Here is a 54,018-nt window from a genome sequence, read left to right on the forward strand (position 1 = left end):
GGCCGACCCGCCCCCCCCGCCGCCGGGGGGGGGGGGGGCCCGCCCCGTCCGCCGGGTGGGCACGCGCCGCCGGTCTGGGTCCATGGCGACGTCGCCTCGGGCAATCTGCTCGTCGAAGATGGCAAGCTCTACGCGGTCGTCGATTTCGGTAGTTCGGCTATCGGCGATCCTGCCTGTGATCTGGTGATCGCGTGGACGGAATTTTACGGCGAGAGCCGTCAGGCGTTCCGCGACGCCATTGCCCTTGACGAGCACAGCTGGGCGCGCGCACGGGGCTGGGCGTTGTGGAAGGCGCTGATCGTCGCTTCGGGACATGACGGCAACCAGCGCGAGGCGGAAAAATCGTGGCGGGTCATCAATGAGGTGCTGGCGGATCACACAAACAGTCGGAGCGGGAAGGCTAATTCAGTCTGAACGCGTCCCGCTCTAATAACGAAAGCATTACTGCCCGCCCATCTCCTTCCTGAACGTATCGAAATCGACCTGCATGCCGTTGAAGATGGTGCTCCAATGGCGGGTCAGCGCTGAAACGGCGACCGCCTCCTGGATCTCCTCGTCGGTGGCGCCGGCGCGCTTGGCGTCCTGCGTGTCCGACCAGATACAGTAGTTGCACGGGATTTGCGCCGCCACCGCCAGCGAGATCAGCGACTTGACCTTCGGCGGCAGCGCCGTCTTGTCGCTGAGCTGGATGGCCTTGACCTCGGCCCATGCACCGGGCAGACCGGCTTTCGGGAACTGCTTTACGAAACCGGGCACCCCGCCCATGGTCGACTGGATGTCCTTGACGGTCGCGTCATACTCATCGGCATAAGAAGGAGCTGCAGCCAGGGTCAGCACACAGGTGGCGGCGAGCAGGCAGGCGCGGCGGATGGAAGAATGCGTTGATGAAAGAGTACGATAGGCAGACATGACATTCTCCTCTGGCGTTTGTTTGCCTTACGGTGTAAGGTAATGTCAAAATGAACCTTACAGCGTAAGTTGTCAAGCGGCACCATGGACACATCGATCAAAAAAAAGCGACTGCGCGGCCGGCTGTCTTGCGAGATGATCGAGGATGCGGCTTTGAAGGTTATCGAGAGCGAGGGCCTCGCCGGGTTTTCGATGCGCAAGCTGGCGGCAGAACTCGGCTGCGAGGCGATGAGCATCTATCACCACTTTCCTTCGGTGGCGCATCTCTTCGAAGCCTTGGTGGATCGGCTGATCGGCTCCCTCGAAATGCCCGACGCGGACCTCCCTTGGCGACAAAGGTTACGCATTGCCGTGCAGGATTTCCGCCGCGTCGCGCGTGAGCACCCGGCCTTTGCCACGTTCCTTGTAACCTACCGGATGAATTCGCCGACCTGTCTCACTTGGCTGAACGGCATCCTTGGCGTGTTCGAGGCCGGCGGCTTCGGACCGGAACTGGGCGCGCGGCTGTTCCGCACCACCGGCTATTATCTGATGGGTGCCATCCTCGACGAGACTGCCGGCTATGCAAAGGGGCCTTCGGCCGTGACCATCGTCAGCGACGAGCAACTGGCGCAGGATTTTCCAAAAGTAGCTGCGGCCGGGCGTTATTTCGGCACCGCCGAATTCGACCGGACGTTTGATCTCGGCCTTGACATGCTCCTGGACGAAATGGAGAACGCCCGCGACTGCGCCAGCGCGCCGAACACCGGGTCTTGACCTCATGCGCTCCCTGTTCGCCCTGATACTGCTCATCGGTACCGGCATCTGCGTCGTCTATCCCTGGGCGATGACCAATTTCTCCGGCCGTGAGATCGGCATCTGGCGGGTTTACGACCAGGGCCGGTTCAACCCGGTGACCGTGCCCCTGAGCGCACGCGACGGGCCGCTACGCGTGCTGGTCGACCTTACGGCGAGAGCCGAGCGCATCGTCTCGCAGCAGCGCACTGTGTTGACCCTCACTGCCGCCACCGGCGGCAGGACGGTGCTCGCCTCGACGCTGCAGTTCAATCACTCCGACAATCCGCGCCAGGTCAGCCCGCAACTGCCGGACAGGATCTTTCGCGACGAGGCCGGCCTGATCCCGACCGTTACCCCTGGTTCCTACATCTTCACCGTCGGTCCGGGCGACGCCGAAGGCATTCCGATGCGGGCCGTCGATCTCGTCCTGCGCTCGGGTGCCGGCGAGGTCGACCGCCGGGCGCGCCCGGTCGGTTTTTCCCTGATGGCGGCCGGCCTGGTCGGGCTGGTGCTGGCATTCCGTTTCGGCGGCCGTCGGCCGGAAAATCCAAACTCGCAGCCGCCACCGCCGCGCTGGGGCAGGGGCTCCAATTGAACTATCGTCATGCCTACCATGCCGGGAACTTCGCCGACATCGTCAAGCATGTCGTGCTCAGCCGGCTGATCGAATATCTGAAGCAGAAGGACAAGGCGTTTCGGGTCATCGACACCCATGCCGGCATCGGCCGCTACGATCTGTCCTCGACCGAAGCGCAAAAGACGGGCGAATGGCAAGGCGGCATCGGCCGGCTGGTCGACGCCGCACTCGATGCGCCGGCGGCGGCACTGCTGGCGCCGTATCTTGAAGCCGTCCATTCGCTCAATCCGGACGGCGGCGTGAAAAAATATCCGGGTTCGCCGTTGATCGCCCGGCACCTCATGCGCAAGCAGGACCGGCTGTCGGCGGTCGAACTGCACCCTAAGGATGCCGCCAGGCTGAAGGCGCTGTTCGACGGCGACTTCCAGACCCGGGTGATCGAGCTCGACGGCTGGCTGGCCCTCGGCGCGCATCTGCCGCCAAAGGAAAAGCGCGGCCTCGTGCTCATCGATCCGCCTTTCGAGGAAGAGGGCGAGTTCGGTCGCTTGGTCGACGGGCTGCAAAGAGCCCATCGGCGCTGGCCAGGAGGGATTTACGCGCTGTGGTATCCGCTCAAGGACCGCAGGGCGGTCGCCGCCTTCCGCAAGGCGCTGAAGCAGACGGGCATTTCGAAGCTGCTCGACATCGGTTTTGAGATCAGGCCGGACGCCGTCGAGCCGAGCCTCGACGGCTGCGGCATGGTGGTGGTCAATCCGCCCTTCACGCTGGAAGGCGAGTTACGGACGCTGCTGCCGGCGCTGCACCGGCTGCTTGCACTTGAGCAGCCGTCGCATTGGACGCTGGACTGGCTGGCGGGACAGTAGTTTGAGGGCGCGGCCCTGCCGTTCCGTCAGCGCAACCATCGTCACCACAACCACGGTCGCTACAACCGCTTGACCGCGCGTCAGCGAATCCGCACAGTGCGCGCAGTCGACCTTGAGAGGCTGCCATGACTCGCTTCGCCCAATCCGCCCTTGCCGCACTGCTCGCCTTTTGCACGCCGCTGGCCGCACCTCTTGGCGTCACCCAGGCAGTCCAGGCGGCCGACCTTGCAATCTATACCGACGAGGATAGCGGCGTCTGCGGCGAGGCCTGGGTGCTGAACAAGATCACCGACCGCTTCTCCTATCAGGTGCATCACGTGCCGCATCTGCCGGATGTGCAGATCGTCGACTTCCAGCGCATCCACCAGCATCGCTATCTGCCGGCCGACGACACCTGGCCGATCGGCCGCCGTTATTGCGGCGCCACCGTCAGCCTCTCCGACGGCGGCGCCCGCACCATCTGGTACCTGATCGAGGAAGGCCAGGGTTTTGCCTCGATCGGCGACAATGTCGAATTCTGCGTCTCGGGCTTCGACCGCTGGATGGTCTACAACGGCCGCTGCCGCGTCCTGCGCTGATCGCGCACTCGCTGATTCCGACTTTTTAGCACCGGCCACCTGATCGACCGTCACCGTTTCCATGCGGCGCAGCATTCGCGGGAAGCGCGATCTGCTGTCACGAGTTTGCGGGGAAACAGCACCACATGGATTCGCTTGTTTATACTGTTGCTCTCGGCGCGGTCTTTGCAGGCTTCGTCCAGGGGCTGTCCGGGTTCGCTTTCAGTCTGGTTGCCATGTCGTTTTGGGTTTGGACCGTGGAGCCCCAGCTTGCTGCCGCCATGGCGGTCTTTGGGGCGCTCACCGGCCAGATCATCGCCGCCGTCACCGTCCGCCGGGGCTTCGACCTCAAGCTTCTGCTGCCATTCCTGATCGGGGGGATCATCGGGATTCCGGTCGGTGTCGCCATCCTGCCCTTGCTGGATGTGCAGTTGTTCAAGTTGGTCTTCGGAGCGCTGCTGGTCGTTTGGTGTCCCTTGATGCTCTTTGCGCGTCGCCTCCCTCCCATCACGGTCGGGGGTCCTGTTGCAGACGGTGCAATAGGTCTGGTCGGCGGCGTCATGGGTGGACTTGGCGGCTTCACCGGCCCGGTTCCAACGCTGTGGTGCGTGCTGCGCCAATGGGAAAAGGACAGGCAGCGTATTGTCATCCAGAATTTCAACCTTGTGACCCTCTCCATGACGATGGCTGCCTATCTTGCGGCCGGAAAGATCAAGCTCGAAATGCTGCCGATGTTTGCCGTCGTCGCGCCGGCGATGTTGATACCAACACTCCTTGGCGCGAGACTCTACATCGGCGTTAGCGAGGCGACTTTTCGAAAGATCGTCCTCGCACTCTTGGCCGCATCAGGTGCGGCATTGTTGGCATCGTCCTTGCCGCACCTCATAAGCCGGGTTTGAACGACACACAGAAATCCCGACTTCCGCCGTGCCATGCGCTATCGACCGATGCGGCCTGCTCCCGATAGGTAGGCGCAGACCAGTTCGACGAGTTGCTTTTGCAGCTCCGGCGCGGCGAGCATGTTCCGGCGTGCCGCGTTGTGGATCACACCTTCGATCGCTGACGACAGCACGCGCGCCACGGTCTGCATGTCGGCGCCTTTCCTTGGCTTGCGATAAGTGGCGACAGCAGTCGCATAGTGGTTGAGGTATTGTGCCTGGAACGAAGCATGGGCGGCCCTGGAGCCGCGATCGCCCGGCGCCTCGTCGAGCAGCACCTGATGTAGTGTCGGGTGAATGCTGTGCGCGGCGATCATGCCGCGCACCAGCTCCTGCGCGAATTTCCTGAGCGGCTTTTGGTCTTCCGCCGAATCGCGAATGACCGACAGCACATGATCGAAGTGACGGCGCCGGACGGCAGCGAGCAGGGAAAGCTTGTCGGGAAAATACTGGTAGAGCGTGCCGATGCTTACACCTGCTGTCTCGGCAACCTTGTTGGTGGTGAAGCCGGCCCACCCCAGCCCGCTCAGAACATGAGCCGCCGCCTCGATGATCGCCTCGACGGTTGCTCTGGAACGCGCCTGGCGCGGCTGTTTGCGCATGCGCGGATGCGGTTTTGCAATGCGAGTAGACACGTTCGCCCATTCTCCTGAAAATATAAACAACATACTCGCATTTCCGGAAAAGGACACCGACCATGAATGCGCTCGCTCTGCTTCGCAGCCTGTTTGCCTATCAGGCCTGGGCCAATGACGAACTGCTGGAAAAGCTGGCGAGTCTCGACCCGCATGTTCACGGCAAGGAACGGCAGGCCGTGATACGGCTCGTCGATCACAGCCATGTGGTGTCGCGGATATTCTCGGCGCACCTGGTTGACGCAAGCCATGGCTACTCCGCCGACACCACCGAGGACACGCCGGCGTTCGACGAACTTCGCGCCGCGGTCGCAGCGACCGATCGCTGGTATCTCGATTATCTCGAAACCGTTTCGTCGCGGCAGCTGTCCGAGCCCGTCGCATTCGTGTTCACCGACGGGGATAAGGCATTGATGTCGCGACAGGAAATGCTGACCCACGTCGTACTGCACGGCGGCTATCATCGCGGTGAAGCGGGGCGCATCCTGGCGCAGATTTCGGTCATGCCGCCATGGGATACCTTCGCCGTCCATCTCCACAGGGCCGAGCCTTCGCGCCGGCTGCAGATAAGCCGTGAACCGCTCGGCGCCTGAACGGCCGAGCGCTTTCGATCACGGTCGGCTCGACCGGATCTATCGAACGATATCCTGTCCTTTAGAAATGCGAGCTATCTGCTTACTTTCATCGCGTCGTGCAAGATAGTGCAGCGGCGTGCTCGTCGCGTTGCTTCCTACTTACCTGTAGTTTATCGTTTCGGACAAGACGAGGCGGGCGACCGCCTTCGCTCTTGACAATGTTCGCGCCGAGCGTCGGACGTTGAAGCGCAAAGCAGGTCGAAAAGGTCCTGAGCTTGACGAGAAGACCGGTCGAGATAGAGCGACCAGAATTTCTGTCGCAGAACTTCGCTGCGGGACACAAAGATTCGCAGCCGATTTTTGCGCGGGTAAAATGGTCGCGCGCTCGCCGTAACCAAAACTTAAGCTGCAAAAATCATTCTAATGCTTCGCTGGCTAGCAAGCCGCGAGTCAGATATGCAATGCGCGCCGGGTCAATAACGGCCGTCGGCACAACGGAAGGGGCATGATATGGCTAAGCAGTCATCCAAAGCGCCGGCATCCAAGGCACCGGCAAAGTCACCGGCAAAGAAAGCACCAGCAAAAGCAGCCGCGGCAAAGGCCGCAACTGCTGTGAAGAAAGCAGCACCCGCTGCCAAAGCGAAAGCCGCCGCGCCTAAGGCAAAAGCAGCGCCGGCCAAAAAGCCAGCCGCCAAGGCCGCGGCAAAACCGGCCGTGAAGAAAGCAGCACCTGCCAAGGCAAAAGCAGCACCGGCCAAGGCCAAGGCTGCACCGGCCAAGAAGGCGGCACCGGCCAAGAAGCCGGCTGCAAAGGCCGTGGCGAAGCCCGCTGCGAAGAAGGCAGCACCGGCAAAGGCCGCCGCTGCGAAATCTTCTGCAGCAGTGAAGAAAGCAGCGCCCGCGGCCAAGCCGAAGGCAGCGCCCGCAAAGGCGAAGGCCAAGAAGTAGTCGCGGTCCTGCTGTCGCAGGGGACAGTACTCAAGACAGCCAGGGCGGGATGCCGGACAGGCGCCTCGCTTCTTGGTTGACAGTCGGGCAGGACCAGAAAGAGGCGGGAGGAAGACGTCTTTTCGCAGCTCCCAGGACTTCGCCATGCGGCGAAGTCCGGTGGGATTTTCGTGGCTGCCAAAACCAACCTTCGGTGCAAGGCCGAGTTGGTAGCTAATCGGATTTGGATTGTCCGACCTGCTCGCGTCTGCCGCACTGCGGCTTATCACATCGCGATTGACGTCGAGACAATGGTTATACGCTGGCGGCGCGGTTTTCCGCCTCTGGCCGTTGATGAACCCTGCATGATCGGTCAACAGTGCCCACGCACGAGCTCCCTGTCGGAATCGATTTTCGGTGAGGGTCATGCGCGAAGTCACAATGCTACAGCGTCCTTTTGCGCGTCCAACGGGGCATATGGAGCTGTAGCCGGCAAACAGGAATCGACAATGCCCAGACTGCTCTACGCGTCTACTTCCCCCTACAGTTCCAAGGTGCGCATGGCAGCACTTCATGCCCGCATTGCGGTCGATCTCGTGCCGATAAAGACCGAGGAAAGGCCGGCCGAACTGATCGGCGCCAATCCGCTCGGCAAGATCCCGGTGCTGGTGCTCGATGACGGCCGCTCGGTCCACGACAGCCGCGCCATCACCCAGCATCTCAACCGGATGTCGAAGAACGCATTGTTTCCGCGCAATCCCGACAAGCGCCTTGAGGCGGAGGTGCTGGAGGCATTGGCCGACGGCATCTGCGACTGCGCGCTGTCGATGGTCTATGAGCGGCGCACACGGCCGGAAGAGATGGTCTACCAGCCTTGGCTCGAGCGCCAGTGGACGAAGATTTCGGCCGCGCTCGATCTGCTCAACGCGAACCCGCCGAAGCTGCCGAAGAAAATCACCCTCGGCCAGATCGCACTGCGCGCCTGCCTCGGCTATCTCTCGCTGCGCTTCGCTGGAAAATGGGAAAAGGGCCGCGGCCGGCTGACGCGCTGGGCGGCACGCTTCGACGAGAAATTCCCGGAGCTGAAGCCCGCTATCCCGGCTTGAGGACAAGCGGTCTCAACCGATGCCAACAAAAAAAGCCGGGCGCGAGGCCCGGCTTTTTCGTGTCGTGGCTTGGACGACTTAGAACTTCATACCGACGCCGAAGGTGACGCGATTGTCGGTCGACTTGACCTTGCCGATACCGTCGAAGTCCTTCCTGCCGAAGTCCGTGTAACGATACTCGACACGGCCGAACACATTGTCGGTGATCTTGATGTCGGTACCCACGCCGGCTGTCCAGCCAAACTGCGTGTTGGTGTCGCTTACGCCGGCAGCTTCAATCTTCTGGTTCTTCAGCGCGCCACCGGCGGTGCCGTAGAGCAGGATGTCCGGGGTGACAGCGTAGCCGAGACGGGCACGCAGCGAGCCCTCGAAGCCACCCTTGGCCTCGATGCCGGCATCGTCGCCCTTGACGCCGTTGTAGCCGATATCGGCTTCGGCACCGTAGACGAAGTTCTCCTGCTGCCAGTTATAGCCGCCGAAGACACCGCCGACAAAACCCTTGGTGTCGACGTCGACGCCAATGTCTTTGGCTTTGGCGTGGCCAGCGAAGCCGTAGCCGACGCTCACACCGGCATAGGGACCAGCCCAGGATGCGACCGGAAGTTCTGCGATCGGGGCAGGTGCCGGCGGCTCTTCCTGAACCACGTCCGCGGCATAGGCGGTTCCGCCGAGGGCGAACAGCCCAAACGCCACCGCGAGCGGTCGCGCAAATTTAAGATTGGCTTGCATTGTTCTTTACTCCTTAAGCCACAGGACACAGGCTTGTTTTTTCATGAGCGCCCTCAACCCGTCCGGGGGGTGAAACGGATCCGGCGTTCAACGGTTCCAAATGTCGTGTCGAAATGCGGCTGAAGCGAACCTGAACTTGGGTCATTACCTGGCACGAATGAGGCAGAACCTTGACGTTGCATCTTCGCAACAGCGAATGTCAGCAGGTTCGCCGTGCTGCACTGCACACGGCTTGGTGTAAGGGCTCCAGCGCCCTATATTGCGGGCGGGCTGGCCCGAATTCCGGTCGAGCCAAAACGCCCACCGGCCACTTTGCCACAATCCTGCCCCAGGTGGAAATGGGATTTAACGCTTGGCGGGCCATAATTTGCCGGCGCGATCCCGGCAGGTCGGAATCGGCATCGGATTAAGGATTGACAGATGAGCAAGGTCGCCGCGACGGCACTGGTGACGGGCGGGGCGAAGCGGATCGGCAGGGCGATCGTCGAAGATCTTGCCGCGCATGGTTTTGCCGTCGCCATTCATTGCAATCGCTCGCTGGCCGAGGCGGAGGAACTGGCGGCCCAGATCACCAGTGGTCATTTTGGTCGACATGGCCGGGCCGCAGTGATTGCTGCCGACCTGACCGAGATGGACGCCGTCGGCGACCTGGTCGGTCGCGCGGCGGCGGCGCTCGGGCCGGTGTCGCTGCTGGTCAACAACGCCTCGCTGTTCGAGCACGACAGCGTTGAGGATTTCGACTGGCCGGCCTGGGATCGCCATTTCGCCATGCATGTCAAGGCGCCGGCGCTGTTGGCGCAGACTTTCGCCCGGGCCTTGCCGCAGAACAGTGAGGGGCTGATCGTCAACATGATCGATCAGCGCGTCTGGCGACCGACGCCGCGTTATTTTTCCTATGCGCTGTCGAAGTCGACCTTGTGGGCGGCGACCGAGATGATGGCGCAGGCGCTGGGTCCCCGCATCCGTGTCAACGCCATTGGTCCTGGCCCGACCTTGAAGAACACGCGCCAGCACGACAGCGATTTCGATGCCCAGATTGCCGGGCTGATCCTGAAACGCGGCCCGGAATTGCCGGAATTCGGTGCCACTATCCGTTATCTCTGGGCGGCACGCTCGGTCACCGGCCAGATGATCGCGCTTGACGGCGGCCAGCATCTTGCATGGCAGACGCCCGATGTGACAGGCATGACGGAATGAGCCCCATGGACCAGAAACAAAAAACGCGCGGTGGCGCCGACGACCTGCCGCCCGAAATCGACCTCGAGGACGAGGCGGCCGAGGAAGTCGTCGAGCCTGCAGCCAGCGGTCCGGACGTTACCTTCACCGCCATCGACTGGACCCCGCATGCCGGCGACGCCGACGGCATGGTCGGCGCCGAGGTGATCCAGACGCTGGTAAAGCGGCTGCCCAATGCGCCCGGCGTCTACCGCATGATGAATGCCGCCGGCGACGTGCTCTATGTCGGCAAGGCACGCAGCCTGAAGAAGCGGGTCACCAGCTACGCGCAAGGCCGGTTCCACACCAGCCGCATCGGCCGCATGGTGCGCGAGACGTCGACCATGGAGTTCGTCGTCACCCGTACCGAGATCGAAGCGCTGCTGCTTGAAGCCAACCTCATCAAGCGCTTGCGGCCACGCTTCAACGTGCTGATGCGCGACGACAAGTCGTTCCCCTATATCCTGTTGACCGGCGATCATGTCTCGCCCGGTATTTACAAGCACCGCGGCGCGCGCTCGCGCAAGGGCGATTATTTCGGCCCGTTCGCCTCGGCCGGCGCAGTTGGCCGTACCATCAACTCGCTGCAGCGCGCCTTCCTGCTCAGGAGCTGCACCGACTCCTTCTACGAGAACCGCACCCGGCCTTGCCTTTTGTTCCAGATCAAGCGCTGCGCCGGCCCGTGCACCGGCGAAATCTCGCACGGCGACTATGCAAGGCTTGTCGCCGAGGCGAAGGATTTTCTCTCCGGCCGCAGCCAGAAGGTGAAGACGGAGATCTCCGCCGCCATGCAGCAGGCTTCGGAGAACCTCGATTTCGAACGCGCCGCCATCTATCGCGATCGGCTGGCGGCGCTGTCGCATGTGCAGAGCCATCAAGGCATCAATCCGCAGACCGTCGACGAGGCCGATGTCTTCGCCATCCATCAGGAGGGCGGCCAGGTCTGCATCCAGGTGTTCTTCTTCCGCACCGGCCAGAACTGGGGCAACCGCGCCTATTTTCCCAAGGCCGATCCGGCGCTCGAAGCCGGCGAGGTGCTGGGATCGTTCCTGGCGCAGTTCTACGACGACAAGCCGACGCCGCGCACCATCCTGTTGTCGCATGGCGTCGAGGACCAGGACTTGCTGGCGGAGGCCCTCTCCACCCGCGCCGGCCGCAAGGTGTCGATCTCCGTGCCGCAGCGCGGCGAGAAGAAGGACCTGACCGACAACGCGCTGCAGAACGCGCGCGAGGCGCTCGGCCGGCGGCTCGCCGAAACCTCGACCCAGGCGCGGCTGCTCACTGGCTTTGCCGAGACCTTCGGCGTGGAAAAACCGCCGGTGCGCATCGAGGTCTATGACAACTCGCACATCATGGGCACCAACGCCGTCGGCGCCATGGTCGTCGCCGGGCCGGAAGGTTTTGTGAAGAACCAGTATCGAAAGTTCAACATCCGCTCGACCGAGATCACGCCGGGCGACGATTTCGGCATGATGCGCGAGGTGATGCAGCGGCGCTTCTCGCGGCTGTTGAAGGAACATGGCGATGCCCCGCAAACCGAGGGCGCGGACGAGGCGGGCCCTACCGGACCGGGCGACGATATCGAGGACGCCGGCGGCTTCCCGGCCTGGCCCGACGTCATCCTCATCGACGGCGGCCAAGGGCAGATGACGGCGGTGCGCAAGATCCTCGCCGATCTCGGCATCGAGGACCGCGTCGTGGCCATCGGCATCGCCAAGGGTCAGGACCGTGATGCAGGCCGCGAACGCTTCTTCGTCAAGGGCAAGGCCCCATTCTCGCTGCCCGTACGCGATCCGGTCCTCTATTTCGTCCAGCGGCTGCGCGACGAGGTCCATCGTTTCGCCATCGGTTCGCACCGCGCCCGCCGCAAGAAGGAGATGGTCAAGAGCCCGCTCGACGAGATCAGCGGCATCGGCCCCGGCCGCAAGCGCGCGCTGCTGATGCATTTTGGTACGGCCAAGGCGGTCAGCCGCGCCGCCGTCGAGGACCTGGTCAAGGTCGACGGCATTTCCGAGCAGGTGGCGAAATTGGTCTACAATCATTTTCACGAGAGCTAAGCCCCTATTGCCGATATTTCGGCTGGCTAATCGATTCTGGCCTGTTGACCCCCCACATTCGCTTCTGATTTGACTAAGCAGGCAGAAAGAGTTCCCAAAACATGGCTCAGCGCGCGTTCAACCTGCCCAACATGCTCACTTATGCCCGCATCCTGGCGGTGCCGCTGGTGGTGCTGTGCTTCTTCCTGGAAGGGCATCTGAAATCGAGCGACTTCGCGCGCTGGTCGGCGCTCATCATTTTCCTGCTCGCCTCGATCACCGATTACTTCGACGGCTATCTGGCGCGCGCCTGGCAGCAGACCTCCAACATCGGCAAGATGCTCGACCCGATCGCCGACAAGCTGCTGGTCGCCACTTGCCTGCTGCTGCTTGCCGCCGACACCGACCGCCATGCCGGCATCGCCGGCTGGTCGCTATGGGCGGCGATCATCATCCTGTGCCGCGAGATCCTGGTCTCGGGCCTGCGCGAATATCTGGCGGCCTTGAAGGTTTCGGTGCCGGTGACGCAGCTCGCCAAATGGAAGACCACCATCCAGATGATCGCCATCGCCTTCCTGCTGGCAGGTCCCGCCGGCGACAAGATCTTCCCGCTGACCACCCAGACCGGGCTGGTGCTGCTGTGGATCGCAGCCCTGGTGACGCTCTACACCGGCTACGACTATTTCCGCGCCGGCCTCAAGCACATCATGGATGAATAAAATGTCGACGAAGCTCATCTATTTCGCCTGGGTGCGCGAGCGGATCGGCAGACCGGAGGAAGAGGTCGAACTGCCGGCCGGCATCGAAACGGTCGCCGACCTGTTGCGCTGGCTGAAATCGCGCGGCGAGGAGTACGAGAACGCGCTGCAATATCCTGACGTGATCCGCGTCGCCATCAACCAGGAACATGTCGAGCACCGCGAGAAGATTGCCGGCGCGCGCGAGATCGCGCTGTTCCCGCCGATGACCGGTGGCTGAACCATGTCCGCGGTGGTGCCTGTCGTGCGCATCCAGGCGGAGGATTTCGACGTCGCCGCCGAGATCGCCAGGCTGACCAGGGATCGCAACGACATCGGCGCTGTGGTGACCTTCTCCGGCCTTTGCCGCGACGAGCAAGGCAGGCTCTCCGCGCTCGAGCTCGAACATTATCCCGGCATGGCCGAAGCCGAGATTTCCCGCATTGCCGGCGAGGCAATCGAGCGCTGGCCGCTGCAGGGGCTCACCGTCATCCATCGCCACGGCAAGATCGCGCCCGGCGAAAACATCGTGCTGGTGGTGGCCGCTTCCGCCCACCGGCAGGCGGCGTTCGAGGCCGCGAATTTCCTGATGGACTATTTGAAATCACGGGCGCCGTTCTGGAAAAAGGAACACCATAGCGACGGTTCCGAAGGCGGCTGGGTCGACGCCAAGGAGGCAGACGACAAGGCGGCGAGCCGCTGGAAGCAGCCGCCGTCCAAATAAATCCCTGCGACAGCCATCCCATACCCGGCCAGCCATTCATTGACCGCAATCCTGCGAGACCCTTCGCCGGAAGGGGAGCAGGATCATGCTGGACAGGATTGCCGAGTTCTTCATCTTCGGACTGGTGCCGCTGGCCGTCGGCATCCTGGCCATTCCGGATCATTCCGCGGCTGCCGAAAAGACCCTCAAGGGCGAGGTGATGTATCGCGAGCGCATCGCGCTGCCGCCCAATGCCGTGCTTTCCGTGCAGCTTGCCGACGTGTCGCTGGCCGACGCGCCGGCCGCAATCATCGGTGAGCGCAAGGTGGTGCCGGCCGGCCAGGTGCCGATCAAGTTCGAGATCAGCTTCGATCCGCAGGTGATCCGGCCTGATATGACCTACGCGCTGCAGGCGCGCATCACTGTCGACGACCGGCTGCTGTTCGTCACAGATGCGCGCCACCAGGTCGACCCGCTCAGCGACGCGCCACAGACCATCATGCTGAAAATGGCGGCGCCGAGCGATGCGCCGGCGGCAGCTTCGGTGTTCGGCCAAAGCTGGCTGGTCGAATATATCGACGGTGTCGGCGTGATTGCCGAGCCGCGGGCGACATTCCGGATCAGCGAAGCCGGCAAGGCCGGCGGCAGCGGCCCTTGCAACGTCTATTTCGCCACTGCCAAGGTAGACGGCTCGACGATCGCCATCAGCGACATCGGCTCGACCTTCAAGGCCTGCGCGCCTCAGGTCATGGCCGAGGAAAAGGCGCTGTTCGAGGCGCTGGCCAAGGCGGCATCCTACCACGTCGACGCCGGCAAGCTTGTCATCATTGACAGCGGCGGCCGCGACATTCTGCGCTTCAACGCCGCGAGCTAGCGCATCACCCAAGCCGATTACTCTCTGCGGCAGCTGCATGCCGATCACGTTGTGTTTCAGCGGGAATAGGCCGGGCAGGGGGCGCGTTAGTTCTTCATAAATGGCGGGTAAGGCAAAAGGGACGTTTGTCCCTTCGTTGAAGCCGCCAGAATGGCTGCGGCTCGTTCTGGCCTTAACTCAAAGGAGTCCAGACATGAAAACGCACACGCTTATCCTTGCCGCCACCGGTGCATCGCTCCTTGCCTTTACCGGCCTTGCCAAGGCGGACGACCATCTCGTCAATGCTCTTGACCACGGTCTCAAAGCGGACAGCCAACCGTTCCAGACCAACAAGGCCGGCCATAGCGGCGATCTCGCACCGGGGCAGGGCAGCCCGTTTTCAGGTGAAGAGACCAAGACCCCGTCCACCGACACGGAAGCGGCGAACGAACATGCGAACGTGAAGGAACGCGAGGCGAAATAGACTGGCAGAACCCGCCGCTAGGGGGCGGCGGGCGAGATCTATCGGGCGACGACCGCCTACACCAGGCATTGTCAATTTGTCGCGAGTTTGAATACCGCGCCGTAGTGGTAGGGCGGTATGTCGACCAGCTCGGCGAGCTTGAACCCGCTCGCTTCCACCGACGCGGTGGTCTGTTCGGGTGACAGCCTCAGCTCGGTCTTTGGCCCGCGCGGCTCGCCCAGGACCGTGGTCTGCTCGCGCGGATACTGGTGCCAGTTGACGATGGCAAAACGACCGGCAGGGCCAAGCGTCGCGCGCACGGCGCGGGCAAGCCGCGGCCGATCCGGAACGCCGTGGAAAGCGTTGGCGATAAAGACGAAGTCGACGGTTTGAGGCACCAGCCTGGCAAGGTCATAGGCGTCGCCCGCCAAAAACTCGCAATTGCCAGCGCCTCCTTCGGCCAGCCGCCGCCTGGCGACTTCGAGCAGATCGGCATCGATGTCGATAGCGATCACATGACGGGCGACCCTGGCGATTGGCAGCGTGAACCAGCCGTCGCCGCAGCAGAGATCGACCACGTCCGTGCCGGGCTTCATGCCGACTGCCGCCAGGACGCTGGCGGGCTCGGGCCACAGCGCTTCCCACCAGCCGCCGGTTGGCATTTCGGTGCCTTGGAAGAAACCGGGAATGGTGCTGGTCATGGCCTGGTCGGCTCCATTGTCGGGACCGCGTTTGATCCGCCCCTCCGAGCTTAACGCACCCGTGACCCGTCGAGGAGCCTGAAGCTGAAAATGTCCGCCACTGCATGTCGCGCAAAAGTGTGCAGCGGTTTTGCGATAACGACATGCATCAAGACAAGAAACCTAAAGCGCGTCGCAGGAGGCCGGTCGAACGCGACGCGCTTTAGCAAAAAAGGCCGGCGTTGCGCCGGCCTCTTTTATGGGGTTCGGGATGCCGGCTCAGCCGACGATCTCGGTGTCCGAGAACCAGTATTTGATCTCCTGCGCGGCGGTTTCCGGCGCATCGGAACCATGCACGGAATTCTCGCCGATCGACAGCGCGTGCAGCTTGCGGATGGTGCCTTCGGCTGCGCTTGCCGGATTGGTGGCGCCCATCACTTCGCGGTTCTTGGCAATGGCGTTCTCGCCTTCCAGCACCTGCACGACTGTCGGGCCCGACGACATGGACTCGACCAGCTCGCCGAAGAACGGACGCTCCTTGTGGACGGCATAGAAACCTTCCGCCTCGCGGCGGCTCATCCACACCCGGCGCGAAGCGACGACGCGCAGGCCGGCATCTTCCAGTATCTTGGTGATAGCGCCGGTGAGATTGCGACGGGTCGCGTCCGGCTTGATCATGGAAAAGGTGCGTTCGAGCGCCATGAGATCGTCCTTGTGATGGAGAGTGGAAATGAGGGTGGCGGGCTCTATACAAGCCGCCCGCCGCCTTGCCAAGGGGAGGCCGGCGCGATGGTTCCTCCTCCCCCGATAGCCCCGAACACGTTCGTGCACGCTGGTGGCGCGAGAACGTGGCGCATATGGGCCGGTCGGGGGTACCCGAGCTGACCGGCGTGTCAGTTCCCCGCATTGCCGATTTCGAAACCGGCGAGAATCGGACGACGAAGACGCCGATCGCCGAGGCGACCATGCGGCGCTACCGTATGGCCTGTGCGGCAGTCACGCTCAGGCCGGCTTATGTTAGCCAGAGCGAACAGAACGTGATTCCGCAGGGATGGAAAACGCGTACAAGGCAGCGAAGGTGACTGTCATTATAGCCACCACAACGAAGACCCAGCCGCAAAGGTCCCACATTGAGGTAATCATGCTCTGAACGACCCTGCTGCGCGGCCAGGAAAGGAACAAGCGCGATCCGTAGCAAACGAGGGCGAGCACGAGTGTCATCACCAGCAGGTTTTTAGTTGTCCGCAGCTTGTAGGAGCCATCCCACGATTTTCCGATAAGAACGACCACAATCGAAAGGAACACGGAGAGAGCGAGTGCCGTATTGACGAGCGCGTGCGGTACGTCCGGGCGCAGGATAGCGGTGCCTTTGAATAGGTTAACCCATGGTTCTGCAAACGTCAGCGCGATGCTGGGCGTTATACTGAATATGAATTCAAAAGCCTTTTTCACTGCTCAGGCCCGAAGATCGGCATAGGAATGGAACCAACAACGCGGTTATCAGAGGAGATAAACTCATAGAAAGCTGTAGCAGGAACCAAATTCGTATTAGAATGGAAAACCGTAAATACAATATTGCCTTTAGATCCGAGCGGTGTAATTTCCTTATTATAGTCGAAAAAAGCTTTATAATACGATTCTGGTGCTGTCACAAATATTGGCCGCACTCGGATAGCGTCGGGGTTTCCGTCGGGTCTGTCTTTGTATTTTTGCGCGCTGTACGTGAAGAAACTTTCGAACGCACCATCGATCGGGGAGATTCCGATCACCCCATTGATTTCAAGCATAGTCTCGCGGGGCTTGTCCGGATTGCTTGGAAAAAACACCCGCACCTGGTCACTGTAGCCGTCCTCCGGTATGCCGGGCTTGGCCAACTCAGGACCGCCCAAGGTGTTTGCTACAGTACACGGGTTGTCTTTGGCGTTTTCGTCTTCGTCAGCGGCCGAGCCTATGAACTGGGCCCCCGCGTAGTCACCGAGATTGCCATATTTGATGCAGCCGTTGACCGGCCTAGGATTGAGATCGTTGCTCATCCGCCGTTCGGTTGCCACATCATCTGAGGGTACATATGTGCCCGTTGGGCCGGCGACATGCCAAGTGACAAGTAGGTCGGAATCGCGATCAAAATTCCCAACACAGGACACGTATCGGCGCAGCTTGCCGCTTTCCTCGACCCACGAGTTGGTGACAAAATTGAAGTTGCCGACATGGTGCTCTTGTCGGGTTTCGCCTGTAGGGCAGTCTGCTGCATTAGACGGCGACGCAAATAAGACAAGCGACCCCAGTAGTAGAGCTAAGGTTGTATGTTGGATGATTTGCATTAATCCCCCCAAAATACTGAGTTCGCCAGCGAACTCCATCAGTCAACTCGAAGTGCGGAAGATATTCAAGGGATCGTTGTGACGTCGCCCGTGTCTGGCATAGAACGACGGCATGACGAGCATTCTTGACCGATTCAGAAAACCAAATGTCCGACTATTCACCTCTCTCACATTCGCTCATAATGAAGTCGAGCGAATGTACCAAAACGTCAAATGCTGCAAGCCTAAGGATCTCTAGATGCCGCGGGGAAGCTCCCTCTCTAGCCTCACTCATCCGGTCCAACATCTGTTTCAGTACTTTGAAGCCATCCGGTGTCTGACAGTACAGTTTTCGATCAGGGAACTTCTGCTTAGCTGTCCTGTATTCATTCGAGGCCGACCATACCCTCTCACTGATAGCCGGAAAAGTGTATGAATTCGTTGAGAGCTTTATGAACATGCTTGAATCGGCTTCTTTGCCACGAAATATCAGAGCACGCGATCCGACCGCTGGATACATTCGCTCAAAGCCCTCGATCTGAGCGTCAATAAGTTTGTCGTATTCGCCTGTGGCCATGATCTTGGTCTGCTCGCCGATGAACTTGGCCGTTTTCTGCGCCTCCTCAGCCTGGCCCTTAGCGACGTCACGGTTTAGCTCAAACTCCCGCCTCGTTAGCTTCAGTTCCCTTCGCTGAAGGGCCAACTCTTGGGATTGGACCATGGTGGCAATAAATAGCCAAAGGAATGCGAGAGGCGCGAACATCCCGGCCATCGCGTCCGCGAATTCATTCAGCTGCAAGCCGGATTTGATTTGAACGAGGCTTTCTGGACCTGATCTGAGGATCACCCACCCTACAGCCCCGAAATAGATGGCCGTGAAGAAAAACCCGATCCGAACCCAGCTGAAAGCTTTACCCTCATCGCGGTCAACCACTTCCATTTAGCCCCACCACGGTCAGCTCTTTGCTGGCCCTTGCCCCGCCTCCTACTACGTATAGCACCTTGACATCATCGATGTCGAAACTCGTGTTTCGTGTAGTACTCTAGTTGAGAAACGTACAAATCAGGCAACGACATCGGCCAATGAGGGAGAGCGATAGCGCTTGAAGTCCTTGCTGATGAGAACGTTGTTCACTCGACCGCCGACGAGATCCAGCGACAGTTGCCGGTCATCGTGGCCGAGGCTTGCGGCCGTCATCGATGCGCACAACGATAAGTGCCAGGCCGATCGCTTCTAGCCACAGCCGCAGCGTCATCGGGCCATGCCGCCGCTCATCTTTTTGTTGAGCATCGGATTTTCCAAAAACCGGTACTCACTTTGGATCCGACCGACTGGCCGCCCTATAGCGCGTCGTCGTCAGCCTGACCCAACGTCGTCATAACTGCATCTCGATCGTCAGATTGGCCGTGTCGCCAGCGCGGAGGCCTTCGCGGACCCGCACCGCCGTCTTTATCGGCAAGAGCAGGCTGCCGGATTTCTTGTCGGGAAACAGCGATGTCCGCCATCTGGTCTGGCCGATGACGGCTTCCACGCCGAGCGAGCCCCAAGGTCGTGCCATCCCGGTCATCGCCGTCTTGACCCATGCTCCAGGCTCCGGCGGCAGCGTCACGAAATGCCAGCCGCCCTTGCCCGGAAAGACCCAGATCTCGGCCTGCACGTCGCAGCGAAACATTCTATGCCCTTCCTCAGATCAGGGCCGTACGGTGGCCTTGCCATGGTCTCTTGGTGGCGATGCTGACGATCGGCGAAACCATCCGGAATATCCATTCTGCCCCGCAGGGGAGGAGTCATTCTTCCTGCAAAGAGGATGGCAGCGCCGCCGTTGCACTACCGCCTTATCACGATCGAAGCGCGCCGGACCTCCCAGCCTTCCCGTTCCAGTTCCGGCACGCTGTGTTCCTCCGAGGGATAGCCGACGCAGAAATAGCCGATCAGCGTCCACCCCGCCGGCACGTCCATGATCGTCGCCACCTCGGCCGGATCGAGGATCGAGACCCAGCCCATGCCTATTCCTTCGGCGCGCGCCGCCAGCCACATCGTGTGGACCGCCATGACAGCCGAATAGTCTATGGTGGCTGGCATAGTCAGGCGGCCAAGCCCATGCCCTTGCTCGGTTGCGCGGTCGGCGAAAACCGCAAGCTGGCAGGGCGCCTCATTCAGGCCGGCAAGCTTCAGGCGCGAATACAGGGCGGCGCGTTCACCGCAAAAGCTTTGGAGTGCCTCCGCGTTGCAGCGCTCGAAGCAGGCCCTGACGGCGGCGCGGCATGCTTCGCTCTCGGCGACGACGAAGCGCCAGGGCTGGCTCAGCCCGACGGACGGCGCGGCGCTGGCAAGCTCGAGCAGCCGCTCCAGCGCCCCTTCGGGGAGCGGCGTCGGCTTGAATCGCCTGACGTCGCGCCGCCACAGGAACAGGTTGGCGAGCGCAGCGCGAAAATCGGCCGGGAAATCTGGGTTTGCGGTCATGGCGCGCTGCCTTTGTTGTGATTGCCCGGTTCGCCGGATGTTCGTCCTGTTTGCTTCGATCCAGGCGCTGATGAGGCGCTTCGAGCGACACTTCGTCTACCCGCATTGTCGCATTTCGCCGCTGGCAACTTTCAGCTAAGGCCGGACGACATCGCCGCGATCTACGCCGTTGGACCTCGATCGGCAAAACAAAACCCGCCTCGGCAGGCCGGGCGGGCGTCGGTGCGAATCATCACCATATCGAGATTAGTAGCATAGCTGCCGGCACAAAGCAAGAACAAAATGTGCCGCCGCCGATGAAAACTGCCGATTTCAACTCTCAAGGCGGGAGATCGCTGCGGCCGCAACCGTGCGGCCGAGGCCGCCATGCAGATCGAGGCATCGTTCGAACCATTGCGCCACGACATCGGTGTCGTCGAGCAGCCGGTAGGGCGTGGCGATGCGCGCCCATTGCAGCGCGCCGAAAACGATGTAGTCGGCAAATAGCGGCGACCGGCCTCCGATGAAGGGCTGATAGCCAAGCATCGAGCGCAGCGGCTCCAGCGAGGCGCGGAAGCCGGCGAGCCCGCCGTCGCGGGTGGCGTAAACCGCCTCCAGGCGCTTGCCGAAGCGCTGCTCGCGGTTCTGCCGGAAATAGGCGGCGTTCGCCTCGTCCTGCATGGCGTGCAGGTCCAGTATCGCAGCGGTGGTGACGTAGGGATGGATGGTCAGCTGCGACCAGCGTTCGATGAAGCGCGCCGTCGCCTTACCGCCGTCGCCGGAAAACAATGTCGGGCGCTCAGGATAGGCCTCCTCGAGATAGAGCGCGATAGCGAAGGAATCGGCGACCACCGTCTCGCCGTCGCGGATCACCGGAACGAGCTTCGAGACGCCGCCTTCCACCTTCGGCACTTCAAGAAAACGGGTCGGCACGCTGGTGATGTCCAGCCCTTTGTGAGCCAGCGCCATCGCCGCCTTCCAGCAATGTGGGCTGAACGGGCGGGCGGCGTCGCGTCCGACAAGGTCGTAGAGCAGAATGGTCATTGGCGGCAGCGTCCTTGCAGTCTAACTATGGCCGAAACAGACCCGCGCAGGGGGTCTCGCAGGTCGAGAGAAAATGAAACAGCATTTCAGGATGTTTGCGGCCTACAATCAATGGGCCAACGGCCGCATCTACGATGCCGCCGCCGATCTCGACGAGGAAGAGTTCGACCGCAATGTCGGCGTCTTCTTCGGTTCGATGATGGGAACGCTCAACCACCTCCTGGCAGCCGACCGTATCTGGATGAAACGCTTCACCGGCGAGGGCGACGCGCCGGCAAGGCTCGACACGATCCTGCACCGCGCCTTGCCCGGCTTGCGGCTGGCGCGCGAGGCCGAGGACAAACGGATCATCGACTGGGTCGACGGCCTGAGCGACAAGGCGCTGTCGGGCCGCTTCTCCTACATGACCGTCTCGGATATGCGCACCGTCTCGCAGCGGCTGGCGCCGGCGCTCGACCACTTCTTCAACCACCAGACCCACCACCGCGGCCAGGCGCATGCGATCCTGACCATCCTGGGCAAGCCAAGCCTCGGACTGGACCTGACGATGTTCCAGCGCAGCGAGGAGGGCAGGGCTTTCGCCTGAACCTGGGGCGGCTGGTGACGCGGACGGTGGATAGAGGACGATCTGCCGAGATTGCAAAACGCGCCAAAACATTTTATGGAGCGGACGGTCGTGAGGGCGGCCGCTTCAGCAGCATTCAGCAGCAACAGCGAGAATTGGCACGCATGCCCAATGAACCCTTGCGCCTTGTGGCGTTCTTCGCCGTGGTCCTGGCGCTTCTCAACTCCGGTTATTATTTCCACCAGGGCGACATTGTCGCGACCATCTATTTCATGATCGGCGCCATTCTTGTGACCGCGGTCACCCGGATGAGCATCAGAAGGCAGCTGATTTAGGATCCGCCGGGCCAGCACTGATGACCGGAATCCGGCCGGCCATGATGACGAAGAGTCTTGTCAGGCGGCGTAGCCGCCGAGGCCCCGGGCGACCGGCTTGACCGAGACTGCCGGCTGGGCGGCCGGCCAGAGGATGCCTGCCGTCACGGCGAAGGTGATCAGGGCGTCGCGTGCCGCTTCGGCCGAGATATCGCCGGCACGTGCCGCCTCGCAGGCCTTTACCGCGGCGCCATAGCTCAGCCGGCGGCGCGAAGGCGGGAACTCGGTCAGGAATTCGTGCATCTCGGAGAACGAAGCGATCGTACGCTTGTAGCCGGCGCCAACAGTTAGGGCGACCGGGGTGGAAAACGTCCTGTCGTGCATTCTGGCCTCTCGAATGGGCGGAGGTCACGGCGGACGCCGTTCTCCGGTCTGGGGGTCGGGCAGAAACGCGGATCACGGCGCGAGGTTCCATGTTGCCGGGATTGTTTTTTCGCCGGCTCTGGGAGCGGTCGCCGGGCGAGCAGCGCCGACGTCGAGGCGGGTGCCTATTTCCACATGCCGCGCATGCGGGCGCCGAGGTCGACACGCACCTGCGGCTGGCGGCGCGGATCGTCTCTGGCCTGGACGCTGGCCCATGCCACCTGCTCGAAGGCGCCGAGGATAGAGCGCGGGATGAAGCGCGTGCGCGAGGCGTAGACATGGCGGTCGCCGCGCGCCGCCTGGCCGTGGACGAAAAAGCGATGCGGCATGACCAGGTGCAGGCTGTCCTTGGCCCGCGTCATCGCCACGTAGAGCAGCCGCCGCTCCTCGTCGACGTCCTCCTTGCTGCCGACGCCGAGATCGATCGGGATGCAGCCGTCGACGGTGTTGAGCACGAAGACGTTCTTCCACTCCTGCCCCTTGGCCGAATGGATCGTCGACAGGATCAGATAATCCTCGTCGCGGTGCGGCGGGCCGGCCTCGTCGCTGGTCGCGTCCGGCGGATCGAGTGTCAGCTCGGTGAGGAAGCGCTCGCGCGACGCATAGCCGGAAGCGATCTGCTCGAGCTGCAGGAGATCGGCCCGGCGCGTCGTTGCATCCTCGTGGATACGTTCCAGATGCGGCTCGTACCAGAGCCTGACCTGTTCGATGTCGGCCGGCCATTTTTGCGCGCCGGCGCGCAGGCCGCTATAGAGCGCGACAAAGCCCGGCCAGTCGTCGGCGGCACGCTGCGGCGGCCGATAGCGGGCAAGCCCCATCGTCTCGTCAAGCGAATTTGCCATGGTCTCGACGATCGCATTGGCGGCCGAAGGGCCGATGCCCGGCAGAAGTTGCAGCACGCGAAAGCCGGCGACGCGGTCGCGCGGGTTTTCGGCAAAGCGCAGTACGGCCAGCAAGTCCTTGACGTGAGCTGCATCGAGGAATTTCAGCCCGCCGAACTTGACGAAGGGGATGTTGCGGCGCGTCAGCTCGATCTCCAGCGGGCCGCTATGGTGAGAGGCGCGAAACAGCACCGCCTGTGCTTTGAGAACGGTGCCGGCCTCGCGTTCGGTGAGTATCGCTTGGCAGACATAGCTCGCCTGCTCGGTCTCGTCGCGCACGCTCACCAGCTTCGGCTTTTCCGCCGATTTGCGCTCGGTCCAGAGATTTTTGGTGAAACGTTCCGACGCTTCGCCGATCACCGCATTGGCTGCCGCCAGGATGGTCTCGGTCGAGCGGTAGTTGCGCTCCAGCATGACGACCTCGGCCGGCTGCGCGAACTGCTTCGGAAAATCCAGGATATTGCGCACTTCCGCGGCGCGGAACGAATAGATCGACTGCGCGTCGTCGCCGACCACCGTCAGCCCCGATCCGTCGGGCTTGAGGGCCGTCAGGATCGAGGCCTGCAGCCGGTTGGTGTCCTGGTATTCATCGACCAGCACCTGGTCGAAACGTGCACCCAGATGCGCGGCGATTTCCGGCTCGCCGGCCATCTGCGCCCAGTAGAGCAGCAGGTCGTCGTAATCGAGCACGTTCTGCGCCTGCTTGGCCTCGACATATCGGGCGAACAATTGCTTCAGCTGTTCGGCCCAGCCGGCGCACCACGGGAACACCGAACCCAGCACCTCGCCGAGCGGCGCCTGTGCGTTGACGGCGCGCGAATAGATCGCAAGGCAGGTGCCCTTGGTCGGGAAGCGGGCTTCGGTCTTCGAAAACCCAAGCTCGTGGCGGGCGAGGTTCATCAGGTCGGCGGAATCCTCGCGATCGTGGATGGTGAAGGCCGGATCGAGACCGATCTCCAGCGCATAATCGCGCAGCAGCCTGGCGCCGATGCCGTGGAACGTGCCGGCCCAGCTCAGCGCATCGGTAATCACCGAGGCATCGCGCCCCAGCACCTCGCCGGCGATGCGCTCGACCCGCTTGGCCATTTCCGCTGCGGCACGGCGCGAAAATGTCATCAAAAGGATGCGGCGCGGGTCGGCACCCCTGACGATCAGATGCGCGACCCGGTGCGCCAGCGTGTTGGTCTTGCCGGAGCCGGCGCCGGCAATCACCAGCAACGGCCCGGCGATCTTGCCGTCGCCATGTTCGACGGCAAGCCTCTGCTCGGCGTTGAGCTTCGCCAGATAGGCCGGCTGGAAGGACGAATCACGGGCGGCGAGGTTCATCGCCCATCAAGCATCGTTTCTGCTTTGTTCGCAACGGTTTGCGGAGCCGGAATAGGGCCCGTGAGCGAGAAGCCTTGCGGGCAGGCCTGTCGACTAACGCTCGGGCTCGACGCCCATCCTTGCCGATTGCCGCCGCAGCGCCTCGCGATCGTCCTGTGGCGGTGGCAACAGCAGCGGATCAAAATCGTCGGGCACCTCGTCGATCACTTTCTTGGCGACGCGATAGGCAACATAGACGATTGCCCCGGCGATGAGCAGACGGATCATGCCTTCCTCCATTGATTGTGCAGCAACCGGAGACGCGGCATTTTGTTCCCAGGCCCCTTGGCGAATGCGGGAACGACACCGGCCGCGCAACCAAATCGCCGACGCCTCGTTGTCGGGCGAGAGGAGACTGCGATGAAAAAGCGCTCAATCCTGCTGCTTATGGCAGCTCTGACTGTTGCGGGTTGCGACAACAATATCCAGCCGACCAAGGCCCCTGGCGACACGGTCGATCAGAACCCGCAGGTCGACAAGAATCCGGTGCCGAAGTCGACGACCGGCGGCGATCAGCCCGGCACGCCGCCGAAACAATGACCGCCTCAAATGGCGTCGGCGCCGGTCAAGGAAGGTGGCCGGCGCCGCTTGGGAGGAAGCTGATGGCGCCGGCCAGGCGGAGATCAGGCCCGCCGCACATCCAAGGATAGCCGAGTCTTTCCGCAGCGTCATGGTCGATAGCGTACAGACGGCACGCCCCTGTGGACAAACCTGCCGGCCACAGCAGCATTTGTTCATCACATAGTTCGTTCTTCCCAAGGAACAAACCGGGCTCCTGCGTGTTTGGATGTCGATCGGACGCTCCCAAGGCCGCCGTTCACGAAAGAGCCCGCTCTCCTTGTCCCCCCTCAGGATAGCGGGTTCTTTTTGCGTTTTGCGGGAAGTCGCGGCGCGGCGGGCTGACTTGCTTGCCGGTTTTCGCGCCTTATGCGGCGAACCGGGGCTCAAGCCCTTGCGAAGCATGGTTGTCCCGTGCAAAAGCCCGGCCATGCTGATCATCAACGACCTTTCGCTCCGCATGGCCGGACGCCTGCTTCTCGACCATGCCTCACTGACCTTGCCGGCCGGCAGCAAGGCTGGCCTTGTCGGCCGCAACGGCACCGGCAAGACGACCTTGTTCAAGGCGATCACCGGCGATCTCGCCTCCGAAACCGGCTCGATCAGCCTGCCCAAGAACACGCGCATCGGTCAGGTGGCGCAGGAAGCGCCGGGCACCGAGGAGCCGCTGATCGAGATCGTGCTCAAGGCCGATCTTGAACGGAGTGCGCTGCTCGAAGAGGAAAAGACGGCGACCGATCCGCACCGCATCGCCGACATCCACATGCGGCTGGCCGATATCGATGCGCACTCGGCCGAGTCACGCGCGGCCACCATTCTCGCCGGCCTCGGCTTCGACGACGCCGCACAACGGCGCCCGGCCTCGTCCTTCTCCGGCGGCTGGCGCATGCGCGTCGCGCTGGCCGCCGTGTTGTTTGCCGAGCCCGATCTGCTGCTGCTCGACGAGCCGACCAATTATCTCGATCTCGAAGGCACGCTGTGGCTGGAAAACTACGTATCGAAATACCCGCACACCGTGCTGCTGATTTCGCACGATCGCGACCTGCTCAACCGCGCCGTCAACTCGATCGTCCATCTCGACCAGAAGAAGCTGACCTTCTGGCGCGGCGGCTACGACCAGTTCGAGCGTCAATACACCGAGCAGCGCGAATTGCAGGAGAAGGGCCGCGTCAAGCAGGAAGCCGCGCGCAAGCACATGGAATCCTTCGTCGAGCGCTTCCGCGCCAAGGCGTCGAAGGCGAGGCAGGCGCAGTCGCGCATCAAGGCATTGGAGAAGATGAAGCCGATCGCCGCGATCGTGAACGACGCGGTGCGGCCGTTCTCCTTTCCGGAGCCGGTGAAGTCGGTGGCCTCGCCGATCATTGCGCTGAACAACGTCAACGTCGGCTACATCGAGGGCGAGCCGATCCTGAAGAAGATGACGCTGCGCATCGATGCCGACGACCGCATCGCGCTGCTCGGCGCCAACGGCAACGGCAAGTCGACTTTCGCCAAGCTTTTGGCCAGCCGGCTGAAGCCGGAGACCGGCAGCATGACGGTGGCGCCCGGGCTGAAGGTAGCAATCTTCGCCCAGCACCAGCTCGACGACCTCAGGCCCGACGAAAACGCCTATGAGCATGTCCGCCGGCTGATGCCGGAGGCGCCGGAATCCAAGGTGCGCGGCCGCGTCGCCCAGTTCGGCCTGACCACCGAAAAGATGAATACCGCCGCCAAGGATCTGTCTGGCGGCGAAAAGGCGCGGCTGCTGATGGGCCTGTCGGCCTTCGAGGGGCCGAACCTGTTCATCCTCGACGAGCCGACCAACCATCTTGATATCGACAGCCGTGAATCGCTGATCCATGCGCTGAACGATTTTCCCGGCGCGGTCATCCTGATCTCGCACGACCGCCATCTGCTCGAAGCGACCGCCGACCGGCTGTGGCTGGTCAAGGACGGCGCGGTTAATCCGTATGACGGCGATCTCGAGGATTACAAGACGCTGGTCACCGGCGTCTCCGGCGACCGCCGCGGCAAGCGCGAGGCGGACAAAGCCTCGAAGGCCGACCGCCGCCGCGATGCGGCCGCGCGCCGCGCCGCCTTCGAGCCGCTGGCCAAGGAAATCCGCGCCACCGAAGCGCTGATGGACCGCCTCCGCAAGCGCATCGACCTGATCGAGGACGAACTCGCCAACCCGGCCGTCTACGAAAAGGACCCCTCGACCGCGACAAGGCTGGCCAAGGAGCGCTCACAACTTGCGCAACAGCTGGCCGGCCATGAGGAAAAATGGCTGTCGATGTCGGCGGAGTACGAGGAAGGCACGGCGGAGTAGGAAGAGCGCAATCTCCCCCCTCGCGGGGGAGATGCCGCGCCTACGACGCGTTGCTCAAGCCTGTCGCGGTCATGTGGCCGGGTACGTTCCCGGATACCCAAATGGTTCGCGGTAGGAGGTGAATGAGATGCTTGAAGGTCGGGAGTGGCGCAAAAAAGATGGAGCGTCAGACGAAGCGATCGAGAAACTCAGGGACGTGGGGCCTTTGGTCCTGCCTGAAAGCTATGTTGCCCTTCTCTCTTTCAGCAACGGTGGTGAGGGCCCCCTGCCAGTCCAGCCGCTATGGCTTGCCTTGCACGCTGCGGAAGAGGTGATCGAAATAGAGCAACAGGGGACATTCAAGGAGTTCTTTCCGGGTTTTTTCGTTATCGGCAGCAACGGGGGCGGCGAGGCGATTGCGTTCGATCTACGCACAGTGGGGCTTTATCCGCTCGTTGCGTTTGACATGACAAATATCGATCTTGTCGAAAGCGTTTGGCCCATTGCGCCGGACTTTGATGCATTCTTGGACTTGATCGGCCTTTCCGACGAATAGCCCAGAGGGGGATGTAGGCCCGCCCATCTGGCCCTACACGCCGCTATCACAACCGGCTAGTTTGCTCCCATGAATCAGCACGCCAAGCTCAAAATCGGCCATTCGGCCTGTCCGCATGATTGCCCTTCGACCTGCGCGCTCGAGGTCGAACTGCTCGACGAAAAGCGCATCGGCCGTGTCCATGGCGCCAAATCCAACAGCTACACGGCCGGCGTCATCTGCGCCAAGGTCGCCCGCTATGCCGACCGCGTCCATCATCCCGACCGCCTGCTGAAGCCGCGGGTCCGTGCCGGCGCCAAGGGCGACGGCGCCTGGAAGGAATCCAGCTGGGAGGCGGCGCTCGATCTGGTCGCTGAAAAATTCATCGCGGCGGAGGCAAAATACGGCTCGGAGACGGTCTGGCCCTATTACTATGCCGGCACGATGGGGCTGGTGCAGCGCGACGGCATCGAGCGGCTCAGGCACGCCAAAAAATACTCCGGCTTCTTCGGTTCGATCTGCACCAATCTGGCCTGGACCGGCTGGATGATGGGCGCCGGCGCGCTGCGCGGCCCCGACCCGCGCGAAATGGCAAAGTCCGACTGCGTGGTGATCTGGGGCACCAACGCCGTGGTCACGCAGGTCAACGTCATGACTCACGCCATCAAGGCGCGCAAGGAACGCGGCGCCAAGATCGTCGTCATCGACGTCTACGAAAATGCAACGATGAAGCAGGCCGATCTCGGCCTGGTGCTGAAGCCCGGCACCGACGGCGCGCTGGCCTGCGCGGTCATGCATGTGCTGTTCCGTGACGGCATGGCCGACCGCGCCTATCTGGAAAAATACACCGACGATCCGCACGGCCTGGAAGCGCATCTTAAGACGCGGACGCCGCAATGGGCCGCTGACATCACCGGGCTTTCCGTCGACGAAATCGAGGCCTTCGCCCGTCTCGTCGGCACGACGAAGAAGACCTATTTCCGCCTCGGCTACGGTTTTTCGCGGCAGCGCAACGGTTCGGTCAACATGCATGCCGCAGCCTCGATCGCGGCGGTCACCGGCTGCTGGCAGTATGAGGGCGGCGGCGCCTTCCATACCAATTCGGGCATCTTCAAGCTCAACCAGGAACTGCTCGAAGGCACACGGATGCGCGACCCCGCGATCCGTCATCTCGATCATTCGCGCATCGGCCCGGTGCTGACCGGGGCTGAGGATGCGCTCTATGGCGGCCCACCGGTGACGGCGCTACTGATCCAGAACACCAATCCGGTCAATGTCGCGCCGGAGCAGCGGCTGGTGAAGCAAGGTTTTCTGCGCGACGATCTGTTTTCCTGCGTGCATGAGCAGTTCATGACCGACACCGCCAAGCTCGCCGATGTGGTGCTGCCGGCGACGATGTTTCTCGAGCATGACGACGTCTACAAGGGCGGCGGCAACCAGCACATCACACTCGGGCCGAAGCTGATCGACCCGCCGGAAGGCCCGCGCACCAACCATTTCGTCATCGAGGAGCTCGGCAAGAGGCTCGGTGTCGCCGACCGTCCGGGCTTCGGCATGACCGAGCAGCAGCATATCGATATCATCCTGGGCAAGCGCGGGCTGGGCAGCTTTTCGAGCCTGAAAGAGCAGAAATGGGTCGATTTGCAGCCGGATTTCGAGGCGGCGCATTTCCTCGACGGCTTCGGCCATGCCGACAAGAAGTTCCATTTTCGCGCCGACTGGACGGGCCAGGCGTCGCCCAACCGGCCACCGAAAAGCATGGGCCTCTTCGGGCCTGTGCAGCGGCTGCCGGAATTCCCCGACCATGTCGACCTGATCGAGGTGGCGGACGCGGCGCACCCGTTCCGGCTGACCACCTCGCCGGCGCGCAATTTCCTCAATTCGACCTTTGCCGAAACGCCGGTATCGCAGGCAAAAGAGCGCCGGCCGGAGCTGCTCGTGCATCCCGATGATGCGGCGGCACTCGGCGTCGCCGACGGTGGCCGCATCGAGGTCGGCAACCAGCGTGGCGAAGTGGTGCTGCACGCAAAACTGTTCGACGGCATCAAGCGCGGCGTGGTAGTCGCCGAAGGCATCTGGCCCAACAGCGCCCATGAGCGCGGCGAGGGCATCAACGTGCTGACCGGCGCCGATGCGCCGGCGCCCTATGGCGGCGCCGCCTTCCACGACAACAAGGTCTGGCTGCGCCCGGCGGATTGAGCGTCGGAACGATATCTCCATCCGGCCGTTTTCGCGTGGCGGGTGGAGGCATTGTCATGGCAGAAGTGTTGCCGGCGCCGGATCCCATCGGAAGGACACTGTCGTCCGGCGAACTCGTAACCACGATGTCCCACTTTCATCGCGCCGAGATTGCGCGCATGGCTGGGTGGCGTGACCGCCTGGACCGGACGAGCAACTGGGCGATAACCGTTGTCGCAGCCATGCTGTCCGTTTCGCTTTCGACAGCCAGCGCTCACCATGGCGTGCTGCTGTTTGCCATGCTGCTTGTTCTGCTGCTGCTGTGGATAGAGGCCCGCCGATATCGCTTCTTCGACTTCTATCGGGCTCGCGTGCGCCAGTTCGAACGGCACTATTTCGCGCAGATATTCTCGCCGCAGCCGGACTTCGCGTCCGATTGGCTGTTGATCGTCGGCGAGAGCCTGCGCGCGCCGAAATTCCTGATTTCGCAACGCGTGGCTTTGGCGCGCCGCCTGCGTCGCAATTACATCCACATGCTGCTGATTCTGCTGCTGGCCTGGATCCTCAAACTGTCGACCCCCAGTCTTCTGGCCGAAGGCGTCCGCATCGGCTTCGTCGGGTCGATGCGTGAGGCCGTCACCAGTGCTGCCCTGGGTCCCGTTCCTGGTGGCGCCATCGTCGTGCTGGTCGCCGTCCTCTATGCAGGCCTGCTGGTGACAGCCTTTCTGACAGAGAGCGACGACGGCGAACTCTCCTTCGGTGACGTCCACGTCTAGCAACGCAACGCCCTGTCGCGCGTTGTTGGACACGTGCATTGGGCGATGGGGGTTTCATGGCTTGGCAGGCTCCGACACGTTCCAGCCTGACACTGCTGGTTTGCGCTTTCGTCCCCGCGGGCGCGGCCTGGGCAGCGGAGACGCTCGTTGCCGGTACCCGGGCCTCCGGCATGGGTGGTTCGGGCGAAGGCGCTTTCGTCGCCGAGATCGTGCTTCTGCTGCTTGTTGGGCGCGGCCTGGGCGAAGTGCTGCAGCGTTATGGCCAGCCGGCAATCATGGGCCAACTGATCGGCGGCATCCTGCTCGGTCCTTCGCTGTTCGGCTGGCTGTGGCCGTCGGCCCAGCACCTGATCTTTCCCAGCGATCCTGCGCAAAAGGGCATGATCGACGCCGTCTCGCAGCTCGGCATCCTGATGCTGCTTTTGCTGACCGGCATGGAGACGGACCTGCGGCTGGTGCGCCGGGTTGGCGCGGCATGTTTTTCCATTTCGGCAACCGGCATTGTGGTGCCCTTCATCTGCGGTTTCGCGCTTGCGCAATTCCTGCCGGACGCACTGCTGGCCGACGCGACGCAACGCACCGTCGCCGGGCTGTTCCTGGGCACCGCGCTGTCGATCTCGTCGGTCAAGATCGTCGCCATGGTGGTGCGCGAGATGAACTTCATGCGCCGCAACCTCGGACAGGTGATTATTTCCTCGGCGATTATCGAGGACACGATCGGCTGGCTTATCATCGCCGTAACCTTCGGCATCGCCACCAATGGCAGGCTGCAGTTCGCGCCGCTGGTGACCACCATCGCCGCAGTGGCACTGTTCATGGTGTTCTCCTTCACCATCGGCCGCCGTCTTGTCTTCACCTTGATCCGCTGGACCAACGATCAATTCCGCAGCGAGTTTGCGGTGATCACCATGATCCTCATCATTATGGGCGTGATGGCGCTGATCACCAACATGATAGGCGTCCATACCGTGCTGGGGGCGTTCGTCGCCGGTATCCTTGTCGGGGAATCGCCCATCCTCTCCAGCCATATCGAAGGCCAACTTCGCGGCGTCATCACCGCGCTGTTCATGCCGATCTTCTTCGGCATGGCGGGGCTTTCCGCCGATCTCACCGTGCTTGCCGATCCGACGCTTGCCATGCTGACGGGCGCTCTCGTGGTCATCGCCAGCATCGGCAAGTTTGGCGGCGCCTTCATCGGCGCCAAGCTCGCCGGCATGTCGTTCAAGGAAGCAATCGCCGTCGGCAGTGCCATGAACGCGCGCGGCTCGACCGAGGTGATCGTCGCCAGCATCGGCCTGTCGATGAACATCCTGTCGCACAATCTCTTCACCATGATCGTCACCATGGCCGTGATCACCACCTTGGCCATGCCGCCGATGCTGCGCTGGGCGCTCGGCCGGCTGCCGGTTGGGCACGACGAGCAACAGCGTGTCGAGCGCGAGGCGTTGGACGAATACGGCTTCATTTCCAGGCTGGAGCGGCTGCTGGTGCTGGTCGACGACAGCAGGATCGGCAAGTTCACTGCATATCTCGCCGGACTGGTCGGCGGAGGCAGCGGCATGCCCACCACCTTGCTTCAGCCGAAGGACGGCCGAATTGACAGGCCAACCGACAGCAAAGGACAGGAGCGCACCCTGAAGGAAATCAAGAAGGGTGCAAAAAAAAGCGCCCGGGCGGTGAAACGGATTGAAGATACGCTTGTCGGCAAAGTCCACCTGACGGCCCGCACCGAATTGGAAGCCACCGGTGAGACGATCGCCGAAGAGGCCCGCAAGGGATACGGCCTGCTGCTGGTCGGGCTTGACAATGTGCTGACCGCCGATGGCGCCTTCGCGCCGGCCCTCAACGACATTGCCGGAGGATTTGACGGCCCGCTTTGCCTGGTCCTGAACGGCGGCAATGCTGCCGAAAAGATGCCGACGCTGAAGGCCGGCACCAGCATTCTCGTCCCCGTCAACGGTACTCAAGTGGCGCGTCGCGCCGCCGACTTGGCGCTGGCGCTGGCCCGTCCAAACCGGGCGCGGGTCAAGATACTTTACGTCTCGCAAACGGCAGCCAAGGGCCGAAGATTGACATCCGTGTCGCATAGCCGCGAAGAGGCCGTCCTGAAAGACATCGCTGATCTGGCGGGCCGCTACGGCCTGCATATCGACACAGCGTTCCATACCCGCGTCACACCCGACAAGGCGATCACCCGGGAGGCGGCCAAAGGCGCGGCGATCGTCGTGATGGGCGTCACCCAACGTCCGGGTGAGGACCTGTTCTTCGGTGAAACCGCCGGCGCTGTTTTAGCCGCCTGCAACTGCCCCGTCGTGCTTCTGGCCAGCGCGCGGCCCAAGCACGACGCCGCTGGCGCTGAGCTGGCAGCGTGAATTTCACGGCGCATTGATCCGTCGGCAGGAATGTCGATCGAGCTTCTGAAAGCGCTTATCAGCCAAACGTAAAAGAACTCGAACCGAACGGTTCGGTTCTGTTGACAGAGAGTGCAGGAAAGGGTGAACGCCGGCTCAAAGAATGTTCGCGCGGCAAATCACCACTGACCGCATAACTAGTTGAAAAGAAATAAGAACATTGTGGCGCCAGGAGCTGCATGTCGAATTTCAAGCGGCCAATTTGGCGCACCCGTACAAAATTTTCGTGATTGGAAACGACAGACTTGCCGACCCATCTCGGGGTGGTCCGAGCGACGCGAATTCCTCCCGAGGCACGCCACTTGACGGACAGACCAAAGAACTACCGGAGTACCCGAAATGACCAAGCTCGCTCTTACCGCCGCCGCCGCCATCCTCGTTGCCACCGGCACTGCTTTTGCCGGCAGCGACCATTATGGCTCGGACAACGTCAACCAGCCGGCCGCTGCTGCTGCTGCCAACGTCGACAACACCTTCACCGGTTCGATCCGCAAGCCAGTTACTTCCGAGCATACCGGTGCCAAGATAACCTCCGAGTCGGTGGCGCCTGAATCCGGCCAAGGCATCTGGGGCCGCTGATTATCACGGCCCGCACCACAAAGAGCGGCGGGCTTGGCCCGCTACTCTTGCTTTCGCGTATCAACGGGCGTGTGCGCCGAATAGCATCCTGCGCCAATCGAATACTTTGATTTGCAGGTTTCATCTGTAGCCACAATCTCGGTTGCTGAAATCGTCCAGCAACGTGCACATCGGAAAAGCGGCAATTATCGGCTTGACGTACCACGGCTTACTTGATAGGATCGCTTCAATTCAGAGGCACTCCCATGACACCGATCAAATACGCCCAGCTTCATTTCGCAACTGACGCTTTGGTCGAGCGGCTTTCGGGGCCTGACGTGTTCTCTCTGCATTTCCCGACCGAACAGGGCGGCTGCACGGTGACGCTTGATCAGCCCACACTAGAACAACTCAGTCCCGTATTGCCTACGCGCTGAAGCCTCTATCTCCGCCCGAAGGGCAGAAGTGACCTTAATCGCCATGAAACTCACCAATCCCATTTACACTGACGAAAACAAGGCTCGCGAGCACCTTGAAAGCCTGCATTGGCCGCATGGTCCGAACTGCCCTCATTGCGGCAATGCCAATCCCGACCGCATCACCAAGCTTATGGGCAAGTCCACGCGCCCCGGCGTCTACAAGTGCAAGGAATGCCGCAAGCCGTTCTCTGTGACTGTCGGCACCCTCATGGAGCGCAGCCACATCAAAATCAACGTATGGCTTGCCGCGATGCATCTGTTGACCGCATCGAAGAAAGGCATGAGCGCGCACCAAATGCACCGCATGTTGGGTATCACCTACGAAAGCGCTTGGTTCCTTTGCCATCGCCTTCGTGAAGCCATGCGCGACGATCCCAAGTCGTCGGGTCCGCTTGGCGGCAAGAACAAGGTTGTCGAGGCCGACGAAGCCTATGTCGGCGGCAAGGCGAAGAACCGCGCACATCGCGAGCCTGCCCCGAAGAAAGCCGTTCTGTCGCTTGTCGAGCGCGACGGGCGCGTTGCCTCTTTCCATGTCGCCAACGTGACCGCTGCTACCGTGCGCCCGATCATCGTGACGACCGCCGACCGCGCCAGCGCCCTTATGACCGACGAGAGCGGCATCTATCCGCGTCTCGGCAGGGAGTACGCCAGTCACGGCACCGTGAACCATTCGGCCAATGAATACGCCCGCCTCGGCGGCTTCATGCACATCAACACTGCCGAGAATTTCTTTTCGATCCTGAAGCGCGGCATCAATGGCGTTTACCATCAAGTCAGCGAAGCGCATCTGCACCGCTACCTTGCCGAGTTTGATTATCGCTACAACAACCGCATCGGCCTTGGCGTCACTGACACCGAACGCTGCGAACGCGCCATCAATGGCATGGTCGGGAAGCGCCTTACCTATCGGCGGGCTAACGAAGCCGGTCACGCTTAAGCAAAAGGCGCGAAAGCTGTTGATGAAACGAAAGAAGAACAAAAAGCCGTGTGGGTAAAACCCAAACGGGGGACTCTTCGGCTGATTTACCCTTAAAGTTGAAAACGGCGGTGATTCGCAGTCACCGCCGTTAATGCAACCAAGCCACAGGACGGCTAGGCACATGACATTCGCCAAACTAAACCTACGGGTGATTACGTCAAGCCGTCCTGTGGCCGCACACAGGAAAAATACCTATGACCGGCACTTTCCAAGTTACATGCCATAAGCCTGACAACGCCGATGCGGATCGCCGACTTCAAGGAGTTGGCGGGCCGGGCGGCAATGGGTGGTATAGAACCGTAGATCAGATGATCACCCTAATTGGGGGTGGAGACCGCTTCTGGACTGCGGATCGCAATCGCAACACCGTTTGGCTTGTGGTCGCGGTCCGGAACGGACGTAAGTACATCAAGACCGACGCCGACGGCATTGAGCCTAACAATCTCTTGGCGCTCCCTCACTGTCCTTAGAGCCGTCCGGCGCCACAAGCTTCTTCCCCTTCCCGGTCTTATGATCGGGAGGGGTTTTAACCTTGGTCGGCTTGCCGGGCTTCGGTTTTGGCGGCGTGCTCAAAACGCGCTTCGCCAGATCGTCGCGGCGCTGGTCTGCCTTATCCTGGTTCTTGCCTTTGGGGGATTCTGACATGGACGCAACCATCCTAAAAGACGCCCTCTTTCAAGCAGGGTTAAAGGTCCACCGGGCCGACTGCCACCGTCAAGAGGCGGAGACGTGGTTTTCCCAATACCTGCAAAGTGATTTCTGCCGAGTCGTCATCGACAAGGATGCTGAGACCGGACACCAACTTGTCCGTGCCGTGGCTGACAAGCTGCCAACTGACATAGTCCTCGCCATCGGCGACACCTTCCACAATCTTAGCTCCGCGCTCGATTATGTCATGACCGGCATGATGCGCGCGGCAAACGTCTCTACGACGCGCGTAAGTTTCCCGACCGACGAATCTAGGAACGCACTTCGTAAGTCCTTCATGCCCCCCAAACCCGGAAAAGGTGCGCCACCCAATCGTCGAATAGTGGAAAACTTCCCCGCCCTCGTAATGGTCCTTCTCACAAAGATAAAACCTTACCGTGGAGGGAATTTTCGCCTTTGGGAGATTCGGAAGGCCGACAACATCGACAAGCACAACCTTATCATTCCCACCGTCGCCGTCACCCAATTGCATGGCGTCTACTTGGCAGACGAGCATGGGAATGCTTGGCAGGGCTGTTCTTTCAAGCTCGGGCCCGGGGGAACACTCAATGCAATCCAGTATGGGATAACCGGAGATATCGAAATACGCGATAAGGGACAGCCTACCGCCAGCATAACATTTCCCCAAGGCGCGGAAGTCTTTGCCGGTGATCCTGTTTTCCCAACGCTCATGCAGTGCGTTCAGCTCGTCGCTGAAGCCATCGATCTTATCGAAGCGGGGTGCACTAAGCACTTCTCCAAATGATTTATCGGTGCCGGCCTGTCGCGAATCAGTAGACATTGCAAACCTTGGTACGTCAAGCCGATAGTTGCCGGAAAACAAGCCGGGTGCGTATTCGTCGGCGCGGACAGCGCTCTCATCTCGAATGCGTCGAAAGCAACGACAACTCACGAATGACCAGTACACTGGAGTACCTGAAATGACCAAGATTGCTCTTACCGTCGCCACCATCGTCCTCGTCGCCACGGGCAGCGCCTTTGCAGGCAGTGATCACTATGGTTCGGACGGCGTCAACCAGCCGGCCGCGGCTGTTGGCAACGCGCCTGTCGGCACCATCGACAGCGGGTTTACCGGTTCCATCCGCAAGCCGCTGACGACCGAGCACAACGCCGTCGACACCGAGGCGACGACCCGGTTCGGCACGGATCAACCCGTAGTGCCCCAATCTGGCCGGGGCAACTGGGGCCGATAGTTCCTCAAACCCCGGAGCACGAAGAGCGGCGGGCTTGGCCCGCCGTTTTTGTTTGGGCAAAGCCCGGTCGGTCGAAAGGATCGGCGATCCCCGGGCCTGTTGGTAAATCCCTAACGCAGATCCTTCGGCCAAATGCAGTGCGTCAGCCGGGCGCTGCCGAAGGTGAGACCGGCCCAATCGCCATCGACGTCGAACCGAGCCAGGGCCGCGGTGGGGTATTTTTCCGCCAGTTTTTTCAGCGCCGCTTCATCAGATCCAGCCCCGGCAAGACCGCGCGCGAACTCCTCCAACCCGGGATTGTGGCCAAGCACCAGCAGCGTTCCGGTCCCCGCCTTCACTTGCCGCACCTTGGCGAGGATGTCCGCCGCCGCTGCCTCGTAAAGCGCCTGGGCAGATTTGGCCTGCACCTTCGCCGGCAATTCCGCCGAGACCAGCCGCCACGTGTCGCGGGTGCGCAGCGCCGGCGACACCAGCGCCAGCTCCGGCAGCCAGCCGCGCCGGGCCAGTTCGCGCCCGACCAGTGGTGCTGCCTTCAGCCCGCGCGCGGACAGCGGCCGGTCGAAGTCGATGAGGTCGGGATCGTCCCAACTCGACTTGGCGTGACGCAGGAGCAGCAGTTGCTTCATGGATTCAACTCAAGTCCAAGGGATGTCGGGCTGAAAGTCTTTCCCATATCCGCCGCCATGTCTTGCACCTGTGACGGTATCAAAACTCGCCCAAAGTGCACCAAAGATGAACAGGCCTACACGCCGTTCATCTTTATCCCATCTGACCAAAATGTCTGCTTCAGTGATGGCCCAATCGCCCGATCGAACGTGAATTGCACCGACGACGGGACCTACTCGTCCGTCCTCGATCCGACAGAGATAAAAATATGCCGTGGCACTTTTCGGATCGCCCGCCTCGTCGTACTCGAAGACGCCGGCGAGATCACGCTTTGTCCGGATCGCGCTGTCGAAAACGTCCATTGATCTATTCTGTCATTCCCCGGCGATTAATTGGCCGTTTCCGCGGACCCTTACGGCGTGATCCGTGCCAGATGCTCGAGATCGGTCTCTTCGCGCAGCGGGTCGGGCGCGATCACCACTGACGTGGCGTTGTCGGCATCGTCGGCGAAGCGCGAAAACACCGTGCGGCCGCCTTCCATTCGCGCCTTGCCTTCGGCGACAAGGCCCAACGCCAGCGGATAAAGTTGGTGCTCGGCCTTGAGCACGCGCGCGGCCAGCGTATCCTCATTGTCGCCAACCATCACCGGCACGGCGGCCTGGGCGATGATCGGCCCGTCATCCATGTCGAGCGTGACGAAATGCACCGTGCAGCCATGGATGCGCATGCCTGCGCGGAGGGCCCGCGCATGCGTATCCAGCCCCTTGAAGGCAGGCAGCAGGGCAGGGTGGATATTGATCATGCGGCCCTGCCACTTCTCGACGAAGCGCGCGCCGAGGATGCGCATATAGCCGGCCAGCGCGACGATCTGGGCGCCGAACGACAAGAGGGCCGCATCGATCGCCTCGTCATGCGCTTGCTTGCTGGCATAGTCGGAGCGCGAAATCACTCTGGTGGCGATGCCGCGCGCCGCGGCGATGCCAAGGCCGGCGGCATTGGCGCGGTCGGAGATGACGCCGACGATCTCGGCCGGATAGGCCGGGTTGCTCGCCGCCGCAACCAGCGCCGTCATGTTGGAGCCGCGCCCCGAGATCAGTACGACCGTCCGTTTCCTGGTCATAGGCCAATCGAGCCCCGATAGATGACGCCGGCATCGCGGCGCGGCACGATCTGGCCGATCGGCGTCACCGTCTCGCCGGCCTCCTGCAGAACGGCAGCGACCTGCGCCGCCTGGCCGGAGGCGACGACCAGGATCATGCCGATGCCGCAATTGAAGGTGCGCATCATCTCTTCCGGCGCGACGCCGCCGGTCTTGGCCAGCCACGAGAACACCGGCGGCACCTCGATGGCGCCGAGATCGAGCTCGGCCGAAAAATCCTTGGGCAGAACGCGCGGGATATTTTCGGGAAAGCCGCCGCCAGTGATATGGGCCAGCGCCTTGATGCCATGTGTGTTGCGGATCGCCTTGAGGATCGACTTGACGTAGATGCGCGTCGGCTCGAGCAGCGCCTCCGCCAGCGTCGCCTCGTCATTGAACGGCGCCGGATCGCCCCAGCCAAGGCCGCTTACGGCGACGATGCGGCGGACCAGCGAAAAGCCGTTCGAATGCAGGCCCGACGAGGCGAGGCCGAGCAGCACGTCGCCTTCGACGATGTCGTCGGTCGGCAGCAGCTGGCCGCGTTCGGCGGCACCGACGGCAAAGCCGGCAAGGTCATAATCCTTGTCGTGATACATGCCGGGCATTTCCGCCGTCTCGCCGCCGATCAGCGCGCAACCGGCCTGCCGGCAGCCCTCGGCGATGCCGCCGACGATCGAAGCACCCTGGTCGGGATCGAGCTTGCCGGTGGCGAAATAGTCGAGGAAGAACAGCGGCTCGGCGCCCTGCACGACGATGTCGTTGACGCACATGGCGACCAGGTCGATGCCAATCGTGTCATGCTTGCCGGCGTCGATGGCGATCTTCAGCTTGGTGCCGACGCCGTCATTGGCGGCGACCAGCACCGGATCGGTGAAGCCGGCTGCCTTGAGGTCGAACAGGCCGCCGAAGCCGCCGATCTCGCCATCGGCGCCCGGCCGGCGGGTGGCGCGCACCAGCGGCTTGATCTTCTCGACCATGAGGTTGCCGGCATCGATGTCGACGCCCGCTTCGGCATAGGTGAGCCCGTTCTTGCGCTTGCTCATTTCCGGCGCCTGCTCATCTGTTGCGCTTGCCTGTCGCTGTTTTCACTCGCGTGCGGGCTCTTCGCATGAACGGTTTTGCCCCGCAAGGCAAGCGCGCGATTAATGGTGTTTCAGTTGGATGCCGCGGGAACCGGGCGTGATACACTCCAACAGTAAAAAGAAATCCCTGCCAGAATTGCGGCGAGGCCTCCGACGGTGGCAAGAGACCTGATCTCACCGTCGAAGGGCAGGGTCCCATACGAGAAGCCGGCGGCGATCAAAGCCGCCGCGGCAGTCCACAGACCTGGATTTGCAGCGACTGACCTTGAGAAAACGAACGCGACGACAGCGGCGGTCAGCCAGAGGGGCCAAGAGACGACCACGCCTACGGCCAGATAAAGAGCGAAGGTCGAAAGAAGATCCTGCGCTGCCACGTTGCGGTGCGAGGCTCCGAAAAATGCGAAGACCAAAAGACTTTCCGTCAGTCCGGCCAGATAACAAAGCGTTACTCGCCAAGCGATTGTGATTCTCTGCGCCATCGTCATTCAGCAGTGGGGAAATAGGCTGTCGCTTCACGGGCTCTTCGCATGAACGGCCGCACCTCGCAAGGATGACGGCGGGATCAGACGGTCTTGGCTCGACAAAGGAGTGGACAGTCGCCCAAGCTGCCCCCTTATGGACGCCCCTCTCGTTCCGCCAGAACCATGTCGACGCGGTCGAGTTGTGCCTTGGCGTAGCCGCTCAGCGCTATTCCGCCATTGTTCGTTCGAATCCAGTGCACAGCCTGCTTAACCCGCTCGTAGTGCCCAAGTTCGATTTCGCAGGCAATCAGCGCGAGGATTCGAACTGCGAAGGGCTGTGTGAATTCGTAAGGTTTGTCGAGCAACTCGCTATGTCCGGCGACGTAACTGGCGAGGTCCGGGTTCTGAGCCCTGATCCTTCGCGCCAGCTCGACATATTTCCCCAGCAACCTATCTATGCTCGTCTGGTCAAGGTGCTCGAAGTAACGAGCATAAGCTTTCAGCTCATTGTTAAATATCGTTTCAGGATGAAACTGCGACAGTCCGGGCCAGATCCATTTTTTGCCGTACAGCCTTTCAAGCAACGGCCTGACGGTAAGAAAGTCCAGGTAAACGAGCATGTTCAAATGAACATCGCCATGGCTTGCAGTAAAGGCCTCTTCGAGAATCAGGCTGATATCGTCGCTCCGGTCGACTTCGAAGACGCCTTTCCGGATGCGGCGAAAGCCATGTCCCGTCATGAACGTATCGAGATACTTACGCGCTTCGCCAACGGCCAAAGACAAGGTTCCACTCCCTCTCTGTTGCGCATCGTGCCTTGCTAGCGGCCTATTAGTCCATCCACAGCGCGCCTTGTTTCCTAACGGCCAAAGGATAGCGCGCTTCGGGCTCGCTTCCATTTGGTTAGTTCAACGCTGGCTATTCTTCACGCCCCCTCTGCGTTGATTGCAAATTGCGCGGCGAAAGCCCGGATATAAGCCGGCCGAGCTTCCCCGCGCGCTACATAGGCAGCCAAGTTTTGATATTCGTCCAAAATGCCTGACATTCTTAGTCGCAGCAGCACCGATACCATCAATAAATCGCCTGCGCTGAACGTATCATCGAGCCAGTCGGCGACGCCCAAGTGGGCCGAGAGTTTGTCCAGCCGAGCGCGAACACGGTCCTTTACCAACGGCAAGCGCTCCTCGCTCCAAGGCTTGTCACGTTCGAATATTCTTGCCGTCGTTAATTCGAGGATCGGCGGCTCGACGGTGTTAAGTGCGGCAAACATCCACGTGATCGCACGCGCGCGGGCATTGCGATCCTTCGGCAGCAATCCCGCATGCTGCTCAGCAAGATGAAAGACGATCGAGCCGGTCTCGAACAGCGAGAGAGAACCTTCCTCATAGGTGGGGATCTGGCCGAAGGGATGGATGCCCAGATGTTCAGGCGCCTTCATCTCTGCGAAGGAAACAAGACGAACCTCATACGGCTGCCCCACTTCTTCGAGCGCCCAGCGAACGCGCGTATCACGCGCCAGTCCCTTGCCGCCATCGGGCGATCGTTCAAATGCTGTGATAGTGATTGTCATCGCGTCCGTTTCCTTGCCTGGGCGAATTCTTCGGCTTCCTATCGTGAGACGAATGAGTTTCCCCGAAATCGACATTGGTCTTGAACTATTTCATTGCTGGCGCCCTCGTGGGGAGATTGGCAGCTTCGGTGTCGCTTCTCACTTGCCGTAACCCTCCATCTCCATCATGTATCGACAAACAAGAGCGACGGGATATGCGTTTGACCATCCCCAACATGATCACGATCATGCGCTTCGTGCTGGTGCCGGCCGTGGTGCTGGCCATGCTGCAGGAACGCTGGGACTGGGCGTTTGCCGGCTTCCTCATTGCCGGCATTTCCGACGGCGTCGACGGCTTCATCGCCCGCCATTTCAATCAATTTTCCAGGCTCGGCGCCTATCTCGATCCGATGGCCGACAAGCTGCTGCTGGTCTCGGTTTTCGTGGTCCTGGGCTTCAGCGGCGAACTGCCGCTGTGGCTGGTCGTTACCATGGTGTCGCGCGACGCACTGATCGTCTGCGCCGTGCTTTTGTCCACCGTCATGGCGCATCCCGTCGAGATGAAGCCGCTCCTGGTGTCGAAGGCCAACACCGCGATCCAGATCGTGCTGGCGGCAGTGGTGTTGGGCGAACTCGCCTTCGACATCCGTCTCGATCCGCTGAGGCCGGCCCTCATATTGCTGTCCGGGGTCTTGACCGTGGCTTCGGCCGCGGCCTATCTCGTGGCTTGGCTGAGGCATATGAGCGGCTATGGCGAAGGCTCCACACCCGGCACCTGAACGCGGGGCACCTGACCACCGGGCACCTGACGAACGGTCCATCGACGCCGAGGCCGAAGCCGCGGCAGCGGAGGCTGCGGCATCGGCGTCGTTTCGCCGGCAGATCCGCTTCTGGCTGGTCAGCGCCATCATCCTCGCCGTCTTCCTCTATGTCTTCAGCGGCATCCTTCTGCCGTTCGTCGCCGGCATGGTGCTCGCCTATTTCCTCGATCCTGTGGCCGACCGGCTGGAGCGGCTCGGCCTGTCCAGGCTGATGGCAACGGTGGTCATCCTGATCGCCTTCATCGTCGTCCTGGTGCTGGCCGTCGTCATCCTGGTTCCGGTGCTCGCCTCGCAGATGGCTGATTTCGCCAGCAAGCTGCCGGACTATCTGACCCGGCTGCAGGGCCTGATCACCAGCTTCGACCCGAAATGGCTGGAAGAAAAATTCGGCGTCGACGCCAACGGGCTGCGCGAAGGCCTGAACTCGCTGCTGACCTCCGGCTTCGGCCTCCTGACCACCGTCTTCACCTCGATCTGGAGCTCCGGCGTGGCGCTGGTCTCGGTCGTCAGCCTGTTCGTGGTAACGCCGGTCGTCGCCTTCTACATGCTGCTCGACTGGGACCGCATGGTGGCAATCGTCGACAGCTGGGTGCCGCGCGATTACGTCAAGACCGTCAGGACGATCGCCAGGGACATCAACACGGCAACCGCCGGCTTCGTGCGCGGACAGGGCACGCTGTGCCTGGTGCTCGGCGCCATGTACGCCACCGGCCTGACACTGACGGGCCTGAATTTCGGCATCCTCATCGGTCTGTTCGCCGGGCTGATCTCCTTCATCCCCTATGTCGGCTCGCTGACCGGCCTGGTGCTGGCCGTCGGCGTCGCCTTCGTCCAGTTCTGGCCAGACTGGACCATGATCGCGGCGGTGGCCGGTGTGTTCTTCGTCGGCCAGTTCATCGAGGGCAACATCCTGCAGCCCAGGCTGGTCGGCAAAAGCGTTGGCCTGCATCCGGTATGGCTGATGTTTGCGCTGTTTGCCTTCGGCGCGCTGTTCGGCTTCGTCGGCCTGCTGATTGCCGTGCCGGCTTCCGCCGCCGTTGCCGTTCTGGTGCGTTTCGCCATCGCCCGCTATCTGGAATCGCCGCTCTACAAGGGCCATGCCGACGAGCCGGTGCCGCCGCTGCAGGTGCGGCGCCGCGGGGGCGCGCGCGGTTGAGCCAGATGCCGGACAAGATCGATCCGCCGCGTCAATTGCCGCTCGATCTAGGCCACGGCACCGGCTATTCGCGCGACGAGCTCGTCGTCTCCAGCACCAACAGCCAGGCGGCGGCGCTTGTCGACCGCTGGCCGGACTGGCCGTCGCCGGTCGTTGTGCTGGCCGGGCCGGCCGGCTCGGGGAAAACCCATCTGGCCTCGATTTGGCGGATCCGCGCCGACGCCGTGAAAGTGGAGGCCGGCCGCATCGGCGAGTGCATCGAAAACCTCGGCCCGCATCCGGCCCTGATCGACGATATCGATGCGGAACCGATCGATGAGCACGGCCTCTTCCACCTGATCAACGCGGTGCGCGGCGCCGGCTCGACCTTGCTGTTGACGGCGCGGCGCTTCCCGTCCGCCTGGGGCGTCAGGCTGCCCGACCTGGCGTCGCGGCTGAAGGCGGCGGCGACCGTCGAGATCCACGAACCCGACGATCTTCTGCTGGCCGGCGTCATCACAAAGCTGTTCGCCGACCGCCAGGTCGAGGTCGAGCCGCATGTCGTGCAATATCTGGTGCGCCGCATCGAGCGCTCGCTGGCCACTGCCATGCGCGTGGTCGAACGGCTCGACCGCACCGCGCTCGAGCGCAAGACGCCGATCACCCGCGCGCTCGCCGCCGAGACCGTCAGCGCCATGGACGAAGGGCAGGGCGAGTTCGAGATTTAGAGGATACAAAATGACGTCTGAATTCAGTGCATACGACATCATTGATCCGTTTCTGATGTCGTGGGCAAATCGGCACGGAATACGGGTCGCCACTAAATATCGCGACGACGATGTCCGTTCTATCTGGGTTTACGACAAGAATGGCAATCGTCGTGCTCAGTTGTGGCTCAATTTGCCTGACGTCAACGGCAACGTAACCATTGTGGCGTCGGTGCTGGATCCTAAAAGCGCTACACAATGGGGTGCCAGAGAGGAACGCCACGCGTCTCCCGAAATGCTGCAAGCCGCCCTTGAAGAACTACGGCCAATGGTTTTTGGCTGGGCCGGGGAAGGTGCATATACCTAGTTCTTACCTCGGCCGGTGTCTCATTTCGGGAAACAAACCTGGCATCTGTCTTGCACCTGACAGCTTGCCGGCTAATCCCGGTCCTGATTGCGTATCAAATCAGGTAGTAGGCTCGCCGGGAGATGGGGCGGTTGGGGTTCTCTTCCCGGCGAGCTTGCCATATGCGGCGATCCGACCAGTCGCCTTGAAGTGTGATTTTCTCGCCAGCTGATAGCGATATTCTCAACGCTGTCGGTCTTGCCTGGAAATAATATCGGCGACGTATTTTGATCGAGAGCCGTCCCACCCGCAGGCCGTGCATCGGTCGCTTTCGAAATTATGTTCGCAGTTTGGATATCCATAGAGCAGAGATGCGCATTCGGCACATAGATTGGCCATTGCGCTGCTGTCGGAAAAATATGTGCTGCCGCACTCATCGCAGGTCGCGATTGGTCGGTCCGTCATTGCTCTAGCCTCGCTACCGTTTCAGACCGATCGTCTCCCCCAAGCGCCGCTTGTTCCACGCCAAAGCGCCGGCGGTAATCGCCAGGCACGAGGCCGGTTATCCTGGCGAATACCTTGCGGAAGGAGCCGGGATCGTCATAGCCGACCTCCCAGGCGATCTGGTCGATCGATCGCATCGTGGTTTCCAGCATCTCGCGCGCCTTGCCGACGCGCAGGTGCTGACAATATTCGGTCGGCTTGAGGCCGGTGGCGCTGCGGAAGCGCCGCAGAAAAGTCCGCTCCTCCAGCCCGGCATGCTCTGCCATGGCGCCGAGCGTCACGTCGCGCGCGCCGTTCGCCTGCAGCCAATGCTGCACCTTGAGGATCGCTTCGTCGTCATGGGTCAATCGCGGCGCAAACGGGCTGTAAAAACGTTGCTCGCGGCCCGGCGGATCGATCAGCATGAAACGGGCTGTGTCCATCATGACGGTTGACCCGAGCACCCGGTCCACCAGCTTCAGGCCGAGATCGGTCCAGGCCATGTAGCCGCCGGCGGTGATGATATCGCCATCATCGATAACCAGCCTGTCGGCGTCGAGCAGGATGTCTGGAAAGCGTAGCGCCAGCGCGTCGCGATAGGCCCAGTGCGTCGTGGCCGCGCGACCGGACAACAGGCCGGTCTCGGCAAGCACGAAGGCGCCGGCACAGACCGAACCGAGCGTCGCGCCTGCCGTGTGGCGATCCCTGAGCCAGCCGGCATAGGGCGCGGCTGCTCCCCGAGCGATCGGATCTCCCAAGGTCGGCGGGAGGATAACCATGGCTGGTTCATTGTCGGCGCCGGGGTCGCTGTCGAAGGTGCGGACTACGGTGTGGCCCGCGTCCTCCAATTGCCAATGACTGACGCGAAGCCTCGCCGCCTCGGGCGACCGCTCGACAGCCAGCCGGTTTGCCAGCATGAAAAGATCGGTCAGGCCGAGCACGGCTGCTTCCTGCACGCCGGGATACAAGACAAGGCCGATTTCGATCAGATCACGCGCAGCCGTCATTTGTCAGTTTTGCCACGTTGAATGTCCGTTTTGCCAATGCTCACCCTGGCCGCACTGTTATAATTTGTCCAGCTGAAGGGGGCTAAAAGCTTCCCTGTTACCCCCAACTTTTCCATCAAGGAGTAGGACGATGAGCACATTCACCACCCATGACGGCACCGAGATTTTCTACAAGGATTGGGGCAAGGGCCAGCCGATCGTGTTCCATCACGGCTGGCCGCTGAGCTCAGACGACTGGGACAACCAGATGCTGTTCTTCCTCGAAAAGGGCTACCGCGTCATCGCACATGACCGCCGCGGCCACGGCCGCTCGTCGCAGACCGCGACCGGCAATGAGATGGACACCTACGCCGCCGACGTTGCGGCGCTGGCGGCGCATCTCGATCTCAGGGATGCGATCCACATCGGCCATTCGACCGGTGGCGGCGAGGTGGCCCGTTACGTCGCGCTTTATGGCGGTGGCGGCCGCGTTGCCAAGGCGGTACTGATCGGCGCCGTGCCGCCGATCATGGTCAAGACCGACAGCAATCCGGGTGGCCTGCCGATCGAGGTCTTCGACGGCTTTCGCGCCGCTTTGGTCGCCAACCGCGCCCAGTTCTACAGGGATGTGCCGGCCGGCCCGTTTTACGGTTTCAATCGCGAGGGCGCCAAGGTCTCGCCAGGGGCTATCGACAATTGGTGGCGCCAGGGCATGATGGGCGGCGCCAAGGCCCATTACGACTGCATCGAGGCCTTTTCCGAGACCGACTTCACCGACGATCTCAAGAAGATTGACGTGCCCGTCCTGATCATGCATGGCGACGACGACCAGATCGTGCCGATCGCCGATTCTGCGCTGCTTGCGGCCAAGCTGGTGAAGCACGGCACGCTCAAGGTCTACAAGGGCCTGCCGCACGGCATGTGCACCACGCATCCGGAGATCATCAATCCGGATCTGCTGGCCTTCATCCAGGGCTGACGGCTTGCATATCGGACGGGCAGCGCGGGCTCGTGCTGTCCGTCCGTCGCTTAAACATGACCGGCGACGGGAGACACACTCGAGCGTGATCCGCTTGCCCTGCCGACGAGATTTGCTTGATGAATGGTCGGAGTGGAGAGATTCGAACTCCCGACCCTCTGGTCCCAAACCAGATGCGCTACCAGGCTGCGCTACACTCCGAACGGTCTGTTGCCTAGTGATTTCGGCCCGCCAAAGCAAGCGTAAAAAGCCATCGGCCTTGCTGCCGGCGGCATTGCGCAGTAATGACGGGCTAGTGCATGGCCAGAGAACAGTAATGTGGTCTCGGGGTCGTGTGCTTGCAACCAGCAATGAGGTGGTCATGTCAGCCCGCATTTTCAGCCCAGCCAAAACCGCGATGCAGTCCGGCAAGGCCAAGACCGGCTATTGGGTGCTGGAATTCGATCCGGAGCAGCGCAAGAAGATCGATCCGCTTATGGGCTACACCACGTCCGGCGACATGCGAAGCCAGATCAGGTTGACCTTCGACACCAGGGAAGAGGCGGTCGCCTATGCCGAGAAGGAAGGGCTGGCTTTTCGCGTCGAGGAGCCGAAGGAAATCAAGCGCCGCCAGATTTCCTATGCGGAGAATTTCCGCTATGACCGCAGGACGCCCTGGACGCATTGACGGCCATGCCGGCCCGTGCCGGCGCCAAGAACAAATCAGCCGGTCGTGCGGCCGGCCAGCGGTCCCGTAGCTCAGCTGGATAGAGCACCGGCCTTCTAAGCCGATGGTCACAGGTTCGAATCCTGTCGGGATCGCCAATATTTTCAGGGTCCATTCCGGACAGGTTCACTCGCCAGTCGCACAGGATTTTCCAACACATGACAGCGATGGGCGCGGCGGCACTGCTGATCCTTGTCCTGACCTATGCCGGCGTTGCAATCGGCAGGATACCCGGGCTGCGCCTCGACCGGGCAGGGATCGCGCTGCTCGGCGGTGCGGCGATGATCGCCATCGGCGCGCTCGACATGGAGGACGCCTACCGCGCCATCAGCTTCGACACCATCACGCTTCTGCTCGGCATGATGATCGTCGTGGCGCATCTGAAAGTGTCGGGCGCCTTTCGCGCGCTCGGCGGGTTCGCCATCGAGCATGCGCATGCGCCGTTCATGCTGCTGGTGATGGTGACGCTGTTGACCGGCGTTCTGTCGGCGTTCCTGGTCAACGACGCCATCTGCCTGGTGATGGCGCCGATCGTCGTCCATGTCACCCGTGTCATCAACCGCAACCCGGTTCCCTATCTGATCGCCACCGCCACGGCCTCGAATTGCGGCAGCGTCGCCACCATCACCGGCAATCCGCAGAACATGGTCATCGGCGCGCTGTCGGGGATTTCCTATCCGGCCTTCTCGGCGGCGCTGGCGCCGGTCGCGGCGTTCGGCCTCGTCGCCGTCATCGTCATCATCCGCATCGTCTACCGCGCCGAATTTTCGCGCAAGGCCGAGCTCAGCCCCGAAGTCTATCGCGGCCGCATGCTGCCGGGGCAGGTGGTGAAGGCGGTGGTCGTCTGTGTCGGTTTGGCGATCGCCTTCTTCGCCGGCGTTCCAGTCGCCAAGGCAGCGCTGATCGGCGGCGCCATTCTTCTTTTGACCCGCGCCATCAAACCTGAGCGCATCTATCGCGAGATCGATGGGCCGCTGCTGTTCATGTTTGCCGGGCTGTTCATCGTCGTCGCCGGAGCGGAGAAGACGCTGCTGACGCCCGACATCGTCGCTTCGGCAAAGGACCTCGGGCTGAATGATATCTGGCGGCTGTCCGGTTTCACCGCAGTGCTGTCCAACATCATGAGCAATGTCCCGGCCGTGCTGGCGCTGAAGCCGTTCGTGCCCGGACTGGAAAACCCCGAGCGGGCCTGGCTAGTCGTCGCCATGAGCTCGACGCTGGCCGGCAATTTCACGCTGCTCGGCTCGGTCGCCAATCTGATCGTTGCCGAGCACGCGCGGGTCTCCGGCAAACCGCTGGGCTTCATCGCCTTCTTCAAGGTCGGCCTTCCGTTGACGCTGGTCACGCTTCTTGTAGGGACGGCATGGCTGGCGGCCTAAAGCGCGTCGCATTCGACGGCCTCATGCGGCGCGCTTTAGGCTCTTGTTTTATGCATGTCGTTAACGCAAAACCGCTGCACACTTTTGCGCGACATGCATCAGCCAGTCAGGGCGACGTCACCGTGAGATGGCCTTTCATGTTCGGATGGAAGCGGCAGAAATAATCGACCGATTCCGCCTTCTTCACCGTCAGGCTCGCCGCCTTCTTCGGCGGGATCATCAATTCCCAGGCGCCGTTGACGGTTGCCGTGTGGGCGAACACGTCCTTGTTTACCCACCTGATCGTGTCGCCGACCTTCGCCTCGATCTTTGCCGGCGAAAACACAAGCTTGTCGATCGTCACCTCGATGGTTTCGGCCTTGGCCGGCGCGGCACCCAAGGCCAATGCCAGCGCAACCCAAAGATGCCGCCTCGACATCATTGGCCCAATCCTCACTTCAGCATGCCGGCGACGTGTTCGGCGTGCTGTTCGTGACCCTGGAATATTTTCAGGCCGGTTTCCAGCAGGCTCTTCAACTCGGCATTGCTGGCCGACGGAATCAGCAGTGTTTCGAGCGCGCCATTGACCTGCTTGTGGTAGGCCACTTCGCTGGCGACATAGGCCTTGTCGAACGCCGCGCCCTTGAGCTTGGCAAGCTTGGCACGTTCCTCGGCCGCCGCCTTGGTCAGCGCCTTGCTGGTGGGGTTGTCCTCAGGCGTGACCTTGAGCTTCTTGACCAGGTCGAGAGCCTGTTTGTTGACCGCCTCGTGATCTCGCACCATGTCCTTGGCGAAATCCACGACCTCCTTGTTCTTCGATTTCTTCAGCGCCTGCTTGGCCGCCTCGACGTCAAGCACGCCCGCTGTGTAGGCGATATGTGCGATCTGCGGATCGGTCGGTTTGTCGGCAGCTTGCGACAAGGGCGCTGCGCTAAGCAGGAAAACTGCGGCCAGTGCCGTGGTCGATCGAATAAACATGATGCTCTCCTTCGCCCCGACGCGGAACTGCATCGGGCTTCGTTTTCAGTGATGCTCATTGGATGCAGGTCGCCGCCAAACGTTCCCGCGAAAATCGGCGCGGCCTATCCGGAAAGACCAAGCCGCTGCATCACGGCATTGGTCAGCCGTTCGCAGCGCCGGCCCGCGAAGGGAAAGGCGTCGAGCAGCACCGGGCCGATCTGGTCGTCCAGCGCCTTGCGCACCAGCGCGCGGGCGCGGTGCAGCCTGGTCTTGATGGTTTCTGGCCGCACGCCAAGCAGTTCGGCGGTCTCCTCGATGCTCAATCCCTCGATGACGCGCGCCACGAACACCATCCGGTAGACATCGGGAAGACTGTCGGTTGCCCGTTCGACAAGCTCAAGGATCTGCCGTTGCGCCATCGTCCGCTCCGGATCGTCGCTCGGGTTGAGGGGAAACCGGATGATTTCGGCTTGCGGGTTTTCAGGCATCGCTACCATTCGCCGCCTTTTGCGCAAGCGACCGAGCGCTTCGTTGATGACGATACGCGATAGCCACGTCGCGAGCGAGGCATCGCCGCGAAAGGCCTCGAGATGGGCAAAGGCGCTGACATAGGCCTCCTGGACGATGTCCTCGGCCTCGCTGTCGTTACGCACGACGCCTCGGGCGATGCGGTAGAGCCTTTGGTTGTGCGTCTTGATGATGGTGCGGAATGCATCGCCATCACGTGCCAGCGCGCGGCCGACAAGCTGCATATCGCCGGAAGCGGCGGGCGTTGCCGTCAACGCAGCAGGCATGGCCGATCTCCTGATAGGCTTCTCATCGCGACATTGGATGCATCGGCCGACAAAAGGTTCCCGACCGATCCCGCCGGCCAGCCTCAATCCGTGTCAAGGACTGGCAGAGGCTATTCTACCGCCTTCACCACGCCGCCGCCTCTATTTTGTAGAGCCGTATCATCGGTCGATCGGTCGCCATGATATCGCTCAGGATCGCAATTTTTCCAGGCTGTTACGCCGATTTTCTGACTCAGTTTGAAAAGGTGCTGGCTCAGGCCCCAGCGGCCGCCGCCAGCCCGCGCGCCAGGTCGGCCTTCAAATCCCCTACATCCTCGAGCCCGATCTGCAGGCGCACCAGCGGCCCGTCATACGGGCCCTTGGCGATGGTGCGGTCGCCAAGGAATACCGGCACGGCAAGGCTCTCATAGCCGCCCCAGGAATAGCCGAGGCCGAAAAACTTCAACGCGTCGAGGAAGGCGTGCTGCTGCTTCTGTCCGCCGCCCGCGAGAACGATCGAGAAGATGCCGCTCGATCCGCAAAAATCGCGCTTCCATATGGCGTGGTCGGGATGACTGGGCAGCCCCGGATGCAGCACCTGCGCTACGCCCGGCTGACCCTCCAGCCAGCCGGCGAGGGAAAGCGCGCTCTTTTGATGGTGCTCCAGCCGCACGCCCATGGTGCGCAGGCCGCGCAGCACCTGGTAGACGTCGTCCGGCCCGGCGCAGCAGCCCATCGTGTTGAACGTCTCGCAAAGCTGCTTCCAGCAGGCTGCGTTGGCCGACACCGTGCCGAGCAGCACGTCGGAATGGCCGGCCGGGTATTTCGTCGCCGCGTGGATCGAGATGTCGACGCCATGGTCGAGGGGGCGAAAGTAGAGCGGCGTCGCCCAGGTGTTGTCCATCATGACGATGGCGCCGGCGGCATGCGCTGCCTTGGCGATGGCCGGTATGTCCTGCACCTCGAAAGTGTTGGAGGCCGGCGATTCGGTGAACACCACCTTGGTATTGGGCTTGATCAGCGCCGCGATGCCGGCGCCGATGCGCGGTTCGTAATACTCGACCTCGATGCCGAGCCGCTTCAGCATCGTGTCGGCGAAGTTGCGGGTCGGGTGATAGACGGAATCGACGATCAGCAGATGATCGCCGGCCGACAGGAAGGCGAGCAGCGGCAGCGTCACCGCCGCCAGGCCCGACGGCACCGCGACCGTGCCGGCGGAGCCTTCCAGCGCATCGATCGCGCCGTTCAGCGCATCGGTAGTCGGCGTGCCGCGCGTGCCGTAGGTGTATTTCTGGCTGCGTGAAGCCATCGCCGCAGCATTGGGATAAAGCACGGTCGAGGCATGCACCACCGGCGGATTGACGAAGCCGAAATAGTCATGCGGGTTGTTGCCGGAATGGGCGAGCCGCGTGTTGACGCCCATCTCGCTGTCGTCTTTTGCCATTGCTTTTCGTCCCATGGGTTGGTCGTTAGCCATAGTGCGGCGGCATTGGCCGCGCAACCGCACCGCACTCGCCAGGCCAAGGTCTTGAATATGCCAATTCAGCAACGAGCCGTGGATCCGCGGGAAGGCTGCCAAGTGCGCTTGGCAACTCACGGTCGGACTTTGCCGGCTTTATTGGCGCGCTGACCAATTTGCGAGCGCGTTTGTCTGCAATTTCAGGCATTTCAGGCGGTTGGTTTTCAAAGTCTTTCGGATTTGGTCATTTCCCTTGACCTCACAGGAATAATCGCCTTCGATGTTGTTCGTGAATGGGAGGCAGCGCGTCGGTGACGATGCGGGATTCCGGTAACGGGCCGGGATACTTAGCTGCGTTCACACGGGAAAAAGTCAGGTTCGCCTGGAAAAAACAGAAAAGGGTCTGTGGGTCATGAAACACATTGCAATCGGCCTTTTGGGCGCCGCCGCGTTTGGCTTCGCGGCTTCGGCCGCATCGGCGAGCACGCTCGACGATGTCAAGGCGAAAGGCTTCATCCAGTGCGGCACCAATACGGGTCTTGCTGGCTTCGCGGCGCCTGACGACAAGGGTGAATGGAAAGGCATCGATGTGGATTTCTGCCGCGCCGTGGCGGCCGCCGTCTTCGGCGATGGCACCAAAGTCAAGTTCACGCCGCTCAGCGCCAAGGAGCGGTTCACCGCGCTGCAGTCGGGCGAGGTCGACATCCTGTCGCGCAACACCACCTGGACCATCAACCGCGATACGGCGCTTGGCCTGAACTTCGTCGGCGTCACCTATTATGACGGTCAGGGCTTCATGATCAACGCCAAGAAGCTTCCGGGCGTGAATTCGGCACTGCAGCTTTCGGGCGCGGCGGTGTGTGTGCAGAGCGGCACCACGACCGAGCTCAACCTTGCCGACTATTTCAAGTCGAACAAGATGGAGTACAACCCCGTCGTTTTCGAAAAGCTGGATGAGGTCAACGCCGCATATGACGCCGGCCGCTGCGACGTCTACACCACCGACCAGTCGGGTCTCTACGGCATTCGCCTGACGCTCAGCTCGCCGGCCGACCACGTCGTGTTGCCCGAGATCATCTCCAAGGAGCCGCTTGGGCCGGCCGTGCGCCAGGGTGACGACCAGTGGTACCACATCGTCAAGTGGACCTATTTCGCGCTGCTCAACGCCGAGGAACTGGGCATCACCCAGGCC

At 61.9% G+C, this 54,018-nt stretch carries 65 protein-coding genes and 2 tRNA genes (1 of these 67 only partly in view); 38 read left to right on the forward strand and 29 right to left on the reverse strand.

All coding sequences use genetic code 11. The annotated features are described in order from the left end of the window. On the forward strand, positions 1-414 hold a 414-nt coding region (locus NKI47_RS28410; protein ID WP_352594387.1), incomplete at its 5' end, for a phosphotransferase. Between the two features lie 27 nt (positions 415-441). Here NKI47_RS28410 and NKI47_RS28415 read toward each other — a convergent pair. Next, the gene (locus NKI47_RS28415; protein ID WP_352454415.1) at positions 442-909 is read right to left on the reverse strand and encodes a carboxymuconolactone decarboxylase family protein; all 468 of its coding nucleotides are present in this window, start codon (positions 907-909) and stop codon (positions 442-444) included. Between the two features lie 84 nt (positions 910-993). Here NKI47_RS28415 and NKI47_RS28420 point away from each other — a divergent pair, with 84 nt between their 5' ends. From NKI47_RS28420 to NKI47_RS28440, 5 genes are all read left to right on the forward strand, one after another. Continuing rightward, positions 994-1,665, forward strand: a complete 672-nt coding sequence (locus tag NKI47_RS28420) for a TetR/AcrR family transcriptional regulator (protein ID WP_352594388.1) — start codon at positions 994-996, stop codon at positions 1,663-1,665. 4 nt (positions 1,666-1,669) lie between these two features. After that, positions 1,670-2,281 (forward strand): hypothetical protein, encoded by a 612-nt coding sequence (locus tag NKI47_RS28425; RefSeq protein WP_352594389.1) that lies wholly within the window; start codon positions 1,670-1,672, stop codon positions 2,279-2,281. Beyond that, a complete protein-coding gene (locus NKI47_RS28430; protein WP_352594390.1) occupies positions 2,278-3,126 on the forward strand; it encodes a 23S rRNA (adenine(2030)-N(6))-methyltransferase RlmJ in 849 nt (282 codons plus the stop codon). Before NKI47_RS28425 ends, NKI47_RS28430 begins: the two co-directional genes overlap by 4 nt. 125 nt (positions 3,127-3,251) lie before the next feature. After that, a complete protein-coding gene (locus NKI47_RS28435; RefSeq protein ID WP_023677684.1) occupies positions 3,252-3,704 on the forward strand; it encodes a hypothetical protein in 453 nt (150 codons plus the stop codon). A 125-nt stretch (positions 3,705-3,829) separates the two neighbouring features. After that, positions 3,830-4,582 (forward strand): sulfite exporter TauE/SafE family protein, encoded by a 753-nt coding sequence (locus NKI47_RS28440; RefSeq protein WP_352594391.1) that lies wholly within the window; start codon positions 3,830-3,832, stop codon positions 4,580-4,582. Positions 4,583-4,620: 38 nt separating this feature from the next. Here NKI47_RS28440 and NKI47_RS28445 read toward each other — a convergent pair whose 3' ends face one another. After that, on the reverse strand, positions 4,621-5,256 hold the full coding sequence (locus NKI47_RS28445) for a TetR/AcrR family transcriptional regulator (RefSeq protein ID WP_502898089.1): 636 nt from the start codon (positions 5,254-5,256) through the stop codon (positions 4,621-4,623). Positions 5,257-5,318: 62 nt separating this feature from the next. On the opposite strand from NKI47_RS28445, the gene NKI47_RS28450 reads away from it, so the two are divergent. Continuing rightward, a complete protein-coding gene (locus tag NKI47_RS28450) occupies positions 5,319-5,849 on the forward strand; it encodes a DinB family protein (RefSeq protein ID WP_352594392.1) in 531 nt (176 codons plus the stop codon). A 455-nt stretch (positions 5,850-6,304) separates the two neighbouring features. Here the strand turns inward: NKI47_RS28450 and NKI47_RS28455 are convergent, their stop codons facing one another. Beyond that, positions 6,305-7,186 (reverse strand): hypothetical protein, encoded by an 882-nt coding sequence (locus NKI47_RS28455; RefSeq protein ID WP_352594393.1) that lies wholly within the window; start codon positions 7,184-7,186, stop codon positions 6,305-6,307. Between the two features lie 81 nt (positions 7,187-7,267). On the opposite strand from NKI47_RS28455, the gene NKI47_RS28460 reads away from it, so the two are divergent. Then, positions 7,268-7,864, forward strand: a complete 597-nt coding sequence (locus tag NKI47_RS28460; protein ID WP_352569696.1) for a glutathione S-transferase family protein — start codon at positions 7,268-7,270, stop codon at positions 7,862-7,864. A gap of 78 nt (positions 7,865-7,942) precedes the next feature. Here the strand turns inward: NKI47_RS28460 and NKI47_RS28465 are convergent, their stop codons facing one another. Then, entirely contained in the window at positions 7,943-8,593 is a 651-nt protein-coding gene (locus tag NKI47_RS28465; protein ID WP_292662341.1) for an outer membrane protein, read from the reverse strand. 420 nt (positions 8,594-9,013) lie between these two features. Here NKI47_RS28465 and NKI47_RS28470 point away from each other — a divergent pair, with 420 nt between their 5' ends. From NKI47_RS28470 to NKI47_RS28500, 7 genes are all read left to right on the forward strand, one after another. Then, complete coding sequence (locus NKI47_RS28470) at positions 9,014-9,790, forward strand: SDR family oxidoreductase (protein WP_352594394.1); 777 nt, start codon at positions 9,014-9,016, stop codon at positions 9,788-9,790. Beyond that, complete coding sequence (gene uvrC, locus NKI47_RS28475; RefSeq protein WP_352594395.1) at positions 9,787-11,865, forward strand: excinuclease ABC subunit UvrC; 2,079 nt, start codon at positions 9,787-9,789, stop codon at positions 11,863-11,865. The genes NKI47_RS28470 and uvrC overlap by 4 nt, the downstream gene beginning before the upstream one ends. Before the next feature lie 101 nt (positions 11,866-11,966). Then, entirely contained in the window at positions 11,967-12,563 is a 597-nt protein-coding gene (gene pgsA / locus NKI47_RS28480; protein ID WP_352481786.1) for a CDP-diacylglycerol--glycerol-3-phosphate 3-phosphatidyltransferase, read from the forward strand. Between the two features lies 1 nt (position 12,564). Next, the gene (gene moaD, locus NKI47_RS28485; protein ID WP_023677674.1) at positions 12,565-12,822 is read left to right on the forward strand and encodes a molybdopterin converting factor subunit 1; all 258 of its coding nucleotides are present in this window, start codon (positions 12,565-12,567) and stop codon (positions 12,820-12,822) included. A gap of 3 nt (positions 12,823-12,825) precedes the next feature. After that, positions 12,826-13,305, forward strand: a complete 480-nt coding sequence (locus NKI47_RS28490; protein ID WP_352594396.1) for a molybdenum cofactor biosynthesis protein MoaE — start codon at positions 12,826-12,828, stop codon at positions 13,303-13,305. Between the two features lie 85 nt (positions 13,306-13,390). After that, positions 13,391-14,158, forward strand: coding sequence for a YbaY family lipoprotein (locus NKI47_RS28495; RefSeq protein ID WP_352594397.1), 768 nt, complete (start codon positions 13,391-13,393; stop codon positions 14,156-14,158). A gap of 193 nt (positions 14,159-14,351) precedes the next feature. Further along, entirely contained in the window at positions 14,352-14,621 is a 270-nt protein-coding gene (locus NKI47_RS28500; protein ID WP_023677671.1) for a hypothetical protein, read from the forward strand. A gap of 71 nt (positions 14,622-14,692) precedes the next feature. On the opposite strand, the gene NKI47_RS28505 is transcribed toward NKI47_RS28500, so the two are convergent. From NKI47_RS28505 to NKI47_RS28545, 9 genes are all read right to left on the reverse strand, one after another. Beyond that, positions 14,693-15,301 (reverse strand): class I SAM-dependent methyltransferase, encoded by a 609-nt coding sequence (locus NKI47_RS28505; protein ID WP_352594398.1) that lies wholly within the window; start codon positions 15,299-15,301, stop codon positions 14,693-14,695. 258 nt (positions 15,302-15,559) lie between these two features. After that, on the reverse strand, positions 15,560-15,982 hold the full coding sequence (gene ndk, locus NKI47_RS28510; RefSeq protein ID WP_023677669.1) for a nucleoside-diphosphate kinase: 423 nt from the start codon (positions 15,980-15,982) through the stop codon (positions 15,560-15,562). Between the two features lie 315 nt (positions 15,983-16,297). Then, a complete protein-coding gene (locus NKI47_RS28515) occupies positions 16,298-16,732 on the reverse strand; it encodes a hypothetical protein (protein ID WP_352594399.1) in 435 nt (144 codons plus the stop codon). Further along, complete coding sequence (locus tag NKI47_RS28520) at positions 16,729-17,640, reverse strand: hypothetical protein (RefSeq protein ID WP_352594400.1); 912 nt, start codon at positions 17,638-17,640, stop codon at positions 16,729-16,731. The genes NKI47_RS28515 and NKI47_RS28520 overlap by 4 nt, the downstream gene beginning before the upstream one ends. Positions 17,641-17,755: 115 nt before the next feature. Further along, positions 17,756-18,520 carry a hypothetical protein gene (locus tag NKI47_RS28525; RefSeq protein ID WP_352594401.1) on the reverse strand — a complete coding sequence of 255 codons (765 nt, stop codon included), beginning with the start codon at positions 18,518-18,520 and terminating at the stop codon, positions 17,756-17,758. Between the two features lie 123 nt (positions 18,521-18,643). Continuing rightward, complete coding sequence (locus tag NKI47_RS28530; protein ID WP_352594402.1) at positions 18,644-18,778, reverse strand: hypothetical protein; 135 nt, start codon at positions 18,776-18,778, stop codon at positions 18,644-18,646. 178 nt (positions 18,779-18,956) lie between these two features. Next, on the reverse strand, positions 18,957-19,253 hold the full coding sequence (locus tag NKI47_RS28535; RefSeq protein ID WP_352594403.1) for a DUF1905 domain-containing protein: 297 nt from the start codon (positions 19,251-19,253) through the stop codon (positions 18,957-18,959). Positions 19,254-19,408: 155 nt separating this feature from the next. After that, positions 19,409-20,044 (reverse strand): 5,6-dimethylbenzimidazole synthase, encoded by a 636-nt coding sequence (gene bluB / locus NKI47_RS28540; RefSeq protein WP_352594404.1) that lies wholly within the window; start codon positions 20,042-20,044, stop codon positions 19,409-19,411. A 312-nt stretch (positions 20,045-20,356) separates the two neighbouring features. Beyond that, positions 20,357-21,067 (reverse strand): glutathione S-transferase family protein, encoded by a 711-nt coding sequence (locus tag NKI47_RS28545; RefSeq protein WP_352594405.1) that lies wholly within the window; start codon positions 21,065-21,067, stop codon positions 20,357-20,359. Between the two features lie 73 nt (positions 21,068-21,140). Between NKI47_RS28545 and NKI47_RS28550 the strand changes: the two genes are divergently transcribed. Together NKI47_RS28550 and NKI47_RS28555 are read left to right on the forward strand one after the other, a co-directional pair. Then, positions 21,141-21,653, forward strand: coding sequence for a DinB family protein (locus NKI47_RS28550; protein WP_254820279.1), 513 nt, complete (start codon positions 21,141-21,143; stop codon positions 21,651-21,653). A 14-nt stretch (positions 21,654-21,667) separates the two neighbouring features. Continuing rightward, positions 21,668-21,967, forward strand: a complete 300-nt coding sequence (locus tag NKI47_RS28555) for a hypothetical protein (RefSeq protein WP_352594406.1) — start codon at positions 21,668-21,670, stop codon at positions 21,965-21,967. A gap of 60 nt (positions 21,968-22,027) precedes the next feature. Here NKI47_RS28555 and NKI47_RS28560 read toward each other — a convergent pair whose 3' ends face one another. The 3 genes from NKI47_RS28560 to NKI47_RS28570 all read right to left on the reverse strand — a co-directional run bounded on the left by NKI47_RS28560 (position 22,028) and on the right by NKI47_RS28570 (position 24,843). After that, a complete protein-coding gene (locus NKI47_RS28560; RefSeq protein ID WP_023677662.1) occupies positions 22,028-22,330 on the reverse strand; it encodes a DUF982 domain-containing protein in 303 nt (100 codons plus the stop codon). Between the two features lie 164 nt (positions 22,331-22,494). Next, complete coding sequence (locus NKI47_RS28565) at positions 22,495-24,576, reverse strand: ATP-dependent helicase (RefSeq protein ID WP_352594407.1); 2,082 nt, start codon at positions 24,574-24,576, stop codon at positions 22,495-22,497. Positions 24,577-24,669: 93 nt separating this feature from the next. Then, positions 24,670-24,843, reverse strand: coding sequence for a hypothetical protein (locus NKI47_RS28570; RefSeq protein WP_023677660.1), 174 nt, complete (start codon positions 24,841-24,843; stop codon positions 24,670-24,672). 132 nt (positions 24,844-24,975) lie between these two features. On the opposite strand from NKI47_RS28570, the gene NKI47_RS28575 reads away from it, so the two are divergent. The 12 genes from NKI47_RS28575 (at position 24,976) to NKI47_RS28630 (ending at position 37,277) form a co-directional block, all read left to right on the forward strand. Beyond that, entirely contained in the window at positions 24,976-25,155 is a 180-nt protein-coding gene (locus NKI47_RS28575) for a hypothetical protein (RefSeq protein ID WP_023677659.1), read from the forward strand. Positions 25,156-25,603: 448 nt separating this feature from the next. Further along, on the forward strand, positions 25,604-27,481 hold the full coding sequence (locus NKI47_RS28580) for an ABC-F family ATP-binding cassette domain-containing protein (protein WP_352594408.1): 1,878 nt from the start codon (positions 25,604-25,606) through the stop codon (positions 27,479-27,481). 127 nt (positions 27,482-27,608) lie between these two features. Further along, on the forward strand, positions 27,609-28,016 hold the full coding sequence (locus NKI47_RS28585) for an SMI1/KNR4 family protein (RefSeq protein ID WP_352594409.1): 408 nt from the start codon (positions 27,609-27,611) through the stop codon (positions 28,014-28,016). Between the two features lie 69 nt (positions 28,017-28,085). Then, positions 28,086-30,194: a molybdopterin-containing oxidoreductase family protein gene (locus NKI47_RS28590; protein WP_352594410.1), complete on the forward strand. Its 2,109-nt coding sequence runs from the start codon at positions 28,086-28,088 to the stop codon at positions 30,192-30,194. 56 nt (positions 30,195-30,250) lie between these two features. Next, positions 30,251-30,949: a DUF2270 domain-containing protein gene (locus tag NKI47_RS28595; protein ID WP_352594411.1), complete on the forward strand. Its 699-nt coding sequence runs from the start codon at positions 30,251-30,253 to the stop codon at positions 30,947-30,949. Positions 30,950-31,119: 170 nt separating this feature from the next. Further along, the gene (locus NKI47_RS28600; RefSeq protein WP_502898091.1) at positions 31,120-33,321 is read left to right on the forward strand and encodes a cation:proton antiporter domain-containing protein; all 2,202 of its coding nucleotides are present in this window, start codon (positions 31,120-31,122) and stop codon (positions 33,319-33,321) included. Positions 33,322-33,699: 378 nt separating this feature from the next. Beyond that, complete coding sequence (locus tag NKI47_RS28605) at positions 33,700-33,939, forward strand: DUF680 domain-containing protein (RefSeq protein ID WP_023677654.1); 240 nt, start codon at positions 33,700-33,702, stop codon at positions 33,937-33,939. 245 nt (positions 33,940-34,184) lie between these two features. Further along, entirely contained in the window at positions 34,185-34,355 is a 171-nt protein-coding gene (locus tag NKI47_RS28610) for a hypothetical protein (RefSeq protein WP_352594413.1), read from the forward strand. Between the two features lie 43 nt (positions 34,356-34,398). Further along, entirely contained in the window at positions 34,399-35,334 is a 936-nt protein-coding gene (locus tag NKI47_RS28615) for an IS1595 family transposase (protein ID WP_352594429.1), read from the forward strand. 236 nt (positions 35,335-35,570) lie between these two features. Next, positions 35,571-35,846: a DUF3892 domain-containing protein gene (locus NKI47_RS28620; RefSeq protein ID WP_352594414.1), complete on the forward strand. Its 276-nt coding sequence runs from the start codon at positions 35,571-35,573 to the stop codon at positions 35,844-35,846. Between the two features lie 62 nt (positions 35,847-35,908). Next, positions 35,909-36,829, forward strand: a complete 921-nt coding sequence (locus NKI47_RS28625) for a hypothetical protein (protein ID WP_352594415.1) — start codon at positions 35,909-35,911, stop codon at positions 36,827-36,829. Positions 36,830-37,004: 175 nt separating this feature from the next. Further along, positions 37,005-37,277, forward strand: coding sequence for a DUF680 domain-containing protein (locus NKI47_RS28630; protein WP_023677653.1), 273 nt, complete (start codon positions 37,005-37,007; stop codon positions 37,275-37,277). A 110-nt stretch (positions 37,278-37,387) separates the two neighbouring features. Here the strand turns inward: NKI47_RS28630 and NKI47_RS28635 are convergent, their stop codons facing one another. The 7 genes from NKI47_RS28635 to NKI47_RS28665 form a co-directional block, all read right to left on the reverse strand. Next, the gene (locus NKI47_RS28635) at positions 37,388-37,903 is read right to left on the reverse strand and encodes a SixA phosphatase family protein (RefSeq protein ID WP_023677652.1); all 516 of its coding nucleotides are present in this window, start codon (positions 37,901-37,903) and stop codon (positions 37,388-37,390) included. Positions 37,904-37,912: 9 nt separating this feature from the next. Further along, a complete protein-coding gene (locus NKI47_RS28640; protein WP_023677651.1) occupies positions 37,913-38,245 on the reverse strand; it encodes a hypothetical protein in 333 nt (110 codons plus the stop codon). A gap of 50 nt (positions 38,246-38,295) precedes the next feature. After that, the gene (purN, locus tag NKI47_RS28645; RefSeq protein ID WP_023677650.1) at positions 38,296-39,003 is read right to left on the reverse strand and encodes a phosphoribosylglycinamide formyltransferase; all 708 of its coding nucleotides are present in this window, start codon (positions 39,001-39,003) and stop codon (positions 38,296-38,298) included. Continuing rightward, complete coding sequence (gene purM / locus NKI47_RS28650; protein WP_023677649.1) at positions 39,000-40,064, reverse strand: phosphoribosylformylglycinamidine cyclo-ligase; 1,065 nt, start codon at positions 40,062-40,064, stop codon at positions 39,000-39,002. The genes purN and purM overlap by 4 nt, the downstream gene beginning before the upstream one ends. A gap of 110 nt (positions 40,065-40,174) precedes the next feature. Further along, positions 40,175-40,582: a hypothetical protein gene (locus tag NKI47_RS28655; RefSeq protein ID WP_352594416.1), complete on the reverse strand. Its 408-nt coding sequence runs from the start codon at positions 40,580-40,582 to the stop codon at positions 40,175-40,177. Positions 40,583-40,716: 134 nt separating this feature from the next. Continuing rightward, positions 40,717-41,349, reverse strand: coding sequence for a hypothetical protein (locus NKI47_RS28660; protein WP_352594417.1), 633 nt, complete (start codon positions 41,347-41,349; stop codon positions 40,717-40,719). 140 nt (positions 41,350-41,489) lie between these two features. Further along, on the reverse strand, positions 41,490-42,134 hold the full coding sequence (locus NKI47_RS28665; RefSeq protein WP_352594418.1) for a glutathione S-transferase family protein: 645 nt from the start codon (positions 42,132-42,134) through the stop codon (positions 41,490-41,492). A 200-nt stretch (positions 42,135-42,334) separates the two neighbouring features. On the opposite strand from NKI47_RS28665, the gene NKI47_RS28670 reads away from it, so the two are divergent. From NKI47_RS28670 to NKI47_RS28685, 4 genes are read left to right on the forward strand one after another with little or no spacing between them, the layout of a single operon-like run. Further along, complete coding sequence (locus tag NKI47_RS28670; protein ID WP_023677645.1) at positions 42,335-42,892, forward strand: CDP-alcohol phosphatidyltransferase family protein; 558 nt, start codon at positions 42,335-42,337, stop codon at positions 42,890-42,892. Beyond that, positions 42,864-44,090, forward strand: coding sequence for an AI-2E family transporter (locus tag NKI47_RS28675; protein WP_031212006.1), 1,227 nt, complete (start codon positions 42,864-42,866; stop codon positions 44,088-44,090). Before NKI47_RS28670 ends, NKI47_RS28675 begins: the two co-directional genes overlap by 29 nt. Positions 44,091-44,095: 5 nt before the next feature. After that, a complete protein-coding gene (gene hdaA, locus NKI47_RS28680; protein WP_352594430.1) occupies positions 44,096-44,797 on the forward strand; it encodes a DnaA regulatory inactivator HdaA in 702 nt (233 codons plus the stop codon). 10 nt (positions 44,798-44,807) lie between these two features. Further along, positions 44,808-45,143, forward strand: coding sequence for a hypothetical protein (locus NKI47_RS28685; RefSeq protein ID WP_352594419.1), 336 nt, complete (start codon positions 44,808-44,810; stop codon positions 45,141-45,143). Between the two features lie 440 nt (positions 45,144-45,583). On the opposite strand, the gene NKI47_RS28690 is transcribed toward NKI47_RS28685, so the two are convergent. After that, positions 45,584-46,612, reverse strand: coding sequence for a GlxA family transcriptional regulator (locus NKI47_RS28690; protein ID WP_352594420.1), 1,029 nt, complete (start codon positions 46,610-46,612; stop codon positions 45,584-45,586). A 130-nt stretch (positions 46,613-46,742) separates the two neighbouring features. Between NKI47_RS28690 and NKI47_RS28695 the strand changes: the two genes are divergently transcribed. Further along, positions 46,743-47,570 (forward strand): alpha/beta fold hydrolase, encoded by an 828-nt coding sequence (locus NKI47_RS28695; protein ID WP_352594421.1) that lies wholly within the window; start codon positions 46,743-46,745, stop codon positions 47,568-47,570. Positions 47,571-47,694: 124 nt separating this feature from the next. Here NKI47_RS28695 and NKI47_RS28700 read toward each other — a convergent pair. Continuing rightward, positions 47,695-47,771 (reverse strand) — tRNA-Pro (locus NKI47_RS28700). A 160-nt stretch (positions 47,772-47,931) separates the two neighbouring features. Between NKI47_RS28700 and NKI47_RS28705 the strand changes: the two genes are divergently transcribed. The 3 genes from NKI47_RS28705 (at position 47,932) to NKI47_RS28715 (ending at position 49,655) form a co-directional block, all read left to right on the forward strand. Then, positions 47,932-48,237, forward strand: a complete 306-nt coding sequence (locus tag NKI47_RS28705; protein WP_023677641.1) for an ETC complex I subunit — start codon at positions 47,932-47,934, stop codon at positions 48,235-48,237. A 60-nt stretch (positions 48,238-48,297) separates the two neighbouring features. Beyond that, positions 48,298-48,374, forward strand: a tRNA-Arg gene (locus NKI47_RS28710). Between the two features lie 60 nt (positions 48,375-48,434). Beyond that, positions 48,435-49,655, forward strand: a complete 1,221-nt coding sequence (locus tag NKI47_RS28715; protein ID WP_352594422.1) for an anion transporter — start codon at positions 48,435-48,437, stop codon at positions 49,653-49,655. A gap of 106 nt (positions 49,656-49,761) precedes the next feature. On the opposite strand, the gene NKI47_RS28720 is transcribed toward NKI47_RS28715, so the two are convergent. The 4 genes from NKI47_RS28720 to NKI47_RS28735 form a co-directional block, all read right to left on the reverse strand. After that, the gene (locus tag NKI47_RS28720; RefSeq protein ID WP_352594431.1) at positions 49,762-50,073 is read right to left on the reverse strand and encodes a cupredoxin domain-containing protein; all 312 of its coding nucleotides are present in this window, start codon (positions 50,071-50,073) and stop codon (positions 49,762-49,764) included. Between the two features lie 14 nt (positions 50,074-50,087). Then, positions 50,088-50,612 carry a DUF4142 domain-containing protein gene (locus NKI47_RS28725; RefSeq protein WP_023677638.1) on the reverse strand — a complete coding sequence of 175 codons (525 nt, stop codon included), beginning with the start codon at positions 50,610-50,612 and terminating at the stop codon, positions 50,088-50,090. Positions 50,613-50,716: 104 nt separating this feature from the next. Further along, complete coding sequence (locus NKI47_RS28730) at positions 50,717-51,388, reverse strand: RNA polymerase sigma factor (protein ID WP_023677637.1); 672 nt, start codon at positions 51,386-51,388, stop codon at positions 50,717-50,719. 253 nt (positions 51,389-51,641) lie between these two features. Then, positions 51,642-52,811, reverse strand: a complete 1,170-nt coding sequence (locus tag NKI47_RS28735; protein ID WP_023677636.1) for a cystathionine beta-lyase — start codon at positions 52,809-52,811, stop codon at positions 51,642-51,644. Between the two features lie 427 nt (positions 52,812-53,238). Here NKI47_RS28735 and NKI47_RS28740 point away from each other — a divergent pair, with 427 nt between their 5' ends. Further along, on the forward strand, positions 53,239-54,018 hold the 5' portion of the coding sequence (locus tag NKI47_RS28740; protein ID WP_023677635.1) for an amino acid ABC transporter substrate-binding protein. The gene runs 249 nt beyond the window's last position; 780 of the gene's 1,029 nt are visible here — the first part of the coding sequence; the start codon lies at positions 53,239-53,241; its stop codon lies beyond the right edge, outside the window.

Source organism: Mesorhizobium sp. M0633, from assembly GCF_040320645.1.
Taxonomy (GTDB): domain Bacteria; phylum Pseudomonadota; class Alphaproteobacteria; order Rhizobiales; family Rhizobiaceae; genus Mesorhizobium.

Bases quoted from the DNA above. Each gene is read 5' to 3' on its own strand.
- purM (WP_023677649.1), bottom strand. From the start codon at position 40,064: ATGAGCAAGCGCAAGAACGGGCTCACCTATGCCGAAGCGGGCGTCGAC.
- NKI47_RS28585 (WP_352594409.1), top strand. From the start codon at position 27,609: ATGCTTGAAGGTCGGGAGTGGCGCAAAAAAGATGGAGCGTCAGACGAA.
- NKI47_RS28560 (WP_023677662.1), bottom strand. From the start codon at position 22,330: ATGCACGACAGGACGTTTTCCACCCCGGTCGCCCTAACTGTTGGCGCC.
- NKI47_RS28595 (WP_352594411.1), top strand. From the start codon at position 30,251: ATGGCAGAAGTGTTGCCGGCGCCGGATCCCATCGGAAGGACACTGTCG.
- NKI47_RS28715 (WP_352594422.1), top strand. From the start codon at position 48,435: ATGACAGCGATGGGCGCGGCGGCACTGCTGATCCTTGTCCTGACCTAT.
- NKI47_RS28450 (WP_352594392.1), top strand. From the start codon at position 5,319: ATGAATGCGCTCGCTCTGCTTCGCAGCCTGTTTGCCTATCAGGCCTGG.
- NKI47_RS28570 (WP_023677660.1), bottom strand. From the start codon at position 24,843: ATGATCCGTCTGCTCATCGCCGGGGCAATCGTCTATGTTGCCTATCGC.
- NKI47_RS28620 (WP_352594414.1), top strand. From the start codon at position 35,571: ATGACCGGCACTTTCCAAGTTACATGCCATAAGCCTGACAACGCCGAT.
- NKI47_RS28525 (WP_352594401.1), bottom strand. From the start codon at position 18,520: ATGGAAGTGGTTGACCGCGATGAGGGTAAAGCTTTCAGCTGGGTTCGG.
- NKI47_RS28455 (WP_352594393.1), bottom strand. From the start codon at position 7,186: ATGACCCTCACCGAAAATCGATTCCGACAGGGAGCTCGTGCGTGGGCA.
- NKI47_RS28615 (WP_352594429.1), top strand. From the start codon at position 34,399: ATGAAACTCACCAATCCCATTTACACTGACGAAAACAAGGCTCGCGAG.
- NKI47_RS28705 (WP_023677641.1), top strand. From the start codon at position 47,932: ATGTCAGCCCGCATTTTCAGCCCAGCCAAAACCGCGATGCAGTCCGGC.
- NKI47_RS28565 (WP_352594407.1), bottom strand. From the start codon at position 24,576: ATGAACCTCGCCGCCCGTGATTCGTCCTTCCAGCCGGCCTATCTGGCG.
- uvrC (WP_352594395.1), top strand. From the start codon at position 9,787: ATGAGCCCCATGGACCAGAAACAAAAAACGCGCGGTGGCGCCGACGAC.
- NKI47_RS28590 (WP_352594410.1), top strand. From the start codon at position 28,086: ATGAATCAGCACGCCAAGCTCAAAATCGGCCATTCGGCCTGTCCGCAT.
- ndk (WP_023677669.1), bottom strand. From the start codon at position 15,982: ATGGCGCTCGAACGCACCTTTTCCATGATCAAGCCGGACGCGACCCGT.
- NKI47_RS28665 (WP_352594418.1), bottom strand. From the start codon at position 42,134: ATGACAATCACTATCACAGCATTTGAACGATCGCCCGATGGCGGCAAG.
- NKI47_RS28520 (WP_352594400.1), bottom strand. From the start codon at position 17,640: ATGGAGTTCGCTGGCGAACTCAGTATTTTGGGGGGATTAATGCAAATC.
- NKI47_RS28435 (WP_023677684.1), top strand. From the start codon at position 3,252: ATGACTCGCTTCGCCCAATCCGCCCTTGCCGCACTGCTCGCCTTTTGC.
- NKI47_RS28610 (WP_352594413.1), top strand. From the start codon at position 34,185: ATGACACCGATCAAATACGCCCAGCTTCATTTCGCAACTGACGCTTTG.
- NKI47_RS28735 (WP_023677636.1), bottom strand. From the start codon at position 52,811: ATGGCAAAAGACGACAGCGAGATGGGCGTCAACACGCGGCTCGCCCAT.
- NKI47_RS28495 (WP_352594397.1), top strand. From the start codon at position 13,391: ATGCTGGACAGGATTGCCGAGTTCTTCATCTTCGGACTGGTGCCGCTG.
- NKI47_RS28695 (WP_352594421.1), top strand. From the start codon at position 46,743: ATGAGCACATTCACCACCCATGACGGCACCGAGATTTTCTACAAGGAT.
- NKI47_RS28460 (WP_352569696.1), top strand. From the start codon at position 7,268: ATGCCCAGACTGCTCTACGCGTCTACTTCCCCCTACAGTTCCAAGGTG.
- NKI47_RS28580 (WP_352594408.1), top strand. From the start codon at position 25,604: ATGCTGATCATCAACGACCTTTCGCTCCGCATGGCCGGACGCCTGCTT.
- NKI47_RS28635 (WP_023677652.1), bottom strand. From the start codon at position 37,903: ATGAAGCAACTGCTGCTCCTGCGTCACGCCAAGTCGAGTTGGGACGAT.
- NKI47_RS28605 (WP_023677654.1), top strand. From the start codon at position 33,700: ATGACCAAGCTCGCTCTTACCGCCGCCGCCGCCATCCTCGTTGCCACC.
- NKI47_RS28600 (WP_502898091.1), top strand. From the start codon at position 31,120: ATGGGTGGTTCGGGCGAAGGCGCTTTCGTCGCCGAGATCGTGCTTCTG.
- NKI47_RS28425 (WP_352594389.1), top strand. From the start codon at position 1,670: ATGCGCTCCCTGTTCGCCCTGATACTGCTCATCGGTACCGGCATCTGC.
- purN (WP_023677650.1), bottom strand. From the start codon at position 39,003: ATGACCAGGAAACGGACGGTCGTACTGATCTCGGGGCGCGGCTCCAAC.
- NKI47_RS28415 (WP_352454415.1), bottom strand. From the start codon at position 909: ATGTCTGCCTATCGTACTCTTTCATCAACGCATTCTTCCATCCGCCGC.
- NKI47_RS28720 (WP_352594431.1), bottom strand. From the start codon at position 50,073: ATGTCGAGGCGGCATCTTTGGGTTGCGCTGGCATTGGCCTTGGGTGCC.
- pgsA (WP_352481786.1), top strand. From the start codon at position 11,967: ATGGCTCAGCGCGCGTTCAACCTGCCCAACATGCTCACTTATGCCCGC.
- NKI47_RS28500 (WP_023677671.1), top strand. From the start codon at position 14,352: ATGAAAACGCACACGCTTATCCTTGCCGCCACCGGTGCATCGCTCCTT.
- NKI47_RS28465 (WP_292662341.1), bottom strand. From the start codon at position 8,593: ATGCAAGCCAATCTTAAATTTGCGCGACCGCTCGCGGTGGCGTTTGGG.
- NKI47_RS28490 (WP_352594396.1), top strand. From the start codon at position 12,826: ATGTCCGCGGTGGTGCCTGTCGTGCGCATCCAGGCGGAGGATTTCGAC.
- NKI47_RS28420 (WP_352594388.1), top strand. From the start codon at position 994: ATGGACACATCGATCAAAAAAAAGCGACTGCGCGGCCGGCTGTCTTGC.
- NKI47_RS28550 (WP_254820279.1), top strand. From the start codon at position 21,141: ATGAAACAGCATTTCAGGATGTTTGCGGCCTACAATCAATGGGCCAAC.
- NKI47_RS28470 (WP_352594394.1), top strand. From the start codon at position 9,014: ATGAGCAAGGTCGCCGCGACGGCACTGGTGACGGGCGGGGCGAAGCGG.
- NKI47_RS28655 (WP_352594416.1), bottom strand. From the start codon at position 40,582: ATGGCGCAGAGAATCACAATCGCTTGGCGAGTAACGCTTTGTTATCTG.
- NKI47_RS28440 (WP_352594391.1), top strand. From the start codon at position 3,830: ATGGATTCGCTTGTTTATACTGTTGCTCTCGGCGCGGTCTTTGCAGGC.
- NKI47_RS28690 (WP_352594420.1), bottom strand. From the start codon at position 46,612: ATGACGGCTGCGCGTGATCTGATCGAAATCGGCCTTGTCTTGTATCCC.
- NKI47_RS28640 (WP_023677651.1), bottom strand. From the start codon at position 38,245: ATGGACGTTTTCGACAGCGCGATCCGGACAAAGCGTGATCTCGCCGGC.
- NKI47_RS28725 (WP_023677638.1), bottom strand. From the start codon at position 50,612: ATGTTTATTCGATCGACCACGGCACTGGCCGCAGTTTTCCTGCTTAGC.
- NKI47_RS28675 (WP_031212006.1), top strand. From the start codon at position 42,864: ATGGCGAAGGCTCCACACCCGGCACCTGAACGCGGGGCACCTGACCAC.
- NKI47_RS28630 (WP_023677653.1), top strand. From the start codon at position 37,005: ATGACCAAGATTGCTCTTACCGTCGCCACCATCGTCCTCGTCGCCACG.
- NKI47_RS28545 (WP_352594405.1), bottom strand. From the start codon at position 21,067: ATGACCATTCTGCTCTACGACCTTGTCGGACGCGACGCCGCCCGCCCG.
- NKI47_RS28730 (WP_023677637.1), bottom strand. From the start codon at position 51,388: ATGCCTGCTGCGTTGACGGCAACGCCCGCCGCTTCCGGCGATATGCAG.
- moaD (WP_023677674.1), top strand. From the start codon at position 12,565: ATGTCGACGAAGCTCATCTATTTCGCCTGGGTGCGCGAGCGGATCGGC.
- bluB (WP_352594404.1), bottom strand. From the start codon at position 20,044: ATGACCGCAAACCCAGATTTCCCGGCCGATTTTCGCGCTGCGCTCGCC.
- NKI47_RS28575 (WP_023677659.1), top strand. From the start codon at position 24,976: ATGAAAAAGCGCTCAATCCTGCTGCTTATGGCAGCTCTGACTGTTGCG.
- NKI47_RS28530 (WP_352594402.1), bottom strand. From the start codon at position 18,778: ATGACGGCCGCAAGCCTCGGCCACGATGACCGGCAACTGTCGCTGGAT.
- NKI47_RS28505 (WP_352594398.1), bottom strand. From the start codon at position 15,301: ATGACCAGCACCATTCCCGGTTTCTTCCAAGGCACCGAAATGCCAACC.
- NKI47_RS28685 (WP_352594419.1), top strand. From the start codon at position 44,808: ATGACGTCTGAATTCAGTGCATACGACATCATTGATCCGTTTCTGATG.
- NKI47_RS28535 (WP_352594403.1), bottom strand. From the start codon at position 19,253: ATGTTTCGCTGCGACGTGCAGGCCGAGATCTGGGTCTTTCCGGGCAAG.
- hdaA (WP_352594430.1), top strand. From the start codon at position 44,096: ATGCCGGACAAGATCGATCCGCCGCGTCAATTGCCGCTCGATCTAGGC.